Source organism: Pantoea sp. ICBG 828 (genome assembly GCF_002928355.1).
In the GTDB taxonomy this organism is placed as follows: Bacteria; Pseudomonadota; Gammaproteobacteria; order Enterobacterales; family Enterobacteriaceae; genus Pantoea; species Pantoea dispersa.
On sequence record NZ_POWN01000001.1, the window covers coordinates 56,574 to 114,244 of the forward strand.

Consider the following 57,671-nt stretch of genomic DNA (forward strand, 5'->3'; position numbering starts at 1 on the left):
GATCTGCGTTTCTTTGTCGAATGCATTCGCAACAACCGCCGTGAAGCACTGCGCGCCTACGCCCGCGCCTGTGTTGACTGCATCCATTCGGCGGCCCGCGGGTTTGATACCGGCGCAGTGACGCTGGCGATGATTGAGGGCAGTGCCTTGGGCGGCGGTTTTGAAGCGGCGCTGGCGCACCACTTCATTCTGGCGCAGAACAGTGCGCGTATGGGCTTCCCGGAAATTGCCTTCAACCTGTTCCCCGGCATGGGCGGCTACTCACTGGTGGCCCGCCGCTCCGGGATGAAGCTGGCCGAAGAGCTGATCTGTGAAGGGGAGTCGCACAGCGCAGAGTGGTATGAAACCCGTGGTCTGGTCGATAAAGTATTCCAGCCCGGTGACAGCTACCGCACCACGCGTACCTTTATCGATACGCTGCGGCCAAAACTGAATGGAGTCCGTGCCATGCTGAAAGCGCGACAGCGCGTGCTGCAGCTGTCACGGGCAGAACTGATGGATATTACTGAGGATTGGGTCGACTATGCTTTCACGCTGGAACCGAAAGATATTGCCTACATGGAACGTCTGGTACAGCTGCAAAATCGTCACAGCGCATCACTGCGTAAAGCCGGTTAGCAGTACGCTAAGACGTTAAACGCGGGCAGGATGCTTAGCCAGCCAATGCCCGAGCTGCTCTGCGGGCATTGGTTTCGCATAATAATAACCCTGACGCCCATCGACACCGTTGGTCAGCACAAACTTCTCTTCGGCTTTGGTTTCGATGCCTTCGGCAATGACCTGTAAATCCAGGGCTTTCGCCACGGCAACGATCGCGCGCACCAGCGACTGCGATACCGGTTGCTTGTTAATATTGCGCACAAAACTTTGATCCAGCTTAATCGCATCGATCGGCACGCGCGCCAGCTGGGAGAGCGAGGAGTAGCCCGTGCCGAAATCATCCAGATGCACCTGTGCGCCTAACTCCTGAAACTGTTTCATCAGCTTCAGCGCACCGGCCTCGTTCTCGATCAGGCAGCTTTCCGTCAGCTCGATGTCTATCGGGCACTCACTGATGCCCGCTTCGCTCAGCGCCTGTTTCAGGTCGCTGTAGATGCTCTGGTCGATCAGCTGCTTGGCGGAAACGTTCACTGCGACACGCAGGTAAATGCCTTCGCTGCGCCATTTTACGATTTGCTGCAACACGTTCAGCATCACCCAGCGCCCGAGCGGCACAATCAGTCCGGACTCTTCCGCGTAAGAGATGAAATCGCCAGGCGGCACCAGGCCGCGTTCAGGTGAATTCCAGCGCACCAGCGCCTCGGCACTGCGCACTTCACCGTCGCGATCGATCTTCGGCTGATAGTGCACCACCAGATGATCCTGCTCCAGCGCTTTGCGCAGATTGGTATCCAGCCACAGATATTCAAATACGCGCTGGTTCATCTCGCTGGCGAACACGCAGAATTTGCCGCGCCCGTTCTCTTTAGCGTGGTACATCGCGGTATCGGCATTACGAATCAGACTTTCGCGATCTTCACCATGCAGCGGGGCGAGGGCGATACCAATCGAGCAGCCGCTGTAGACTTCGATCAGCCCGATACGGAACGGCTGACGCAGCCGCTCCAGAATGCGTGAGGCCATCGCCTCCAGCGCCGCCTGACTGGTGTGCTCAGCCAGTACCACAAACTCATCACCGCCGAGGCGCGCCAGCGTCTGGTCCTTGCCGAGACAGCTGAGGATCGCCAGCGACACCGCCTGCAGCAGCTGGTCGCCAAACATATGGCCGTAGGCATCGTTTACCTTTTTAAAATTGTCGAGATCGAGGTAAACCACGCCGGTCTGGCTGCCGTTAGCCAGCTCCAGTGCCAGGCTAATTTGCTGATGGATAGCGTTGCGATTCGGCAGGCCCGTCACCGTGTCGGTATTGGCCATAACGCGTAAGCGCTCCTGCGCCCGACGCTCTTCTGTGATGTCGGTTCCGGAACAGATGAGGAAAATTTCATTTTTTCCGCTACCGCTGTGGACGAACTTATTACGAAACAGAAACAGTCGCTGACCTTTTCGGGTTTTAACCCAGCGCTCCACTTCGTAGGAGTTGCCGTCGCGAAAGAAGCCGGCAATGTTGCGGCGCGACGCCTGCGCTTCCTGTTTGGTCATAAACAGCTGAAACACATTGCGGCCAATCACTTCCTGCTCTTTCAGGCCGGTGTACTCTTCGCTCAGGCGGTTAAAACGCTGAATGTTGCCGCGCTGATCGAGGATGACGATCACCGAATTCGCTTCTGACACCACCTGTTCGGCGAAGGAGAGGCCAAGGGTTAAATCGCGCGCCACCGACGAGGTATCGCCCCAGGCGGATGCGGTACCGGCCCAGGTGGACTGATTCACTTTACGGCCGACAAAGTGCATCGGCACCGGCGAGCCATGCAGTGAAAGGGTCAGGTTGATGCTGGAAGTAATTACCGTCATGGCACGCAGCAGACTGGCCTGAGCCGGCGTCAGGGGCACCGCCATATTGGTATTGGCATTTTCATCTTCGGCAAAATGCAGCGCATCGCTATCTGAAGTTAAACGCCAATGAGGGCTGGTTGTGCCAAACAAGGTATATAGCAACGTTTGCCCTTGTTCATCGGTCATGGAAACTTCCTCCGGAGGAATGCGCAGCAGGGGTATCTCATTATTTTAGCAACAGTATTCAACCTCCTGCGCCAGCACAAGATGCAAACTGAATATATTTTTGTTTTTATTAAAGAATGGCACGAAAAAGCCCCGGATTCCGGGGCTGAAAGGTTAGCAGGGGCACTTGCCGAGTTTGCCCGCCTGGCTGGGAAAACGCGCCTCCAGGCAGTAACGATGGAAGGCGCGCTCATCCATGGGGGTCTGTTCCGGATGTTTTTCGCGCATATGCTTCAGATAAGTTTGATAGTCGTGCACGCCCACCATTAACCGGAAGCTCTGCTGTAATCCCTGCCACAGACGCTGCCAGCGTGAGCGCGGCGCGGCAGGGGCGCGGGCAGCGAGCGGTAAGCACTGCTGAATTTGCCAGCCCGCGTGCGGCTTTTTCCAGCGTAAAATGGCCTCAGACATTGCGCACCTCCTGACGCAGTGACACGTCCGACTCATGGGTGGTCGGCACTGAACTGCGCAGCGCGCGCCGGATCACGAAGAACGCCGCAATCAGCATGGTAACTGCGACCAGCATGAAAAAGCCGCACAGCGCCGCGTTGATCTGGTTGCTGAACACGATGGTTTGCATGTCGGCCACGGTTTTCGCCGGTGCGATAATCACGCCCTCATCGAGACCTTTACGGAACTTACTGGCCTGCGCGAGGAAACCAATTGACGGCTTCTCATGGAAAATTTTCTGCCAGCCGGCGGTCATGGAGGTGATAAACAGCCAGGCGGTAGGCACAATCGTCACCCAGGCGTAACGCTGCTTTTTCATTTTGAACAGCACCACGGTACCGAGGATCAGCGCCATCGACGCCAGCATCTGGTTACCGATGCCGAACAGCGGCCACAGGGTGTTGATGCCGCCGAGCGGATCGACCACGCCCTGATACACGAAGAAACCCCAGCCCGCCACCGCCACGGTGGTACCGGCCATGTTCCCGAGCCACGAGCGGTTGTTAGCCAGCGAAGGCACCACGGTCCCGACCAGATCCTGCACCATAAAACGGCAGGCGCGGGTACCGGCATCCACGGCGGTGAGGATAAACAGCGCCTCAAACAGAATGGCGAAGTGATACCAGAACGCCATCATTGCACGGCTGTTAAACACCTCGGTGATGATATGCGCCATCCCGACGGCAAACGTCGGTGCGCCACCGGCGCGGGAGAGAATGGTGCTTTCGCCCACTTCGCCGGCGATACCGCTCAGCATCTCCGGCGTCACCACAAAGCCCCAGCCGTTAATTACCTGAGACGCGTTCTCCACCGTGGTGCCAATCAGCGCCGCCGGTGAGTTCATGGCAAAGTAGACGCCCGGATCGAGCACCGAGGCACAAATCAGCGCCATGATCGCCACAAAGGACTCCATCAGCATGGCGCCATAGCCGATAAAGCGAATATGGCTTTCGCGCTCCACCAGTTTTGGCGTCGTACCGCTCGACACCAGCGCGTGGAAGCCGGAGATCGCGCCGCAGGCAATGGTGATAAACAGGAACGGGAACAGCGCGCCGGAGAACACCGGCCCCGTGCCGTCGATAAAGCGCGTCACCGCCGGCATCTTCAGTTCCGGCATGGCGAACAGAATGCCCACCGCCAGCCCGATGATCACGCCGATTTTCAGGAAGGTGGAGAGGTAATCACGCGGCGCCAGCAGCAGCCACACCGGCAGTGACGAGGCAACAAAACCGTAGATCACCAGCACCCACGTCAGCTCGGTGCCTTTCAGGGTAAAAATCGGTCCCCAGTACGGATCGGCCGCCACGTCACCGCCGTAAATGATCGCCGCCATCATCAGCACAAAGCCGATGATCGACACTTCGGCGATTTTACCCGGGCGCAGAAAGCGCATATACACGCCCATGAACAGGGCAATCGGAATGGTGGCGGCGATGGTAAACAGCCCCCACGGACTGTTAGCCAGCGCTTTCACCACCACCAGCGCCAGCGCGGAGAGAATAATGATCATCACACCGAGCGCACCGAGCATGGTGACCACGCCGGCGAACGAGCCCAGTTCCTGGCGCGCCATCTCACCCAGCGAACGACCGTCGCGGCGCGTGGAGATAAACAGCACCAGAAAATCCTGCACCGCGCCGGCCAGCATCACGCCGACCAGAATCCAGATGGTGCCGGGCAGAAAACCCATCTGCGCCGCCAGGATCGGCCCGACCAGCGGACCGGCACCGGCGATCGCGGCAAAGTGGTGGCCAAACAGCACCCATTTGTTGGTAGGAACATAGTCCAGCCCGTCATTGAAGCGCTCTGCCGGCGTGCGGCGCCGGTCGTCCAGCTCAAAAATGCGCCTGGCGATAAACAGGCTGTAGAAGCGATACGCGATGCTATAGCAGGCGACGGAGGCGATCACCAGCCAGACGGCATTAACGTGTTCGCCGCGACTGAGCGCCAGCATGGCGAACGCCGCCGCACCAATTAACGCCACCGCTAACCAGATCAATCCGGTTCTGACGTTGTTCATGAGTTAACTCCTTGTAGGGACCGGGAAAAAGGCGATCGGAATACAACAAGTTAAAAGTAATGTAATGAATTGTTAACGACAGGGAATCGGATCAGAAGTGTGAAGCGGGAAACAAATTTAACAACTGTTCAGGCGGGCGGGGAAAAATGCGGGATAACGGCTGTTATCCCGCACGATTTCATGCTCAGGCGGCCGGACGGGCCACCACGCTGCGTGTTTCCATGCGCACTTCGGCGATGGTCACATCAATCACATCGGTCACGCGGTAGGCCACTTCACCTTTGATCTGCACGGTGCCGCTCTCCTGCGAGCACACCAGTTCGTCACGTACGGCGTGAATGAACGGGGCAGGGATAAAGGCGACCGCACCGTTCTCCAGCAGGCGCACGCGCATGCCGCCGCGCGAAACGTCGATGATCTCCGCGCTGAATTTGCGGTCAGTGCCGGCAAACGGCGCGAGGAAGCGCGCGTACAGCCAGTCACCGACATCGCGCTCGGCCATGCGGTTGAGACGGCGACGCTCACTCATGATCAGGGTCACGTCATCCTGTGGCCGCGCAATGCTTTCGCCGCGCACGATAGCCTTCAGCAGACGATGGTTGATCATATCGCCGAATTTACGAATCGGTGACGTCCAGGTCGCGTAGGCTTCGAGGCCGAGACCAAAGTGCGGGCCCGGTTCGGTGCTGATTTCGGCGAAACTCTGGAAACGACGAATGCGGCTGTCGAGATACTGGGTTGGCTGCGCATCAAGCTGACGACGCAGCTGACGGAAGCCTTCCAGCGTGGTAATGGCCTGCGGATCAACCGTGATACCGTGACCAGCCAGTACCCCAGCCGCCTGTTCCGCGTTCGCCTGGTCGAAACCGGTGTGCAGGTTGTAGATACCGAAGCCAAGCTTCTCCTGCAGCACTTTAGCGGCGCAGACGTTGGCGAGGATCATCGCTTCTTCCACGATGCGGTTAGCGATGCGGCGCGGTTCCGCAATAATATCCAGCACTTCGCCTTTCTCACCGAGCACGAAGCGGTAGTCAGGGCGATCTTTGAACACCAGCGCGTGCGTCTGACGCCACTCGCCACGTGCCAGGCACAGGCGATGCAGCAGGCGAATCTGCTGCGCGATGGTGTCATTTTCCGGCTGCCAGCTGCCGCTGTTCTCCAGCCAGTCCGACACTTCGTCGTACACCAGCTTGGCTTTGGATTCGATCCACGCGGCAAAGAAGTGGGCATCGTCAGCCAGGCTGCCATCCGGCAGCACAGTAACGCGACACACCAGCGCCGGACGCCTGACGTTAGGGCGCAGCGAGCAGACATCATCTGACAGTTCGCGCGGCAGCATCGGGATATTAAAGCCCGGCAGATAATTGGTGAAGGCGCGTCTGGAGGCCATCTGGTCGAGTTCGCTGCCGGCAGCAACGTAAGCGGTCGGGTCGGCAATAGCGATGGTCAGCGCCAGCTTACCTTCTGCCAGCTCTTCAACATACAGCGCATCGTCCATATCTTCGGTGCTGGCGCTGTCGATGGTGACAAAGATCAGCGCGGTGAGATCTTCACGCTGCAGCTGTTCGTCCAGCATCTCGCCAAAGCCCACTTCCGGCGCTTCGCGCTCCAGATTGTGGCGCGACAGCGTGACCCACCACGGTGCGAGGTGATCGTCCGCGGTGACAACAAATTCGGTCAGTTCGGCATAGAAACCGCGATCGCCTTTCAGCGGATGGCGGCGCATCTCTGCCACAGCCCAGTCACCGTTCTGGAAATCGTGGGTCAGGCCACGCACCGCACGGCACTGAATCGCGTCTTTCAGCAGCGGATGATCCGGCACGATAGACAGGCGGTCATCTTTTTTCTGCACGCGGCCGACAAAGCGCGTCAGGAACGGCTCAATCAGGGTTTCCGGCTCCGCGCTCTCGCGGTCTTTATCAGTGTGGATCACGGCGGAAATGCGGTCGCCGTGCATCACTTTCTTCATCTGCGGAGGGGGAATGAAGTAGCTTTTCTGAGCGTCAACTTCGAGGAAGCCAAAGCCTTTTTCCGTGCCTTTCACAACACCTTCGGCGCGCGGGGTCTGCGCGTGAAGCTTCTCTTTCAGCTGCGCGAGCAGCGGGTTATCCTGGAACATAATATATTTAGTTTCGTGGCCTAAGAGCGGTGGACAGTTTTACGCGAATCAGGTCCGCGCGGCAAGGCTAAAACAGGCGAAAAAGCCGCTTTACGCGGCTTTTTACTTTCTGGTAACGCGGAGAACTCAGGCGATACGCTGGGTGGGCGCGGCGGCGGTCAGCGCCAGCTTCACCGGTACCGATTTGGAGGTGGGCGTGCCGCTGCCGTCACCGTAGCTGGAGAGCGGTACCAGCGGATTGGTCTCCGGATAGTAGGCGGCGAGGTTACCGCGCGGAATATTATACGGCACCAGCTTAAAGCCGCTGACGCGACGCGTCAGACCGTCATTCCACAGGGTTTCAATGTCGACCAGCTGCCCTTCGCTGAAGCCGAGGGACGCCATGTCGTCCGGGTGGATAAATACCACTTCACGCTGACCGTACACGCCGCGATAGCGGTCATCCAGGCCATAAATGGTGGTGTTGTACTGGTCATGCGAGCGCAGCGTCTGCAACGTGAACGGCACTTCAACGTCATTGCCCAGCTGCGGGAACAGCGAGGTCGGCAGTGCCGTCGCGCTGAATTCTGCCTGACGCGATGGCGTATTGAAGCGCAGTTCTGCGGCAGCGTTACCGAGGTAAAAGCCGCCGGGAATATCACACTGACTGTTAAAATCAGCGAAGCCGGGGATGGTCGCCGCAATGTGATCGCGAATGACGTTATAGTCAGCGGCCATGCCGAGCCAGTCGATGTGGTCGCTGCCCAGCGTCGCGTGCGCGATACCGGCCACAATGGCTGTTTCCGAACGCTGCGTTTCCGCCAGCGGAATGCCGACACCTTCTGAGGCATGCACCATGCTGAACGAATCTTCCACGGTGATGAACTGGTTGCCGCTGGCCTGGCGATCGCGCTCGGTACGGCCCAGCGTCGGCAGAATCAGGCCTTCGTGGCCCGGTACCAGATGGCTGCGGTTCAGCTTGGTACTGATGTGCACCGTCAGACCACAATGCTGCAGCGCTTCTTCGGTAACCGGTGAGTCCGGCGCCGCCGCGGCGAGGTTACCGCCCAGCGCAATCAGCACTTTGACTTCATCACGCAGCATGGCGTTGAGCGCTTCAACCGTGTTATGACCGTGCTCGCGCGGCGGTTCAAAAGCAAAATGCGCGCCCAGCGCATCGAGGAACGCTTTCGACGGTTTCTCGTCGATGCCCATGGTGCGGTTACCCTGCACGTTACTGTGGCCACGCACCGGGCACAGGCCCGCGCCTTGTTTGCCGAGCTGGCCAAACAGCAGCTGCAGGTTAACGATTTCCCGTACCGTATCGACCGAGTGTTTGTGCTGAGTGATGCCCATCGCCCAGGTGATGATCACCCGTTCGGCGCTCTGGTAAATGGCGGCGGCTTCGCGAATCTGCGCTTCGCTCAGGCCCGACTGCTGCACAATCTGCTCCCAGCGGGTGTCGTCCACGGCGGCCAGATACTGCTCAACGCCCTGAGTATTGGCGTCAATAAAGGCCTGATCGAATATGCCTTTTTCACCGGCAGCCAGCCGTTTACGCTGCTCCTCCAGCAGCGCTTTGACCATGCCGCGCACCGCCGCCATATCACCGCCGAGGTTGGGCTGATAATAGGCAGAACTGATGTTGCCGGCCATCGACGTCACCACTTCCAGCGGCTTCTGCGGATCGGCAAAACGTTCCAGGCCGCGCTCGCGCAGGGTATTGAAGGTCACAATTCTGGCGCCGTGATCGGCGGCGTGACGCAGGCTGTGCAGCATGCGCGGATGGTTGGTGCCGGGATTCTGGCCAAAGACAAAAATCGCATCAGCGTGGTCGAAATCGTCCAGGCGAATGGTGCCTTTACCGACGCCAATGCTGCGTTTCAGTCCGGTGCCGCTGGCTTCGTGACACATGTTGGAGCAGTCAGGGAAATTGTTGGTGCCCAGCACGCGACCAAACAGCTGGTACAGCCACGAGGCTTCATTGCTGGCGCGACCGGAGGTGTACAGCTCCAGCTGATCCGGATGATCCATCGCCTGCAAATGCTGCGCGATCAGCGCGAAGGCGTCATCCCAGCTAATCGGTTCATAGTGATCGGTCGCGCTGTTGTAGCGCATCGGGTGGGTCAGGCGGCCCTGATACTCGAGGAAATAGTCGCTCTGCTGATACAGGGTGCTGACGCTGTGCTGGGCAAAAAATTCTGGCTCAACAACGCGGCGCGTCGCTTCCCAGGTCACGGCTTTCGCGCCGTTTTCACAGAAGCTGAAGGTGCTCTTGTTATCATCGCCCCAGGCACAGCCCGGGCAGTCAAAGCCGCGCGCTTTGTTCATGCGCATCAGGTTACGCATGTTTTTCAGGGCGGCTTTACTGTCAAGGACAAAACGGGTGGTGGCTTCCAGCGAGCCCCAGCCGCCCGCAGCGGCGCGATAGGGCTGAATCTTACGTTTAAATTTCATGATAGTCGCAGGCTTATTGTTTATGAATTGTTATCAGAATATGACTTCTGTTGGTGAGAAGTGTGCGACTGACGGCAAAAGTTGTCTAATTGATTGACTTAATGGTGCGATAGTTAACGTTTATCGCGCGCCAGGGGTAAAAGCGTGATCGCCATCATAAATTATCGGCTGTCGCGCGCCGGCGTGTAAGTGCGCGGCCAAATAGTGGCTAATAATTGCTCTTTCCGTTAGCAAAAGGGCGCGCTCCATGAAGCAACTTGCCAGTCAGGTTCACGCATTCGGCAAAGCCTTAATGATGCCGATCTCCGTCATTGCTGCCGCCGGTATTTTTCTCGGTCTGGCCGCCGCGTTGCAGAATCCGGCGATCACCGGTGAAGCATTTGCCAGTTTACAGGTGCCGCAGTTGATCATCGGTTTTATTCGTAAAGTGGCGGGCGCGCTGTTTGCCAACCTGCCGGTATTTTTTGCCGTCGCCAGCGCAATTGGGCTGGCCAAAGCGGAGAAACCCACCGCCGCGTTTGCGGCAGTGATTGGCTATATCGCCATGAATGTGGGGATCAGCGCCACGCTGGCGGCGAAAGGGCTGACGGCAGCCACCACCACGCCCGAGGCGCTGCAGCAGGCGGGTATGGACCAGACCAGCGCCATGATGACGTCAGCCGAGTACATCGACATGCTCGGCATTTTTACCTACAACATGAGCGTGCTGGGCGGGGTGATTGCCGGCCTGCTCACTGTGATGCTGCACAACCGCTTCTATACCCAGCAGTTGCCCACGGCGATCAGCTTTTTTGGCGGCCGTCGCTTTGTGCCCATCGTGACGGTGGTGGTGCTGCCGCTGACGGGCGTGCTGCTGGCGCTTATCTGGCCAACCATCGGCCAGGGCATTGCGTGGGTCGGCCAGATGATCGGTAAAAGCGGTCAGTACGGTGCCTTTTTGCTCGGTGCCTGCGAGCGCCTGCTGATCCCGACCGGCCTGCATCACATCCTCAATGAAACCGTGCGCTTTACGCCGATTGGCGGCATGGCGACGGTGGACGGTCAGACCATCGTCGGCGCGCTGAATATTTTTAACACTTCGCTGACCCATCCCGGCGCGATTCCGGACGAAACCGTGCGCACCGCCACGCAGTTTCTCGCCCAGGGCAAAATCCCGGTGATGATGTTCGGTCTGCCCGCCGCCGCGCTGGCCATCTACCACACCGCCAAACCTGAACATAAGCAGCGGGTCAAAGCGCTGGTGCTAGCCGGCGCGCTGACCTCATTTACCACCGGCATCACTGAACCGCTGGAGTTCTGCTTCATCTTCGTCTCGCCGGTGTTGTACGTGATGCACGCGCTGCTGACCGGCCTGTCGTTTATGCTGATGTCGATGCTGCACCTGATGATCGGTAACGTGCAGGGCGGCGCGATTGATCTGCTGGTGTTTGGCATTCTCGGCGGCAGCAAAACCCACTGGTGGTGGACGCTGGTGCTGGGCGCCATTTATGCGCCGGTTTATTACTGGGGCTTTCGCCTGGTGATTACCCGGATGCAGGTGGAAACGCCGGGGCGCGAATCCGAAGAGGAAGCCAAACCGCTGCAGGTGGCGGCGGATGAACGCACCCGCGTGATCATCAGCGGGCTGGGCGGAGAGGCCAATATAGAGGACGTCGATTGCTGCTTCACTCGCCTGCGCGTGCGGGTCAAAGAGATGAAAGAAGTGGTGGATCAAACGCTGCTGTCGACCGGTGCCAACGGCGTCAACCGCGTCAGTGAGCACGATGTGCAGGTGATTTACGGGCCGCAGGTCGAGAAAATCGCTAACGAGGTGAAAAGTGCGCTCGGCGTCGCCTGATGCCGGGCGGTACCGTTAATCATGTGGGGCGCGGTCGGTGGCGACCCGCCGCGTCTCCGCGTATACATCACCCGCTATCCGCCTGAGCAATCCGCCTGACAACGCAGAAATTTCTTCGCTGAGTGCGCGTTGAGGCGCGACGAGTTTTGCTACCATAACGCGATAAAAATTCGACGGTGGATAAGAAAATCGACATCAAGCAATTGATTTATTTGTGCAATCTGGAGCGCGAGCGCCATTTTGGCCGCGCGGCGGAGGCCAGCTTCGTCAGCCAGCCCACGCTCTCGATGCGGCTTAAAAACCTTGAGCGTGAGCTGGGGCTGTCGCTGATCAATCGCAGCAACAACTTTGACGGCTTCACGCCAGAAGGGGAACGCGTGCTGACGTGGGCGCGCGAAATTGTTTCGGTGTATCAGGGACTGAAGCTGGAAGTGGAGTCGCTGAAGCACGGCGTCAACGGCACGCTGCGGCTGGGCGTAATGCCACAGTGCAGTGTGGCGCTGCCGGCGTTACTGAAAGCGGTGGAAGCGCGCTATCCGCAGCTCGACTATCGCGTTTCCGCCATGAGCGCCGATCAACTGCTGGAAGCGCTTAACAGCCACACCGTGGACGGCGGTATCGGCTTTTTTGAGCTGACGTCACTGCGGGAACTGCATTTCCAGACCGCGCTGCTCAACGATCGCGGTGTCGAAGCCATTTTCCATCCCGATCATTTCCCGGCGCTGCTGCAGCATGAGCGGCTGTCGCTGCACATGCTGGCGAGCCAGCCGCTGTGCCTGGCGGAGCCGACACGCTATTTCCGTCGCTATCTCGACGGACAGCTGCGTGAAACCGGCGTGCTGCCGCGGGTGATTGTGGAAAGCGCCTCGGTGATGCAGCTGATTCAGAGTGCGCAGGTTGGCCTGGGCGTCATGGTGTCGCCCTGCGGCCATCTGCTACCGGAAATGCTGCACCATCTGGCGCGCCGGCCAATTGATATCGCGCCAATGGGACGTCAGGCGGCGCTGGTGATTGCCGAACCGGGCAGGGCGTCGCCGCTGTCGCAGCACTTCTTTGACGAAGCACGACGCCACCTGGCGGATTAGCGCGCTTCGCCCAGCGCCATCAGCAGTCGATCCTGCCAGCTGGCAAATGCCACCGCCTGCATCAGCGTGAACAGGCGCTCGCTGCCCCAGCCCGCGTTTAACAGCGGCTGCAGATGGGCAGCACTGAAGCGCTCCGGCAGCCGGGTAAGCTGGGCGCTCAGCGCGATTACCTGCTGCGTCAGGCTGTCATCGCTGGCCTGATCCACATCGTGCAGCAAACGCGCGCGCCAGCCGTTCGCCAGCTGCGCGAACTGGCGTCGGCAGCCCAGTACGCGCGCGCTGACTGCCTGCGCCAGCTGTTCCTCTTCCCCACCATAAGCCTCAAGCCGCTGACGCAGCGTCGCCCAGCCATACAGCGCCTGGGCATCGTGCACCAGCAGCCAGACGGCGTCGTCGAGTCCGGCCATACCCTGACAAAAGGTCACCGCCGCCAGCTGGTCAGCGCTGGCATAGCGCAGCTCAACCGGCTTGATGGCGTGCTGCCAGGCAGCAGCCTGACTGAACAGCGCCGCATCGGCGTCGGCGGGCGGCGTGACGCCAGGGATCCAGCGCACCGGCAGGCCCATCATCGCCTGAAGCGCGGCGACCACGCGCGCCTGATAGCTGACGTAGCCTACTAGCTGGTTGAGCGTAACGATATCGGGTTCAGTCAGGCCTACCGCATCCAGCGCGCTGATGCTGCTGGCGGTAATCAGCTCCGGCTGCATCGCCAGCTGGCGCGCATACTGCGTGATTTGCGTCAGGCGATTATTGCTTTCGCGCGAAGAATCCGGTCCCGGCAGCGGATTAAGCCGCGCCGAGTAGTGATTGCACAGCCGCTGCACGCCAGCCACCTGCGCCACCGTGAGTGCGGTGCTGAGACGATCGTACAGCGTTAGCGTGTGGGTCAGCGAGGTGCTGACCGCATCGGGCAGCAGGGTATGGCTCAGGTCACGTGCCGCCTGTAGCACTGGCTGAAAGTGCTGCAGCAGCGGCTGCAGGGCGCTGGCTTCCTGCTGCAGGCCGAGCAGAAAACGGTCATCAATATGAGCGGCTTCGGGAACCAGGGGAGCAGTAGCGGACGTATGCGGGCGAGTCTGGCTTTCATAAAACCAGTGGTCATGGCCGGGAGAACGGCGGTGTTCCATGGTCATTCCTTTCGCAAAAAACGGACTGAGTGCACAACGGGCAAATCTGAAAAGCGCATCGCCACTCAAGGGCTAGCTTATCGTCGCTGAACGGCTGTCCACGGCAAAAGAATCATGGGGAATAATTAATAGCGTGTGGCTATAAGGCGGGGAGAGAAAAGAAAAAGGGCGAGCACCTGGCTCGCCCGCAGAACTTATTTCAGTTCCAGCTCGTTCATCGCGGCAATGCTGAAGCCGCCATCCACGTGCACCACTTCACCGGTGATACCACCCGCCAGGTCTGAACACAGGAAGGCCGCAGAGTTACCCACGTCTTCGATGGTGACGGTGCGGCGAATCGGGGTAACCGCTTCGCAGTGTGCCAGCATCTTACGGAAATCTTTGATGCCTGATGCGGCCAGGGTACGGATTGGACCAGCAGACACGGCGTTAACACGCACGCCTTCCGGACCCATCGCATTCGCCATGTAACGCACGTTGGCTTCCAGCGACGCTTTCGCCAGACCCATCACGTTGTAGTTCGGGATAGCGCGCTCTGCACCCAGGTAAGAGAGGGTCAGCAGTGCTGCGTTCGGGTTCAGCATCGCGCGGCACTCTTTGGCCATCGCCACAAAGCTGTAGGCGCTGATGTCGTGCGCGATTTTGAAGCCTTCACGGGTAACGGCGTTCACGTAGTCGCCATCCAGCTGGTCGCCCGGGGCGAAGCCGATGGAGTGAACAAAGCCGTCAAATTTCGGCCAGGTTTTTGCCAGTTCAGTGAACAGGGCAGTGATGCTCTCGTCTTCTGCCACATCGCACGGCAGAACAATGTCTGAACCCAGTTCTTTAGCGAACTCTTCCACGCGACCTTTCAGTTTGTCGTTCTGGTAGGTGAAAGCCAGTTCTGCGCCCTGTTTGTGCATCGCCTGCGCAATACCGTAGGCGATGGAAAGTTTACTGGCAACGCCAGTAATCAGAATGCGCTTACCGGAAAGAAAACCCATAGCTGTAATCCTTATGGTCATTGTTGTTGGCGGTCGCGATGATTAAAAATTGTGCGACCGACGTTAATCGACGTGCGGATTCTAGCACGTCTGTATCAAATGGGGTAAATCGCGCCGCGTTTTCCGCTACGGCCGTAGCACTCAACGCTCGCGGCGCCACGCCTCGGCGGTTAACGCTTCGCCAAAATGGCTGGCAATCAGCCGTTTGGTTAAGTCGTGCAGCGGCGAGGCCAGCACGTCAGCGGTGCCGCCTCGCTCCACCACTTCGCCCTGATGCATCACCAGCACCTGGTCGCTGATGTGCTTCATCATGCCAAGATGCTGAGTAACATAAATATAGGCGATGCCGTGTTTCTCCTGCAGCTCCAGCATCAGGTTCACCAGCTGCGAACGCATGGTCATGTCCAGCGAGGCGAGGGCTTCATCAGCGACAATCACCTTTGGCTGCAGAATCAACGCGCGCGCCAGCGCCAGACGCTGCTTCTGGCCGGGGGCCAGCATGTGCGGATAGTAGCCGGCGTGGTCGCGCAGCAGCCCGACCTGACGCAGCGTGGCAATAATGCGCTTTTCGCGTGCTTCATCATCAAGCTCGGTATTCAGCCGCAGCGGAAAATCAAGGATCTGGCTGACGCGCTGGCGCGGATTGAGCGACGTCGACGGATCCTGAAAAATCATGCGAATCCGCTGGCTGCGGTAGCCGTAGTCGCCGTAGCTAAGCGGGTGATCGTCGATCAGCATCTCACCTTCGCTTGGCGCCACCATGCCGCTCAGCATCTTCGCCAGCGTGGATTTGCCCGAACCGTTTTCGCCGATAATGGCCAGCGTCTGCTTTTCGCGCAGGGTAAAACTGACGTTTTTCACCGCTTCAACATGCTGGCGCCGGAACAGCCCGGTGCGGTAGCGGTAGGTTTTGCTCAGGTTGCGCACTTCCAGCAGAGTTTCCATTATTGGCTCTCCATATTCAGCGGGAAGTGACAGGCATAAAGATGTGCTTTAGTGCCGCTCAGGCGCGGCGTTTCGATGCATTTACGCTGCGCGTAAGGGCAGCGCGGACCGAGACGGCAGCCAATCGGCAGATGTTCCAGCGACGGTATCGCGCCGGACAGCGTATTCAGGCGGCTTTTATGCGGTAGCGCGCGGCCAAAGTCGGGCATGGCGCGGATCAGCGCCTGCGTATACGGATGGTGTGGCGTTTCCATCAGATCGTCACTCTGCGCGGTTTCCACCGTTTGTCCGCAATACATCACGTTGATGCGGTCCGCCCACTGACTCATGGTGCGCAGGTCATGGCTGATCAGCAAAATCGTGGTGTTGTTATTCTGATTGAGGCGGCTCAGCAGACGGAAAATCTGCGCCTGCGTGGTGGGCTCCATGGCATTGGTCGGCTCATCGGCAATCAGCAGGCGCGGCTGATTAGCCAGCGCGATGGCGATCATCACCTTCTGACATTCGCCTTCGGTCAGCTCATACGGGAAGCTGCGCATAATGTCTTTGTGATCTTTAATGCCGACGCGGTGCAGCAGCTCAATGGCGCGCTCTTTGCGCCAGAACCACAGGCGCTGATACCAGCGGCCCTTAAAGGTCCAGCGTGGAATGGCCTGCATCAGCTGGCGGCCGACACTCTCAGAAGGATCGAGGCAGGATTGCGGCTCCTGAAAAATCATCGACACGTTATGGCCAACGATGCGCCGCCGTTCGCGCGGCGACAGGCGCAGCAGATCGATATCATCGAACACCATGCGATCGGCGGTGACACGCCAGTTATCTTTGGTCACGCCGCAGATGGCTTTCGCCACCAGACTTTTCCCCGAGCCGGATTCGCCCACCAGGCCACGCACTTCGCCCTCGTTTAGCGTCAGATTGATGCGATCGACCGCTTTCACCGGACCTTCAGCGGTCATGAATTCAATGGTCAGATTTCGAATGTCCAGTAACGGCATTATTCCACTCCCGCAGCGACGGCGCGACGGATGCCATCGCCCAGCAGGTTAACAATCAATACGCTTACCATCAGCGCGGCACCCGGCAGCATCACCGTCCACGGCGCCACGTAAATCAGCTCCAGCGCGTCACCCAGCATCGCCCCCCATTCGGGCGAGGGCAGCTGCGCGCCGAGGTCAAGAAAGCCGAGCGCGGCGATGTCGAGGATCGCCATCGACAGCGAGCGGGTAAATTCACTGACCAGAAGCTGCAGGACGTTTGGCAGCACCGCATTCCACAGAATATTCAGGTTACGCGCACCATCCAGCCGCAGCGCCACCACATACTCTTTTTCCATCTCGTCATGCACTGCCGTGTAGATTTCGCGCACCAGACGCGGGATCAGCGCCAGCAGTACCGCCAGCATCGCATGCTCCAGCCGCGGGCCAAGAAAGGCCACCACGATAATCGCCAGCAGCAGAGAGGGAATCGACAGCAGCGTATCCAGCACGTGATTCATCACCGCCGAGCGCAAACCGTGGGTAATTCCCGCCAGCACGCCCAGCAGCAGCGCGCAGATTGCTGCCAGCACCGTAACCAGCAGCGCAGAGCCAACCGTCGGCGCCACGCCGCTCAGTAAACGGCTTAGCACATCGCGCCCGAGATCGTCAGTGCCGAGAAAGAAGGAGACATCGCCGTAGCGCGACCACGACGGCGGCAACAGCTGATAGCCGAGAAACTGCTGGTCGATACCGTAAGGGGACAGCAGCCCGCCGAACAGGCAGAGAAACAGCAGGATGCCGAAGCCGTACAGGCCAATCATGGCGCTGGTATCGCGATAAAAGCGCTGCCAGCTGAGGCGAAACGCACTCGGCAGCCGCTTCTCGGCGTAGATGTTATCTGAGGGCATACCACTCCTTGTGTTTCAGCGGATTGAGCGCCGCACCGATAATATCCGACAGTACGCTGACCAGAATTACCAGCCCGCCAACCACCATCACGCCCGCGGAGATCGCCGCGTAATCCTGCTGACGGATGGCGTTAATCAGCCAGCGTCCCAGTCCGGGCCAGTTGAACACCACTTCGGTGATCATCGCCAGCGTCAGCATGGTGGAGAATTGCAGGCCAAGACGCGGGATCACCGGCGGCAGTGCGTTGTGCAACACGTGACGGCGAATCACGGTGAAGCGCGACAAGCCGCGCGTTGCCGCTGCCTTGACGTAATTTTTATCCATCACGTCGCTGGTGCTGTTGCGCAGCAGGCGAATCACTTCGGTGGTCGGTGCCACAGCCAGCACGATCACCGGCAGAATCAGGTGCGTCAGCGCACTGACCAGCATTTCGTGCCGCCACGGTGAAGGGCTAAGCCAGGCGTCAATCAGGGCAAAACCAGTAATGTTCTGCACCGGATAGAGCAGGTCGAAACGGCCGGAAACCGGCAGCCAGCCCAGCGTCAGCGAAAACAGCAGGGTAAACAGCAGCGCCAGCCAGAACACTGGCATTGAGAAGCCCAGCAGCGCCAGCGCGCTGATGGCTTTATCCTGCCATTTATTGCGCATCACGCCGGCGCAGATGCCGAGCGGAATACCGACCAGCAGCGCCAGCATAAACGCCAGCACGCACAGTTCCAGCGTGGCGGGAAACACCTCGCGCAGCTGTATATCAATTGCCTGACCGTTGGTGCTGGAGACACCGAAATCAAACTGCAGCAGCCCTTTAAACCAGAACCACCAGGCATCGAATAGCGAGGCGCCTTCCAGCGGCGCGTTAGGCGTGAAATAGCTCAGGCTGAAACTCACCAGCGAGAGTAAGAACAGGGTGATGATCAGCAGCAGCAGGCGACGCAACAGATAGATGATCATGCTTACTCCTCGCCGTGCTCATCGCGGTAAACCCCGGCGAACGAGGCATTACCGAAGGGACTCAGCACCAGGCCTTTAATATCGTGCCGGTAAGCCTGCAGGCGCAGCGACGACGCCAGCGGCAGCACCGGCAGCGCCTGCGCCAGCATCTGCTGGGCGCGATCGTAGCTGTCGATACGCGCCGACAGCTGCTGCGACAGCAGCGCTCGCTGCAGCGCCTCATCAAACGCCGGCGAACACCAGTGCGCGTAGTTGGTCTGCGAACGAATCGCCGCGCAGCTCAGCAACGGGCGAAAGAAACTGTCCGGATCGTTACTGTCGGTGGCCCAGCCGGTCAGGGTTAAATCGTGGTTCATGGCCATCAGCTGTGCTTCCTGAAAACGTCCTTCGACCGGCGCGATGGTGACGCGCACGCCCACCTGCGCCAGATCCGCCTGCAACAGCTCGGCGGTTTTGAGCGGGCTGGGGTTCCACGACATCGAGGTGGTCGGCACCACCAGGCGCAGATGCAAATCCTCAATGCCCAGCGCTTTTAATGCTTCACGCGCTTTTGCCGGATTGTATTCCGTCACGCGCGCATCATTATCGTAGGCCCACGAGGCGCGCGGCAGAATCGAGGCTGCGGTTTCCGCCGTGCCGTAATAAATCGACTCCATCAGCCGCTCGTTATTGATCGCCAGCGCCAGCGCGTGGCGCACTTCCGGACGGTCGAGCGGCGGTTTGCGGGTGTTAAACGCCAGATAGGCGATGTTCATGCCAGGACGCAGCGTCATGCGCAGGCGCGGATCGTCGCGCAGAATCGACAGCTGGCTGGCGGCCGGGTAGGCCAGTACGTCACACTCGCCGGTCAGCAATTTCGACAGGCGACCAGTGCCGCCCACGCCGAGGTCGATCACCACCTGTTGCAGACGCGGCACGCCTTTCCAGTAGTGCGGATTGCGCGCCAGACGCAGATATTGCCCGGTGCGGTACTCACTCAGCTGGAACGGGCCGGTGCCCACCGGCTGGCGATCCAGCTGTTCCTGCTGGCCTGCCGCGCTCAGCTGGCTGGCGTACTCCTGCGACAACACCGGCGCGTAGTGGGTGGCGATATGCCACAGGAACGAAGCGTCCGGGCTGTTGAGGCGGATCTCTACCGTGTCGTTATCCAGCTTCTTCACGCTCTGCACCGAGTCGGCAAACTGCAGGCTGTCGAAGTAGGGATAGCTGCCGCCGTTGACGTTATGCCACGGATGCTGGCGATCGAACATGCGGGCAAAGCTGAAGACCACGTCGTCGGCGTTCATTTTGCGCGTCGGCGTAAACCAGTTGGTATGCTGGAACGAAACATCTTTGCGCAAGTGGAAGCGGTAAGTCGCGCCGTTATCGCGCACTTCCCAGCTCTGCGCCAGATCGGGGATCAGGCGATAGGTATAAGGGTCGACGTCGAGCAGGCGGTCATACAACTGTGCCGCCAGCGTATCGACCACCAGCCCGCTGCTGACCATCTGCGGGTTGAAGGTGTTAACCGTGCCGTTGACGCAATAAACAAAGCCGCTGTGGCGGATAGAGTCCGCGGGCGCGGCGAGCGCAGAGGCACTCAGGACGCTGAGACCAAGCAGCAGCGCGGGGAATAATTTTGGCATAGAACTCAACGATTCTCGGGCAATAGCGAGAGTGTATCGCAAAGCAAGCGTACTCCCCAAATCCGCCGCGTATCTGCGCTTTTTTTACCCAGCGGGAGAAGGGGGTAAGCACAACCTTAGTGTGGAAATGAGAAAAATTCTCAATTAGAGCTTTACAGATGATAATAGGAATGATTATTATTCTTCTGCGCTTCGACGGTGGCTCTACCGAAGAAGAGCACGACATTGCTCACATTGCTTCCAGTATTACGTTGCCCGCACCTCGTGTTGCGGGCTTTTTTTTGCGCCATCGTCAGCCGCGCGTCGTTATGTTCCTTCCGGCAATCCTCATGCGAAATCGGCATCGGTCATTTGTTACGCGCAGGGTAGTCTGGGCTTTTCATCTGCAGAGAAATGATAATGAAAAGAGTGACTTTAACGATGCTGTTACTGGCCAGCGGCAGCGTCGCGGCGCACAGCGTTACCCTGCGCATTGCCGATCAAAAGGGCAACATGCGCGCCGAGCTGGAAGCAGCGCAGCAGCTCAACGATCTCTCCTACCGTATCGAATGGGCGGAATTTCCGGCCGCCGCTCCGCTGGCCGAAGCCCTGAATGCCGGGGCGGTTGATGCCGGTATTATTGGTGATGCGCCGCTGCTGTTCTCGCTGGCCGCAGGTTCGCAGGTTAAAGCGGTGGCCGTCAGCAAATCCACCCCGGCCGGGCTGGCGGTGCTGGTTGCACCGGAGTCACCCATCAAAACGCCGCGGGATCTGCGCGGTAAACGCATCGCCACCGGGCGCGGGTCGATCGGTCATTTTATCGCGCTGAAAGCGCTGGAAAGTGCCGGGCTGAGCGATAAAGCCGTCAGCTGGCGCTTTCTCACGCCTGCCGATGCGCGCATTGCGCTGGCAAGTGGTTCCGTCGATGCGTGGGCAACCTGGGATCCTTACACCGCGCTGGCAGAAGTAACGCATACCGGCCGCGTGCTGATCAACGGCGTGGGGCTCTCCAGCGGCAACAGCTTCCTCGCCGCCACCGATGCGGCACTGAGTGACGCCAGTAAACGTGCGGCGCTGCAGGATTATATTAACCGGCTGGCGGCCGCTGATCGCTGGGCCAATCGCCACGTTGAGGCGTATTCCGCCAGGCTGGCGAAGATCATCGGTTTTCCTCAGGAGGCTGCCGCCAAATCTTTTGCCCGACGTCAGTCACACTGGCAGAGCATTGACGACCACACCGTACAACAGCAGCAGGAAACCGCCGACTTTTATCAAAAGTACGGCCTGATTACTCAGCCACTCGATGTCAAGCCGACCTTTTATCGCGGTCTGCAGGTGGCACAACAGTAACCCTTTGTGCGCCGGTATTTGGCGAACAGGCGGGATGCGCGTAGCATGGCGGCATCAAATCCGTGGCGGATAACCCAATGTTAATCAAAACCTTTGATGGTCATAATGACCTGTTGCTCAACCTGTGGTTGCATCATCGCGACGATCCGGCCACTGCCTTCTTTACCGGTATCGAAAAAGGACACCTCGATTTTCCGCGCATGCAGCAGGGCGGCTTTTCCGGCGGATTGTTTGCGCTGTTTGTGCCGCCGCAGCGCTACGTCAGCGAAGTAGCACCTCAGCTGGCCGGTGAAGCGTGGCAGCCGCTGGAGATCCTGTGGCAGCAGCTGGAGATTCTGAAAACGCTGGTTGCCCGTTCTGACGGCCGGGCGCGCCTGTGCCTCAGCACCGCCGATATCGCCGCCTGCCGGCGCGACGGCGTGCTGGCGATGGTGGCGCACATTGAGGGCGCGGACGGTTTTGACGGCGACGGCGCCGACCTTGCCGCCTTCTGGCAGGCGGGCGTGCGCAGCATCGGTCCGTTCTGGAATCTGGAAAATCGCTTTGGCGCTGGCGTCACTGGCGCGTTTCCCGGTTCGCCGGATAGCGGTCCGGGACTGACCGCCGACGGCGAGCGGCTGATCACGCTGGCAAATCAGCAGCGCATGATGATCGACGTGTCGCACATGAATGAAAAAGCGTTCTGGGACACAGCCCGGCTCTCATCCGCGCCGCTGGTCGCCAGTCACTCGAATGCGCACGCGCTGTGCGCGCAGCCGCGCAACCTTACCGACGACCAGCTGCGGGCGATACGCGATAGCGGTGGCGTGGTCGGCATTAACTTCGGCAACGCCTTTCTGCGCGCCGACGGTAAGCGCGAAGATGATGGCGGCTTGATCGAAATTGTTAAACACTGTGAGCATCTGATGACTATTATGGGAAGCGATCACGTCGCGCTGGGGTCGGATTTTGACGGCATCAGCGTGCCCGCAGAGCTTAAAGATGTCACCGGTTTGCCGCGGCTGTATGCGCTGATGCGCAGTCTCAACTATGATCAGGCATTGCTGGAACAACTTGCCTGGGGCAACTGGCAGCGGGTATTGCACCAAATCTGGCAGGCGTAAGTGTATTTCCTTACGCTATCAGGGTTGATCTGCTCGCTACATTGGCGCAACATCGCCCCGCGTTATCCATTGCTGGCGGAAGCCTTGTTTCTGCCGCAATGTTTTTAGCAGAGCCTGCTCTGCGTTTTAAGACTATGAGGAAGAATATTATGTGGAAAAAACCTGAGTTTGTTGACCTGCGTCTGGGCCTGGAAGTAACGCTGTACATCTCCAACCGCTAAGACGTCCTGCCCGCCGTTCGTGCGGGCATTTTCTTTTCCTGCTTCGGTCCTTCACATGTTTATTAAAGTCCTCGGTTCGGCGGCTGGCGGTGGCTTTCCGCAGTGGAACTGTAACTGCGCCAACTGCAGCGGGCTGCGTAACGGCACGCTCCAGGCGCAGGCGCGCACCCAATCCTCAATCATTGTCAGCGATAACGGTACCGACTGGGTGCTGTGCAACGCTTCGCCGGACATCAGCCAGCAAATCGCCCGGACACCGGAACTGGTGAAACACGGCGTGCTGCGCGGAACGGCGATTGGCAGCATTATTTTGACCGACAGCCAGATCGATCACACCACCGGTCTGCTGAGCCTGCGTGAGGGCTGCCCGCATCAGGTATGGTGCACGCCGGAAGTGCATGCCGACCTCACCAGCGGCTTCCCGATTTTTACCATGCTGCAGCACTGGAACGGTGGCCTGCAGCATCGTGCGCTTACGCCGCTTGAGCCGTTTCGCGTTGACGTCTGCGCCAGTCTGCAATTCACCGCCATTCCAATTCTCAGCAATGCGCCACCGTATTCGCCGTATCGCGATCGTCCGCTGCCGGGACATAACGTGGCGCTGTTTATCGAAAACACCGCCAGCGGGCAGACGCTGCTGTATGCGCCGGGCCTCGGCGAACCGGATGCGGTGATTATGCCGTGGCTGCGAAAAGCCGACTGCCTGCTGATCGACGGCACCGTGTGGCAGGATGATGAGCTGCTGACCACCGGCGTCGGCAAAAATACCGGCAAAGCCATGGGCCATCTGGCGCTGGCGGAAGAGCAGGGGCTGATGGCGCTGCTGGCCGCGCTGCCGGCCAGACGCAAAATTCTGATTCACATTAACAACACCAATCCGATTCTCAACGAGCATTCGCCGCAGCGCCAGTTCCTGACGCAGCAGGGCATTGAAGTGAGCTGGGACGGCATGGCGATTCATTTGCAGGAGTCCGCATCGTGATTATTACCGAGGCGTTGTCACCCGAAGCCTTTGAACAGGCGCTGCGTGCCAAAGGCGCGTATTACCATATTCACCATCCTTACCATATCGCGATGCACAACGGTGCCGCGACGCGCGAGCAGATTCAGGGCTGGGTGGCGAACCGTTTTTACTATCAGACCAATATTCCGCTGAAAGATGCGGCGATCATGGCCAACTGTCCGGATCCGGCAACGCGCCGTAAATGGGTACAGCGTATCCTCGATCACGACGGTTGTAACGGTGAGGAAGGCGGCATTGAAGCCTGGCTGCAGCTGGGAGAAGCGGTTGGTCTCGATCGCAAAGTCTTGCTGTCAGAGAAGCTGGTGTTGCCGGGCGTACGGTTTGCCGTTGATGCCTATGTCAACTTTGCGCGTCGCGCCAACTGGCAGGAAGCAGCGTGCAGCTCGCTCACCGAGCTGTTTGCCCCGCAGATTCATCAGTCGCGCCTCGACAGCTGGCCGCAGCACTATCCGTGGATCAAAGAGGAAGGCTATTTCTACTTCCGCAGCCGCCTGAGCCAGGCGAACCGCGATGTGGAACACGGCCTGGCGCTGGCGCTGGAAGTCTTTACCAGCGCTGAGCAGCAGAACCGTATGCTGGAGATCCTGCAGTTTAAACTCGACATTCTCTGGGCCATGCTGGATGCCATGACCATGGCATACGCACTGCAGCGTCCGCCGTACCACACGGTGACCGATCAGGTCGCCTGGCACAGTACAAGACTGGTGTAATCACATGAAAGAGACTCTGATTCCGGCGTTTCGCCGCGGCTATCGTCTGCAGTGGGAAGCCGCGCAGGACAGCCACGTGGTGCTTTACCCGGAAGGGATGGCGAAGCTGAATGAAACCGCTGCCGCCATTCTGGAACTGGTGACCGGCAAGCAGGATGTGGCGGCCATTATCGCCACGCTCAATGCGCGTTTTCCGGAGGCGGGCGGCGTCGATGATGACGTCAAAGACTTCCTGCAATCGGCCATTGAACAGAAGTGGATCCAGTGTCGTGAACCCGAATAAACCTGGCGTGAATGCGCCGCTGTGGCTGCTGGCCGAGCTGACTTATCGCTGCCCGCTGCAGTGTCCTTACTGCTCGAACCCGCTGGATTTTTCGCAGCAGGAACAGGAGCTGAGCACCGAACAGTGGATTGAGGTGTTCCGCCAGGCACGCGCCATGGGCAGCGTGCAGCTGGGCTTTTCCGGTGGTGAACCGCTGACGCGCAAAGATCTGCCGGAGCTGATTCGCGCCGCGCGCGATCTGGGTTTTTACACCAACCTGATCACCTCCGGCATTGGCCTGACGGAGAAAAAGCTCGACGCCTTCGCCGACGCCGGGCTGGATCACATCCAGATCAGTTTCCAGGCGAGTGATGAAACGCTGAACGCCGCGCTGGCCGGTTCGCAGAAGGCGTTTCAGCAGAAGCTGGCGATGGCAAAAGCGGTGAAAAAGCACGGCTACCCGATGGTGCTGAACTTCGTGCTGCACCGCCATAACATCGACCAGATCGATAAAATCATCGATCTGTGTATCGAGCTGGAGGCGGACGATGTCGAACTGGCCACCTGTCAGTTCTACGGCTGGGCGCATCTTAACCGTCAGGGATTACTGCCAACGCGCGAGCAGATTGCCCGCGCCGAAGCGGTGGTTGCGCGCTACCGTGAGCGCATGGGCAGCAGCGGTAATCTCACCAATCTGCTGTTCGTCACGCCGGATTACTACGAAGAGCGGCCCAAACCCTGTATGGGCGGCTGGGGATCGATATTTCTCAGCGTGACGCCGGAAGGTACGGCGTTACCCTGTCACAGCGCGCGCCAGCTGCCGGTGCAGTTCCCTTCAGTGCTGGAGCGGAGCCTGGAGGATATCTGGTACAACTCGTTTGGCTTCAATCGCTATCGCGGCTTCGACTGGATGCCGGAACCGTGCCGCTCATGCGATGAGAAAGAGAAAGATTTCGGCGGTTGCCGCTGCCAGGCATACATGCTGACCGGCGATGCCGACAACACCGACCCGGTGTGCAGCAAGTCGCCGCATCACGGAAAAGTTCTTGAGGCTCGCCGCGAAGCCAGCTGCAGCGATATCAAAATCGCCCAGCTGCAGTTCCGTAACCGCAGCAATTCTGAGCTGATTTTCAAACAGCGGGTCACCTGATGTGCGAACGCAGCCTGACGCTGGCTAACGGTCTGCGCTGTCATCTGTCGCACCAGCCCGACGCGCGGGAAAGCGCGGCGCTGGTGCGCGTCGGCGCAGGCAGCCTGCACGAACCCGATCGCTGGCCCGGCCTGGCGCATCTGCTGGAACATCTGCTGTTTTGCGGCAGCGCGGGCTTTACCGGCGATGAGCGCCTGATGCCGTGGCTGCAGCAACAGGGTGGTCAGGTGAATGCCACCACGCAACTCAGCCGCAGTGCCTGGTTCTTCCAGCTGCCGGCGCAGGCGCTGGCGGCGGGCGTGGCAAGGCTGGCAGATGTGCTGGCTGCGCCACTACTGACCGGTACGGCGATTACGCAGGAAGCGGCGGTCATTGAGGCAGAATTTCAGCTGCTACGGCATCATGCCGAAACGCTGAGTGAAGCAGCGCTGCTCGACGCGGCCGATGGCGCACTGCGCCGCTTTCGCGTCGGGAGTGCAGCGTGTTTTGGTGACAACGTAACGGAACTGCAGCAGGCGCTGAGGCTGTTTCATCAGCAGCATTTTGTCGCCGCCAACCAGCAGCTGTGGCTGAGCGGACCGCAATCGCTGGATGAATTACAGCAGCTGGCCGAGGCGTTTGCTGTTCGCCAGCCAGGCGGTGCGGCGCACTCATTATTGCCAGCCATTCCTGCGCCGGAGCCTGTTGAAACGCTCATCCAGCTTGCCGATGAAGAGTCATTCTGGCTTAGCCTGTTTATCACCGGCGAAGAAAACGCTTTGCGTGACAACGTCACATTGCTGGAGGCTTTCTGGCAGGATGAAGCCCCTGGCAGCCTGATGGCGCAGCTGCGCAGCGAGCAACTGTGCGCATCGCTGCAGTGCGAATGGCTGTGGCAGAGCGCCGATCATAGCTGGCTGGCGTTGCGCTTCAGTGCGCCAGCGCTGTCGGCGTCGGCAGCAAGACGCATTGAACAGCTCTTCTGGCAGCATCTGCTTGCGGTGCGCGCCGCCACGCCAGCGCAGCATGCTCACTATTTGCAACTGGCACAGCAGGATTTCGCTGTGCTGTCGCCGCTGACGCAGCTACGTGGACGGGCGCTGGGATCGGCGCCGTCAGCTGACGTTCCCGCAGATTTCACCGGTTTTATCGCCGCGCTGCCACAGGCACCGTGTACGCGGCTGCTGACGCAGCGACAGCTGTCCGCCGCGCCTTACACCACGCAGGGATTCTGTCTGCAGCGCGCGCCATGGCCACAGACTGCGGCTGGCCCGGTCACGCCGGTTAACTGGTCATTTTATCCGTGCGCTGACGCCCTGCATTTGCCGGAACTCCCGGCAAATGGCGCGCCGTTACTGCGCGCAAATCCGGTGCAGCCGCGGGAAACGCTGTTGGTGCGCCCGGCGTTTTATCACACCCTGAGTGACGAGGCGGCGTTAAGCTGGCAGCAGCAGCTGCGCCCACGGCTGGCCGCACTGCGCCATGCCGGTGGCAGCGGACGCTGGCAACAGCAGCAGGGCGTCTGGCAACTGGTGATTGATCTGCCTGACAATGCAATGCCCGCGCTGCAACAGCTGCCTGGGGTGCTGGCGGCGCTGAATGCGCCGGTGCTGCCGCAACCGCACCGCGCTGCACAAAGTATTGTGATTCGTCAGTTGCTGGAGGCGCTACCTCAGCAGCTGCTGGCCCCGGCTGCGCATCCTGCATGGCAGGCCGCCTGGTGCGGCCACAGCGAAAGCGTCAGTCAGCACGTCGCGCACGGGCTGAGCGAGGTGGTTCAGACTCAGCCTGCGCCGGCGCGCGCGGCTACACTACAGCACGGCGTCAGCGCGCTGCGCTGTGCGGCGAACGATCAGGCCTTGTTGCTGTTTATTCCGCTGCCCGCTGCCGATGATGCCAGCCTCGCGGCGCTGCGTGCGCTGGCGCTGATGTTTGAACCACGCTTCTTTCAGCGCCTGCGGGTCGGGCAACAGATTGGCTATGTGGTGTCAGCGCGCTACCAGCGCGTGGCGGATGTGGATGGACTGCAGCTGGCGCTGCAATCACCGTCCATTGGCTGGCGCACGCTGCTGCAACACTGCAAAGCGTTTTTGCGCGACATGGTGAGTGAACTCGCCGCCATCAACGATGAAACCCTGCAGGGCTGGCAGGCGACGCTACTGGCGCAGTGCCAGCCACACCAGAACGCCGACGCCGCCAGTGAGGCACTGCGAAAACAGCAGGGACTGCCGGTGCTTACGCCAGAAGCGGTCGCCGCGCTCACGTTACCCCAGCTGCAGCGGCTGCATCAACGCCTGCTGCGCGAACGCCGCCGCTGGCGCTTGCTGATTAATCAACGTAAATAATTTCTCCCTCTCTGCAGTCAGCACGATCCCGCTGGCATAAAGACAAAAGTTTACACAGCAGGGGTTGGTGTTTCTGCTGCTTTTGCATAAACTGGCCGCACTTTTCTCTGAGGCTGTGGCATGACGATATCGCCCCAACGCGCAAAATGGATTCTGGCACTGGTTTGTCTGGTGCTGGCATTTTGTCTCGTCCAGCGCAGCTTCAATCTCCCGACTCAGCCTGTCGTTAGCATTACTGCTCACAGCGCCGCCGTTGATGACGGTGCCAGCAGTGATAAACCCTGTGCGCTGGGCGCTAAGTCACTCAGCGGCAGCGCGCCGCTGCTCGATACCGCGCTGCCATTCCTCGTACTGCTGCTGGCGTTGATCGCCACGCTCTTCCAGCCCTCGTCTGCCACTGTCTGGCGGCGTGAACCGCTGTTTGTGCCGCTGCGACGGCGCCATCTCACGCTCTGCGTCTTCCGGGAATAACACTACGCGATCCACCGCGTAAACCCTGTTATTCACCGGAGAAACGATTATGACATTCCTGATCAGGAGCCTGCTGCTCCTCGTGGCGAGCTGCGCGCTGAGCGTGCAAGCCGCCGATACCGGCTGGCTGCGCAATGCGCAAAACAGCCACGCCGAAGTGCGCCTGCGCGCTGCGCCGCAGGGCGATCACCTGCAACTGCTGCTGGATATTCGCCTGCAGCCGGGCTGGAAAACCTACTGGCGCTCGCCGGGCGAAGGCGGCGTCGCGCCGGAAATCCGCTGGCAAACGCCGGATGTCAACGCCCGCTGGTCGTGGCCAGTGCCAGCGCGCTTTGACGTCAGCGGCCTCACCACGCAGGGCTACAAAGGCGACGTTACGCTGCCCATCGTGCTCGAATCTGCCCCGCTGGGCACGCTGGCCGGCACGCTGACGCTGTCCACCTGTAGCGACGTCTGCATCCTGACGGATTTTCCGTTCCAGCTCGATCTCTCGCAGCCCGCCAGTCCGGATTTTGCACGTGATTTCGCCCAGGCGATGGGGCAGATCCCGGCTGACAGCGGGCTGACCGATCAGCTTGATGCCAGCTTCGTTGATGGCACGCTGCAAATCCGGGCGCAGCGTCAGCAGGGCTGGCAGCAGCCGGAACTGTTCTTTGATTATCCACAGGGCAGCATGCTGGCGGCGCCGCAAATCAACGTGCAGGGCGAGACGCTGACTGCCCGCGTGGCGGTGACCGATGAATGGGGCGAGGCTGCGCCGGACCTGCGCGGTAAAGCGCTGTCGCTGGTTATCGCTGACGCCGGTATCGCTCAGCAAAGCCAGCTGACCCTTGGTCATCAGCCGCTGTTTTCTCCCTCCGCCGGGAACGCCACGCTGTGGTCGGTAGTGCTGCTGGCGCTGCTCGGCGGGCTGATTCTCAACCTGATGCCCTGCGTGCTGCCGGTGCTGGCGATCAAACTGAGCAGTCTGGTGCAGCAGCAGGGACAGACGCAACGCCAGACGCGTCAGCAGTTTCTCGCGTCCAGCGCCGGCATTCTGTTCTCTTTCCTGCTGCTGGCGCTGCTGATGACCGTGCTACGGCTCAGCGGTCAGGCGCTGGGCTGGGGCATTCAGTTTCAGAGCAGCGGCTTTCTGCTGGTGATGGTGTTGGTGATGTTCCTGTTCAGCGCCAGTCTGTTCGATCTGCTGCATTTCCGCCTGCCTTCCGGCCTGACTACCCGGCTGGCGACGCATGGCGGTGCCGGTCTGGCAGGGCATTTTGGCCAGGGGGCCTTTGCCACGCTGCTGGCGACACCGTGCAGCGCACCGTTTCTTGGCACCGCCGTCGCCTATGCGCTGACCGCGCCGCTGCCGCAGCTGTGGCTGCTGTTTGTCGCGCTCGGAGTCGGCATGAGTCTGCCGTGGCTGCTGGTTGCGGCGCTGCCGGGTATGGCGCGCTGCCTGCCGCGTCCGGGGCGCTGGATGCTGCATCTGCGCACGCTGCTGGGGCTGCTGATGCTGCTGGCAACGCTGTGGCTGGTGACGCTGCTGATTCCCCACTGGGGCAGCACCGTCGCCATTCTGCTGGCGGCCATCCTTATGCTGGCGCTGACGGGCTGGCTAATCGCACGCCGCGCGCTGCCGCAGGCAAGTCTGGTGTTCATTACCGTGACGCTGGCGGGCGCGCTGTTACTGCTGACGCGCCTCTCCCCGGAAGAAGAATCGCTGGTGTGGCAACCGCTGACCGAAGCCGCCATCAATCAGGCGCTGGAGCAGGATAAACGCGTATTCGTCGATGTCACCGCTGACTGGTGCATCACCTGCAAAGTGAATAAATCGCGGGTGCTGAATCAGCCTGACGTGCGTGCCGCCCTCGGCGCAGAGGATGTGGTGCTGCTGCGCGGTGACTGGACTCAACCGGATCCGGCCATCGGCGAGTTCCTGCGCCGCCGCGATCGCGTAGCGATCCCCTTTAACCAGATTTATGGTCCGGCACTGCCGCACGGCCAGATTTTATCGCCGTTATTAAGTCGTGATGCGGTGATTTCAATACTCTCTGAGGCAAAAAAATGATGAAAAAATCCCTGTTACTTTCGCTGATGTTACTGGCAGCACCCGCCCTGGCCGCCGCGCCATTTACCCCCGAGCAGGAGGCGCGCATCAAACAGCTGATTCGCGAAACCCTGGTGCAAAATCCGGCGATTCTGGCAGAAGCTGCCGACGCATTTGATAAAGAAGCCGCGCGCCAGCAGCAAAACGTGGTCGCGCAGATGGTAGAAAAAAACCGCGCGGCGCTGTTTAACGATGCCGGCTCACCGCGCATCGGTGCTAAAAAACCGGCACTGACGCTGGTCTATTTCACCGACTACAACTGCGTCTTTTGCAAAAAGTTTGAGGCGGATATCGAAAAACTGCTGCACAACTATCCGCAGGTGGCGGTGGTACTGAAGCCGCTGCCTTACCGCGCTGAAAGCTCGCTCAGTTCGGCGCGTCTGGCGCTGACGGTGTGGGAGCAGCAGCCGAATAACTTTCTTAAGCTGCATGAACGGCTGATGGCAAAGAAAGGCAACCATGATGAAGCCAGCATCGCCGCCGCGCTGGACAAAAGTGGCATCAGCCTGTCGGCGCCGAGCACCGCCAGCCTCGACACCATCAACCTCAACCTGACGCTGGCGCAGCAGCTGGGTGTGCAGGGTACGCCCGCCACGCTGGTTGGCAATCAGCTGATCAGCGGGGCAGTGCCTTACGCACAGCTGGAAGCCGCGGTAAAAGGTGCGCTGCAGGCTCAGCCATGAGCCGGGTAACGCGCTGGCTGCGTGAAGGCGTGCTGTTGGTGCTGATGGCAGCGGCGCTGCTGCTGGCCATGGACTGGCTGCGTGCACCGCAGCTGCCCGCGGATGTGGCCCGGCAGCCGCTCAGCGCGCTGCAGGGCGAGGTGAACCTGGCGACGCTGAGCCAGCAGCGGCCGGTGCTGGTTTACGTCTGGGCCAGCTGGTGTGGCGTGTGCAAACTCACCACACCGACGGTAGCCGCGCTCAGTCAGCACGGCACGCAGGTGGTCAGCGTGGCTCTGCGATCCGGCAGCGATGCGCGCGTTGCCACCTGGCTGGATAAAAAAGGAGTACGGGGATTCGCCGTCAATGATGAAAGCGGGGCGCTGGGACAGCGCTGGCAAATCAGCGCCACGCCGACATTCATCGTGCTGCATCAGGGCAAGGTGGTCAGCACCAGCAGCGGCTGGACCAGCAGCTGGGGGCTCAAGCTGCGGCTGTGGTGGGCGGCACGCGTTGCCTGATTAATCAATAACGGTAATTGACCGCGTTAAATAACCGTAGCGTGAATAACCTTGCGTTGCGGTTATTTTTTTGCTTATTAAAAATCTGCATTCAATATTTCAATGCATTGAAATTAAATGAGTAATAAATAAATTGATAAATGAATCATTCTGGTTTATTTGCAATTAGCATCATCATGGCACATATATGTTAAATCACTTTTTATTTATTCATTTAATAACGGCGCGCTCGCGCCATTTTATTTTGGGGGAGAACAATGCGAATTCATCACCTCAACTGTGGCTGCATGTGCCCGCTCGGCGGCGCGTTATTCGATGGTTTCAGCAAAGGTCCGTTTGCTGAACTGGTGTGCCACTGCTTACTGCTGGAAACTGACCGTCACGGTTTAATCCTCGTGGATACCGGTCTGGGCACGCAGGACATGCGCCATCCTGACCGCCGCCTGTCGGGCTTTTTCCGCGCGCTAAATAATATTCGCTATAACGAGCAGCTCAGCGCGCTGGCACAGATTCAGCTGCTGGGGTTTCGCCCGGAGGATGTGCGCCACATTATTCTGACCCACCTCGATTTTGACCACGCCGGCGGCATCAGTGATTTTCCGGCCGCCCGCATTCATCTGCTGCAGCGTGAACTGGATACCGTAACCCAGGCGGGCGACAGCAGCTGGCTGGCGCGTCAGCGGTTTCGCCCGCAGCAGTGGACTGCGCACGATGGCTGGCGCGGTTACACCAGCGGCGGCGAGCGCTGGTATGGCTTTGATGCGGTGAAGGCGGTCGACGATCTCAGCGATGAGATTCTGCTGGTGCCGCTGCCGGGACATACGCTGGGCCATGCGGGCGTGGCGATTCGTCATCAGGGCGGCTGGCTGCTGCATGGCGGCGACGCCTGGTTTTATCGCGGTGAAATGTACCACAGCCAGCGCCACTGTACGCCGGGCCTGCGCGCCTATCAGCGCCTGATGTGCAGTGACCGCGCCGCCTGGCACAGCAATCAGCAGCGGCTGCGTGAACTGTCACTGCAGCACGCGCAAGAGGTGCAACTGTTCTGCAGCCACGACGCGCAGGAACTGAACCAGTTCCGTCGGCACGGTTAACTTTTTGTGCGGGCTGTGCGCATGACTCTTTATCTTTACTAATATTTCTCAGGCGTGCGAAGCGATGCCTGGCCGGATCGCTCTCGCCTGGAAAAACTGTGATAGGGAGAGTGCGATGTACCATACCTCGGGACGCTCGGTTGTTGGCGTGACGCTGTTTACCCTGCTTGAGCCGTTGCCGCTGGGCTTTTTCTTTGCTGCCTGGCTGTTTGATATTATCTATCTGCAAACCTTCATCGTCATGTGGACCAAAGCCGCCAGCTGGCTGATTGCCATCGGGCTGGTGCTGGCTATTGTGCCGCGACTAATCAGCCTGATTCATTTATTCCGTGGCGCACCTGCCGCAGAGAAGACCCATTTCTGGCTGTCGCTGCTGGCAATCGTGCTGGCCATCGTCAACGCATTCATTCACAGCCGCGATGCCTATGCGGTGGTGCCGATGGGCGTGACGCTCTCCACCCTGGTGGTGGTGGTGTTGCTGATAGCGAATCTGCAGCTGGCGCTGCGCGAGCGTCGTTTACAGGGAGGTCGCCCATGAAATTTCGTGTAATGAGTGCGCTGGGAATTGCGGTACTGCTGAGCGCCTGCGACAGCGGATCGGACCTCGATCCGCAACGGCAAATCGGCCCTGATCCGCAGCTGCCGCAGGCCAAAAACTTCTTTATGCCGCCGATGCAGGTGCCGGAAGGCACCGCGTGGAAAGAGGGCGAGACACCAAAAGTGGCCGACGGCCTGAAGATCGAGAAAATCCCGGCCAGCCTGATGCACCCGCGTCAGCTGTATGTGCTGCCTAATGGCGACGTGCTGGTGGCAGAAGCCAACGGGGTGAAAAACCCGGTTACGGCACCAAAAGAATTGATCATGAGCCTGGTGCAGAAATCTTCCGGCAAAGGTGGCCCGGGCGGCAACCGCATCACGCTGCTGCGCAACGTTAACGGCAAGTGGGAACAGCACCGGTTTATCGAAAACCTCAATGCGCCGTTTGGCATGCAGCTGATTGGCAATACGCTGTATGTGGCTAACGCCGACAGCCTGGTGAAATTCCCTTACCAGACCGGCGAAACCGAAATCCGTACGCCGCCGGAAGAGGTGACGTCGCTGCCGGGCGGTGAGCTGAATCACCACTGGACCAAAGCGCTGCTCGCCAGTCCGGACGGCAGCAAACTGTACGTCGGTGTCGGCTCCAACAGTAACATCACTGAGAACGGTATCGGCGCAGAGTATGGCCGCGCGGCGGTGTGGGAAGTGGACGCCGCAACCGGTGCCAGCCGCATTTATGCCAGCGGCATCCGCAATCCTACCGGTCTGCAGTGGGAGCCGCAAAGCGGCAAGCTGTGGGCCATCGCCAACGAGCGTGACGAAATCGGTTCGGATCTGGTGCCGGATTACCTGACCTCCGTGCAGGACAAAGGTTTCTACGGCTGGCCGTACAGCTACTTTGGTCAGCACGTCGACGAGCGCGCGCAGCCGCAGCGGCCGGATCTGGTCGCGAAAGCCATCAAGCCGGACTATGCGCTGAGCTCACACGTGGCACCGCTCGGCCTGCTGTTCTATGGCGCGGATAATATGCCGCAGTACCGCGGCGGCGCGTTCATCAGTGAACACGGCAGCTGGAACCGCACGCCGCTCAACGGCTATAAAGTGATTTGGGTGAAATTTGAAAACGGCAAACCGGTCGGGCAACCGCAGACGGTGGTGTCAGGATTCCTCACCGACGATCAGAAGCAGGTACGCGGTTTGCCGGTAGGACTGGCGACGGATAATCAGGGCGGGGTGTTGATTGCCGACGATGCCGGCAACGCGATCTGGCGTATCAGCGCCGCACAGTAGGATCATCGCAGGCAATAAAAAAGGATTTGGCCAGGTCGCCAAATCCTTTTTTTATGTTCGTCACCCGGCTGGTAACCGCGCTCGGAACGGGGTGCTCAGCACTCCTCACAAAAGGAATGATAAAATGTGCAGCGAAAGATTTCAAGTTTCGCTAAAATACTGTATGGTTATACAGGTGTTGAGCGCGGCGGATGCTTATTGTTTTCTGATGACTCCAGGGGCGCGGATAGTCAAACCCCGGCAGGTTTCAGGTGGTGCTGGCCTGTGGCTTTCACAATGAGTGCCGCTCAGCGCTCCTCACAGATGTGCTTAGGCGGTCGGCGGGTAGAGTCAGGGCCCCGAAAGCTGAACAGCGCGCTCCTGTCAGAGGAGAAGGAAAGTGATGGAACTTGTTCGATTACTCCTGGACCTGGTCCGGGTGATCCTGCAAATCATCGTTGCCCTTTTGCAACTGACCGGTCAGGCGCACTGACCGGAACTTGAAATAAGGCGGAGCTCACCCCTCCGCCTTTTTTCGTACGCCCGCGTCACGCGCCGGGCCGGCTTTGCTGTTGCATCGCCTGTCTGAGCGCCGCAACAAACACGCTGACGCGCGCCGGCAGGTGGCGCGTGGTGGGAAACAGCGCCCACACGCCCAGCATCTGCGGCTGCGCGTCCTCCAGCTCCAGCGCCACCAGTTCGCCGGATGCCAGCTCTTCCCGCACATCCCATTCGGATAGCTGCGCGATGCCGCTGCCGGCCACGCACAGCGCACGCACCCCTTCGACATTGCTGCCGCTAAAGCGCCCGTCAACGCTCAGGCTGGAGAGATGACCGTCCACCATAAAACTCCACTGCACCACATTCGACAGGCGCAGACAGTGGTGTTGATGCAGCTCCGCCAGATGACGCGGCGTGCCGAAGCGTTGCAGATAGCCCGGAGCCGCACACAGCCGGCGCGGGTTGTCGGCCAGACGGTGTGCCACCAGGCGGGAATCGCGCAGCGGGGCGATGCGAATCGCGACATCAAAGCCCAGCCCGACAATGTCCGTGACATCGTCGCTGAGCTGAAACTCAACGCGCAGCCCGGGGTTTTGCTCCATCAGTGACGGCAGCAGTGGAATGATGGTGCGGCGGCCAAACCCCGTAGGCGCGGTGATGCGCAGCTGGCCGGTGGCCCCCTGTTTATCGGGCGCGAACAGGTTGCGTGCGCTCTGTTCGGTCTCGGCCAGCGTTCTGGCATAGGGAAGAAACTCTTCGCCTTCATCGGTAAGGGCAATGGCGCGCGTGGTGCGATGCAGCAGCCGTACGCCGAGATCCTCCTCCAGTGAGGCCAGCCGGCGCGACACGGTCATAGTAGTGGTGCCGAGCCGCCGCGCCGCCTGCGTCAGGCTGCGGGTTTGCGACACCATCAGAAAAACATCAATATCCCGGGAGTTCATTGTAACGGTTTCCGTTAAGCAGACGTATCATAATCGGTCATTTTTGCCACAATAGCGACTCACTATAATGGCTCCTGATGATAATTTACCTCAGAGCGCCAAATGTCCGACAAACACCTGTTTCAGAGCAGTACGCTTAACCACCTCGATTTAACCAATCGCCTGATGGTGGCACCGATGACGCGCATTTCCGCCAGTGTGGATGGGGTCCCGGGCGAGCGTATGCAGCAGTACTACACGCGTTTTGCCCGCGGTGGCTTTGGCGCGATAATCACCGAAGGTCTCTACATCGATGAAGCCTGGTCACAGACTTACGCTTTTCAGGCCGGGCTGGTCAATCGCCAGCAGATCGCCGGCTGGCGGGCCATCACCAACAGCGTGCACCAGCACGGCAGCAAAATCATTGCACAGCTGATGCACGCCGGTGCGATATCGCAGGGCAATATTTACCGGCGCGATACGCTGGCGCCTTCGGCGATCCCGCCACGTGGCGAACAACTGCGGTTTTACCATGGCCACGGCGCTTATCCGTTGCCGCGCGCCATGAGTGATGAACAGATTGAGCAGGTGATTGACGCCTTTGCTGACAGCGCGGCGCGCGCCATTGAGGCAGCCGGTTTTGACGGCATTGAAATTCACGCGGCCAACGGTTATCTGCTCGATCAGTTCTTTACCGATTACACCAACCAGCGCAGCGACCGCTGGGGCGGCGATATTATCGCAAGACTGACGCTGACGCGGGAGGTGATCGCCGCGGTGCGGCAGCGCATCGGTGCCAACGTCACGCTGGGCGTGCGGATTTCTCAGGGAAAAGTGAATGATTTTACGCATAAATGGCAGGAGGGCGCTGCCGGAGCGCGCCAGGTGTTTGCGCTGCTGGCCGACTCAGGTATCGATTATCTGCACCTGACCGAGCATGATGCGTTGCAGCCAGCGTTCGCGGACGCGGCAGAGTCGCTGCTGCAGCTGGCGCGCCAGGCTGCGCCACAGTTGCCGGTGGTGATCAACGGATCGCTGTCAGATGCCGAACGCGCCGGCATGGCGTTGTATCAGGGCGCAGATTATGTGGCGCTGGGCAAAAGCGCGCTGGCCAATCCGGACTGGCCACTGCGCGTTCGCCACGGCCAGCCGCTGCGCGCCTTCGATCAAAACCTGCTGGCACCGTCCGCGGATGTTAAAAACAGCGAGCTGGTGTAACCGCCGTTTTCGGTTGCCATCCATGGCGACCCTGCCACAACGGCTCAAAACGCATGCCCGCGCACCAGCAGCATTGGTGTGGGGTTTTGTCGGGTGCGTATTGCTGCGCACCAGCCGCAATAGTGTGTAATTTTGTAGGGTGCGCATTGATGCGCACCTGGATAAACCCAACACTACCCAGCCCGCTTAACGTTTAAACGCCCAGCTCAGCTTACCGTTATCGGCGCTTAACTTGTTCAGCGCCTTCTGGTTCACCGCGTCTCTGGCACCGAGCGCCTGCGCCGTCAGCGGACCATTATCACTCTGCGCAATCACCGTGTCCTTCGGCACGCTCACCATCTTCTCCGCCACCTTTTTCACCGCTGCGGCGTAGCCGTCGCGGTCGCGCAGGTTGAACTCTTTCAGCGGCAGTTCCCGGCTCAGCCACTGTCCCCAGAAGAATTCCAGGAACGGCGGCGGGTTGTCTGGCTTATCGAAGCCGATATCGCGCACAAAGTAGATCAGCGAACGATACTCATCATCCTGCATATGCTGGCGACCCAGCTCCTGCGGCAGCGCTTCGGGGGCGATTTTACCGTTTGGCGTCTCCAGCCACACCAGATGTGCCGCCGCCATTTTCTGCCAGAAAGCAGCCTGGCTTTTCAGCGGGCGGAAATCATCGGTAATGCGCACCTGCACCGGCGTTGACAGGCCGGCTATGTCAGCAAAGTTGCTGAACGTATGGTGGCCATCAGTCAGGTACAGTTGATTATCCGGGCCGATCACCGCGGTTTTCATCGGGCCAGGCTCGCTGCCGACCGGCGCCTTACAGCTGAAACTGGCCGGATCGCGCAGGGTGGAGCGCGGCGTGAAACTTTTCACCCCTTTTTGTCCCATGCTTTCGCAATAGTCATCGAACAGCTTTTCCGGATCGGCCTGATAACGATGCTGCTTGTAATCCAGCTGGCGATAACCAATGGCGGCCTGAGTGGGATGCAGCTGCGCCAGTTCGACCTGCACAATTTCTCCGGCTTTGATGTCGGGCGGCAGGGCGGCAAAGGCGGGGGCGGTACTGAATAGCAAGGCTAATAACGGCAGGGACGCTTTCATTCCATTTTCTCCTGAAGATCTCCCGGTGGAGCAACACGATAGCATTCCTGTCATCTTCCCGCTCTAGTGTTGTGGCTCGCGGTTGCGTTGAGGCAACCACTTATCCAGACATCTGACCACAACGGAGTACCTGCTTTATGATTTCTGCCACACAGCATCCCGCTAAACTGCAACACACCGCGATCGATCCCAGCGTCCGTCTGCGCGACACGCAGATTGGCCAGCAGTGTGAAATTCTGGCGCACAGTTATCTGGAATACAGCGAACTGGGTGATTTTTCCTACCTTGGGGAACACTGCTGCGTGGCGGATACGCAGATTGGCCGCTTCACGGCCATCGCCAATCAGGTGCGTATCGGGGCACCGAATCATCCGATGGATCGCGCCTCACAGCATCGCTTCACCTACTGCCCGGAGTATTACGACAGCCACGCGCAGCGCGATGCCGGTTTCTTCGCCGGACGCCGTGCCGATCGGGTGATCATTGGTCACGATGTGTGGATCGGTCACGGCGTGATTGTCCTGCCTGGCGTGACGGTCGGTGACGGCGCCGTGCTGGCGGCCGGGGCGGTGGTGAGTAAAGATGTGCCGCCTTACACCATTGTCGGAGGTGTGCCGGCGAAACCGATTCGCGCCCGTTTCAGCGCTGACATCGCAGCGCAGCTGCAGGCGATTGCCTGGTGGAACTGGCCGCTGGAGAAGCTGATGGCGCACCTGGCGGATTTTCAGTCGCCGGATATCGCCGCCTTCTGCCAGCGGCACGGGCGATAACCCTTACACAGCCTGCTGCGCGGCGGCTGGCGGCGCATCGGCTTGCAGGCGTTTCTCCGGCTGCAGCAGCGTCATGGCCAGCATGCTGCCAAAGGCGATACAGGCGGTGACGGTAAACATGGCGTTATAACCGTAGTACTGCGCCAGCCAGCCGCACAGCATCGGTGAAATGATCGACGCGAGGTTGGCGATGGCCAGCGTCATGCCGCTGAAGGTGCCGACCGATGCCTTCGGCGTCACGTCAATCACGACCGACCAGTAGACGTTATTCACCAGCGCATTGAGCGCGTTGCCGAGCGTCATCAGCGCGATAATCCCGGCAGCAGATCCGACCCAGGGAATGGCCATAAAGCAGCAGGCGGTGGCGCACAGCGTCACGGCGGCAAACAGGTTGCGCGCCAGCCGCAGATTGTTAAAGCGCGCCAGCAGGCGATCGGCGATGCGCCCGCCCAGCAGCACCGTCAGGCAGGCACCGCTCCACGGGATCATCGCCACATACCACAGCGAGTGCAGGTCATAGTGGAAATTATCCTGCAGATATTTCGGCAGCCAGGTCACCAGGGTAAAGGTGATGTAGAGGAAACTGAAATAGCCCAGCGCGTTGCACACCAGCGTGCGGCTGGTGAAGAAGCGCCACCACGGCAGCGCGCCTTCGTCCTGCGGCTGCTGGCGTTGCCCGGCAATGATCAGCTGACGCTCGACGGCATTGGCACGGGGATGCTGCTGTGGCGTATCAGTAAAGTGGCGGGCAAACAGCAGCATCGCCAGCAGTGAAAACGCGCCGAGCAGCATAAACATCATGCGCCAGTCGTTGGTGAGCAGCAGCAGTCCGACGGCAATCGGTGCGGTCAGCAGCGAGCCCAACTGGGTGCTCAGCAGGCCAATTCCCAGCGCGAAACCGCGTTCGTTATCCGGTGCCCAGTGGGCGATGGTTTTGTTCATCAACGCGTAGGCCGGCCCTTCGCTGAAGCCAAACAGCACGCGCAGTGCAGCAAACCCCATGATCGCCGAGCCGCCAAACAGCGCCATGCCCAGCTCTCCGGCCCAGGCGGTGGCGATCTCCAGCAGCGACCACAGAATGCCAGCCATCAGCCAGACCTTTTTGGTGCCCAGCCGGTCGGCAAGGAAGCCGCCGCACAGCGACCCGAACAGATAGCCAAAGCCAAAGTAGCCCAGCACGGCACCGAGTTGCACTTTACTGAAGTGAAATTCCTGCGAGATGGCGTTGGCGGCGAACGACAGCGCACCGCGGTCGATGTAGTTAATCAGTGCGATGAGAAACAGCAGCGAGAAAATGGTGTAGCGGGTTGAGGACGCTTTCATCATGCGACTCCTGAAAATGAACACAGGAATCATTAAGCAAAGGTAATGCCAGATTGCTAAGGCTGCTAACTAATTAGTGTCCGCCATGGCATAAGTGCCCGCGCCGCCGCAGTCGAAACCATCGCGCTGGCTAATAAATACTCGCTATCTGAGCGTGCTGCACCAAACCGATCGCCGGCACGATCGGTTACGGTGCGCTGCATCACACTATCGGCTGCGTGACCACTGCGGCACTGCGCAGTGGCTCCTGACCTAAGCCAACGTGCAGCAGAATCTGGCTGCGGTAATGCGCATCCGCTTCATGCTGCTCGTCACTCTGTAATAAACCGACCTCATTCACATTTTTCCCCGCGACCTGCACCTTGGTGCGTGCCGCGCTGCGCATCCACTCATACTCAATATCGATATGGCCGGTATCAATGCAGCGAATACCGTGCTGACTGAGGTCGTAAGCCAGCACGGTTGCCGTCGGGCCAAGGGAGATCAATACCATGTCGAACTCGCGCGCGTGCGCCAGCACATTACTGTATAGCTCGTTATAAACCGAAAACGCGTTACGGTTGAGGGTGGTAATGCGCCGGATCTGCCGGGCACCTTCGAGCAGATCGTTACCGAGACCAAGGCGCGTGCCGCTACCCTCAACAATCAGAATTTTTTTATCGTGAAACAGCTGTTTAAATTTGGCAAAAATACGTGCCGCCGGCTGTTTATCTTTATAATCATGATAAGGTCGCGTTACCGACGTATTACCATAGCGATAGCCTTTCTTTAATAAATGCTCATAGTGGCGAAAGAAAAACGCTTTATGAAAAAACCAGAAAAGCGCTGAGCCAAAACGCATATTCCCGGTGCCGCGAAAGGCATCAGGCATACACAGCAGACAGCGATTATCGCTCTGCGTGCCACGGCGCATGATCTCTTTCAGGCGAATGGAAAGGCGTTCATCAAAAGACTGAAAGCCAATATTCTTAAATAGCGTCATTTCCAGTTCCCCATCCCCATAGCGGCACACTGAGAGCCGGTCATCGCTGAGCAGCAGATCGATGGTCTGTTCTGCTGACAGGACCTGGTATTGCCGGGCGTGCGCATTGGCCACGGGAAATTTAATGGCAGCATGTGTGAGTTTAAATGGAAAACGTAATTTGCGATAAAAAGCGTCTGCGCTGATCATAATAACCTTCTTTTTATAAGCGGCTTTGCCGCAGAGCAGTCAGATAATATATATCACCGATTAATTTGGCAGACAGGCTAAGGAAACTCTCAAAATAATAAATACGCTATTTCATTTATCAATGTCACCGCGCCGGAAAGACGCTATTTTTAGGGCAAAGCGCAGCGTTGCCTGCTTTTTTACCATCAGGTTCTGACATGACCAGGACAAATCGCATTTGTACGCCACTAATCAATTAAATAATTTCACCAGAAATACGTACGCCGACAAATTGCAGGCTGCCCGGCAGCACGCCTGTCGCGCCCTTCGTCATATCGCACGCTGCGTTATCAAAAAATGCGGATTTTCCTGATGATTGATTAATTTCCTCCAACAAAATTGAAACGTGATTTCACTCACACTACGAGCGAAGCGGGGCGCAGCATGAAGGAGCAGAGCTACATTGATAAGCGGCACTAACGACACGCCGCCAGGCAGATTTTTAACTAACGGTTACGTAAGTTAAGATTTTGTTGAGTTTATGTGTCTTTAGTTTGGGGTGGTTAATAATGATGAGCGTTGAGGGATTCGCATGATAAACAAACTGACCAGTCTCGTGCTGGCGATTCTGGGTGTTGCGCTGCTCTATATGGGCGGCAAGCTGCTGATGATGGGCGGCAGCGCATTTTACGCATTGATGGCGGTGGGATTACTGATCACCGCCATTTTACTGTTCCGCAATCAGCGCAGCGCGCTGACCCTGTATGCGGTGCTGATGTGGATCACGCTGGCATGGATGATCTGGGAAGTCGGCTTCGACAAGTGGCAGTGGATCCCGCGCGGCGATCTGTTTGGCGTGATCGGCCTGTGGCTGGCGATGCCGTGGGTGGTCAAACCGCTGTATCAGGGACAGCGTCGCTTCCACGGCCTACTCGGCAGCACGGTGGCCATCATGATTGTACTGGTGATTGGATTGTGCTTTTACGATCCGCTGCCGCAGGCCGGCACCATCACCAATGCGCGTGAACAAAACAGCGAGCAGGGCGCGAGCGCTGACTGGACCGCCTACGGCGGTACCGCCGACGGCCTGCGTTTCTCCGCCCTGAATCAGATCACCAAAGAGAACGTGCGCAATCTCGAAGTGGCCTGGACCTATCACACCGGCGATCTGCGTCAGGATAACGATGCCACCGAATACACCTTCGAAGCCACGCCGCTGAAAGCCAACGGCATGCTCTATTTCTGTACGCCGCACAATGAGGTCCACGCGCTTGATCCGCAGAGTGGTGCAGTGAAGTGGAAATACACGCCGGCGAAAGATCGTTCTTATCTGCAGCAGCATCAGACCTGCCGTGGCGTCAGCTATTACGCGGGCGCACCGGTTGCCGCACAGGACACGGCCGCGACGCCGGCGATGTGCCGCAAGCGCATCTTTAACGCCACCACTGACGCCCGGCTGATTGCGCTGGATGCCGACAGCGGCAAACCATGCGCCGATTTTGGCAACAACGGAGTGGTGGATCTGCATGCCAATATGGGTGAGGTTCGTCCACACGCGCTGATGCAGACCGCCGCGCCGCTGGTCGCGGGCAATCTGGTGATTGTCGGCGGCTCGGTTATGGATAACGGCTTCAACAGCGGTAACCCCTCTGGCGTAATTCGCGCCTATGATGTGCAAAGTGGTCGTCTGGTGTGGAACTTTGATCCGGCTAATCCACAGAATACCGCGCCGATAGCTGCTGGCCAGACCTATCCGCAGGATACGCCGGTGGCCTGGGGTACGCTGAGCGCCGACCTGAAAAACGGCCTGGTGTATGTGCCATTTGGCAACGCCTCGCCGGATGAACTGGGCATTGAGCGTGATGCCAGTAGCAACACTGAAAAATTCCGTGATGCGTTAGTGGCGCTCGATCTGCAGACCGGTGCATTCAAATGGCGCTATCAGAGCTCCCATCACGATCTGTGGGACCGCGATAATCCGTCACAGCCGTCGCTGGTCGATATCGATTATCAGGGCCAGAAACAGCCGGTGGTGATCCTGCCGACCAAAACCGGCAACCTGTTTGTGCTCAATCGCCTGACCGGCCAGCCGGTTTATCCGGTTAACGACGTGAAGGTTTCGACGGAAGGCGGCGTGCCGGGCGAGAAATTCGCCGCCACCCAGCCGGTATCCAGTCTGAACTTTATTCCGCAGCCGCTGACTGAGAAGTCAATGTGGGGCATCACACCGTTTGATCAAATGGCCTGCCGTATGGATTTCCGTAGCCTGCGCTATGACGGCAATCCGTGGACGCCAGCCACAGAAGGCGGCTCGCTGGTGTTCCCGGGCAATATCGGGGTGTTTAACTGGGGATCGGTGGCGGTTGATCCGCAGCGTCAGATGCTGATTGCCGCACCGGTTCGCCTCGCCTACAAATACAACCTGATCAAGCGTACGCCCGCCACGGCGACGGAGCGCCTGTTCACCAAAGATGGCCAGCCTTACTGGAACGAAAACTTCCACGGTGATTACGCCATCCACATCCAGCAGCTGGCCTCCGGTCTCGGCATTCCGTGCATTGCACCGCCGTGGGGCCGCATGGTCGGCGTGGATTTGAAAACCGGCAAAACCGAATGGCTGCGTCGCGTTGGCACCACGAAAAACCTGAAAACCAGCTTCCTGCCGGGCCGCTTCCCGATTGGCTTCCCGATGGGCATGGTGGCGCACGGCGGGCCACTGCTGACGGCCGGCGATCTGGTGTTCCACGGTGCGACCGCAGATAACTTCATTCGCGCCTATGACAGCACCACCGGCGAACTGCTGTGGCAGCAGGAGCTTAGCGCCGGCGCACAGGCGACACCATCCACTTACATGGGCAGCGACGGTAAGCAGTACGTGGTGATTGCCGCAGGCGGTCACGGTTCGCTCGGCACCAAAGCCGGCGACAGCGTGGTGGCGTTCCGTCTGAAATAATCCTGTCGATGCAAAAAAGGCGCCCGCGGGCGCCTTTTTTATATTTATAAATCAGCGCATTAACGCTTGGCGCGCTCGGTTTGTACCCGCTGGGCAATGCGATCGCCAATCGTCTGGTCGATGTTGCGCCAGTACTCAAACGCGCGCGACAGCACCGGCTCCTCCACGCCGTTGAGCAGATGACCGCTGACGTTATTCACCAGACGATCACGTGCCGCCTCATCCAGCACTTTATTGACCAGCGTATTGGCCTGGCCAAAGTCATCATCATCCTGACGCAGCGTGTAGGGTGCGCGCACCATGTTGCCGTGCGCTTCCCAGGTGGAATCCGTCGGGTAGCGCTCGCCGTCCGCCACCGGACCGCCTTTCGAGTTCGGCGCATAAACCGGATCGCTGACCGGATTGATGCGCATCGCGCCATCCTTGCTGTAGCTGTGCACCGGTGCCTGCGGGGCGTTAACCGGAATCTGCTTGTAGTTAACGCCAAGACGGGCGCGGTGGGCATCGGCATAGGCAAACACCCTGCCAATCAGCATCTTATCCGGGCTCAGCCCGATGCCGGGCACCAGGTTGTTTGGTTCAAACGCCGCCTGTTCAATCTGCGCATGGTTGTCGGTCGGGTTGCGGTTCAGCATCAGTTTGCCGACTTTAATCAGCGGATAATCGCTGTGTGGCCATACTTTAGTCAGATCAAACGGGTTGAAGCGGTAGGTTTCCGCCTCGGCAAACGGCATGATCTGCATGTACAGCGTCCAGCTGGGGAAATCACCATTTTTGATGGCGCTGAACAGATCGCGCGTATGGTAATCGCCGTCCTGGCCGGCCAGCAGATCGGCGTTATCCTGCGTCAGGAACTCCACACCCTGATCGGTTTTGAAGTGGTATTTAACCCAGAATTTTTCCCCGGCGGCGTTAACCCACATATAGGTGTGACTGGAGTAACCGTTCATGTGGCGCCAGCTTTTCGGAATGCCGCGGTCGCCCATCAGCCAGGTCACCTGGTGCGCCGACTCTGGCGACAGCGTCCAGAAATCCCACTGCATATCGTTATCGCGCAGATTGTTGTCGGCACGGCGCTTCTGCGAACGGATAAAGTGCTGGAACTTCATCGGGTCACGAATAAAGAACACCGGCGTGTTATTGCCCACCATGTCGTAGTTGCCTTCGCTGGTGTAAAACTTGATCGCGAAGCCGCGCGGATCGCGCCAGGTGTCCGGGCTGCCGCGCTCGCCGGCCACGGTGGAGAAGCGCATCACCACATCGGTTTTGGTGCCGGGCTGAAATACCGCCGCTTTGGTGTAACGGCTGACATCTTCTGTCACCTGAAAATAGCCAAATGCACCGCTGCCTTTGGCGTGCGGCTGACGCTCTGGAATACGTTCGCGGTTGAAGTTAGCCATCTGCTCAATCAGGTAGTGATCGTGCAGCATCAGCGGGCCGTCAGGACCGACGGACAAAGAATGTTCGTCGCTGGCTACCGGAATGCCAGCATCCGTGGTGGTCGGCTTGCGATCGTCATTGCTCATAATATCTCCAGCTTTTGTAAGGATAATCCAACCACTAAGCGTAGCAGCGAGGCGCAGGCTTGCCCGAATAATTGCGCCGTCTCATCTGGTTGCCGCATTAAGCGATGCGGCACAGCTCGCAAATTTGTTTTTTATTTCTGCTGCAGGCTAAGCAGATTTTCCGTGCCGGTAAAAGCGCCATTCTGCGAATGGGATCGGAAAAGAAAAATTAATTCGCCAGTCTTTTAAGACAGGTCGCAAAGGATTTTTCCATTTAAGTAAAAACAGACATCGAATTAATCAATCATCTTATAACTTCATGTAAAATATCACTTTTTAATTTAATGATATTGATCAAAAAGAACCACAATCCGCTTATTTATGCTCTCGCTGCGTCAAAGGCAATCCCGTTGTAATTAATGAATGGACATAATAAGAGAGATAAATATGGTGATGCATAAGGCTAAAACCGCGCGCCTGGCGCTGGCTATCGCGGGGATGATGGTGGGTGGCAGTGCAGCGGCACAGTCATTAACGCTGGAGCAGCGTCTGGCCCAGCTGGAAGAGAAAATCGCGCGCGATGAGCAGCAGCAAAAGGAGGCGAGTGCCGGAACAACCAACACGTTCCGCTTTTCCGGCTACGCCCGTTCCGGCCTGCTGATTAATGATAAAGGGCGCGGTGGACGTGCCGGACCTGCTATTTCGCCTGCCAGTTCGATCGGCGGCGATGCGCATATTGGCCGGTTAGGTAATGAAAAAGATCACTACATCGAGCTGGGCTTTCATAACCAAACCCGGTTCAGTAATGGTTCGTGGGCCAATTTCAAAGCGCTGCTGGCAGATGGCTCATCCAGTCCGGACCCGTGGGTGCAGAATAACGACAACAACCTGAATATCCGCCAGGTGTATGTCGAAATGGGCGATCTGCCCAGCTTTGGGGGCGCCGCGCAACATGCCTCGCTGTGGGCGGGCAAACGCTTTGACGGCGACAATTTTGATCTGCACTTCACCGATACCGATATCGTCTTTCTTGGCGGCACCGGCGGCGGCATCAGTAACCTGCAATGGAACGAGCAATGGCGCAGCGATTTCTCCATTTATGGCCGCAGTTTTGGCGACCTGGGCAGCAGCCGCTACGACGATAACAACGTGCAAAACCTGCTGCTGACCTCAAACCAGTTTTACGGTAACTGGCAGTGGATGTTGACCGGCATGAGCGCAAACGGCAACGACGAGCTGAAAGGGCGCGCATCGACCACCGGCAGCTATGCGCTGCGCAGTGACGATACGGCAAAGCACGGCGTGTTTACCATGCTGGCCTGGCACGATAAAAACCGCTTCTACGGGCTGGCACCGGGCAGCAGCACTCACGCCATTCAGTGGGGGAAAGGACTGGGCGCAGAAACCCGGCAGATCGGTGGCGACGGCGACTTAACGCGCAACGCCAGCGCGCTGCGACTGGCCACTTTTGGCGTGATGCCACTCAGCGATCGCTGGTCAGTGGCCCCGTCGCTGCTGGCGCAGCACAGCGAGGATCGCTACCGCAAAGGCGATCGCTATGACTGGGTAACCATCAACCTGCGCGCATCCCAGGCGATTACGGAAAACTTTGCGCTGCAATATGAGGCATCGTGGCTATATATGGACCTCAAACCCAATGGCCGCAGCTATCAGGATGGCGGTAGCATCGCGACGTACAACGCGGTGAAGGGCGATGTGTATAAGCTGACCTTTGCGCCAACATTTAAAGTCGGCAACATCAACGACATGCTGGTGCGACCGGAGATTCGCCTGTTCGCGACCTGGATGAACTGGTCTAAAGCGCTGGACAACTATGCGCTGAACGATGATTTCGGCAGCGCGGGCTTTACCGCTGGCGGTAGCTGGAACTTTGGCGTACAGGCAGAAGTGTGGTTCTGAGATCGCATTTCGCGCTGACCGGCTGAAGGAAGGTTGCATGGTGCGAGGCGTTGAGAAATGCCTTGCACCGCATCCGGCGAAGCCTGCCAGGCAGCGGTAAAGCTGCATTCCGTCACCGATTATGGCTATAGTGCAACGTACTGAACCTGAAGCGATAAGGAATCGTTGTGACCATTGCCTGCCTGCATACCGCCGCCAGTAATATTGCTATTTTTAATGACGCCGCACAGTCGCTCGGCATTCCGCCTCAGCAAATCAGCCATCTGGTGATGCCACATCTGCTGGCAGAAGCAGAGCTCAGCGGTGGCATGACGCCGGCCCAGCAGCAGCGTCTGGAGCAGCTGTTACTCAGCCTGACGCCGTGGTTCGACGCGATACTGATTACCTGCTCTACCTTAGGTGCCGCCGCAGACAGCCTGCGCGATCCACAACAGCGCTGTGCGGTTTATCGCACTGACCGTATGCTGGCGGACGAAGTGCATCGCCGTGGCGCACCCGCGCTGGTGCTGTGTGCCGCGGAGTCTACGCTGCACAGTACGCGCCAGCTGTTTTGCCCGGAGAGTCTGGCACCTGACCAGCGTCCGCAAGTCAGGCTTATCCCGGATGCCTGGGCCGCATTCAAAGCTGGCCGGCTGGACGACTATTACACGCTGATCGCCGATGCGGTCGCTCAGGGACAGCAGCAGGGCGCGGTTCAGGTGGCGTTAGCGCAGGTGTCAATGGCCGGCGCCGCGTCGCGTTTTCCTGTGCCACAGCGGCCACTCACCAGCCCGCACCTGGCGCTCAGCTTCGTACTGCAGCGGACTAAAGGCGCGGACGAAGGTCATTCAAAACCACTGATTTAAGCCAACAAAAAGCCCTACTGTTACGCAATTTTGCAGCCTTTATGATGGTCATCAGAACCTGATTTTTGAGGAAGCCACTGATGAACGTGATTAAAGCGCAGCGTGACCAGCTGTTTGAATACGGTCCCTTTACCATTCGCCGGCAGCGGCCGGGAGAACAACTGGGCGCGCTGGCGATTGTCGACCAGATGACGCTGAAGCCCGGCGCGGTGGTACCGATGCGCCGTCATCAGGTTGATGAAATTTTCAGCTATGTCTGGCGCGGCTCGGTGCAGTACCGGCGCGAGGAGGGAGAGACTCTCGCCCTCAACGGCAAACGCGCACTGCTGGTGAACGCGGGCAGTGGGGTACGTCATGAAGAGTCAGCACCGCTGATTGAAAGCGAAATGCTGCAGGCGTACATCCGCCCGGCATCCGGTGACGGTGAAGGGCAGGTGCAGAGTGTGTACCGGGCAGAAGGGGCGGCACTTAACCAGTGGACGCTGCTGGCCGGTCCGCAGCACAGCGCGGCACCTTTGACGCTGCGTCAGGCCGTTTACATCTATGACGTCAGGCTGGATCGTGGCGCACAGATCGAGGTGCCGCATTTGCCGGGTTATGCCAGCTGGGTCACGGTGCTGGAGGGCATTGCACGCACCGGGGATGTGCGGTTGCAAAAAGGCGATGCGGTGAGCGATAGCGCTGCCTTGTCGGCTATCCACGGTGAACGCGACGCCCTGCTGGTCGCCTTTCTGGTGCAGCAGGATGCGCCTGCGGTGCTGAGCGGTACGCTAAGCGGCAGTTAAAACACCGGCTATGACACGGCTGGCATGCACCAAAGTAGCCAGTCGTGTCAGCGTGCCGCTGGCGATGTCACGCACTCAGGTGCTGCCGGCTTTGCAACTCAGCGCCCGATAACCCATTATTTCGCGTGTGACACTTGTTCGTAGTAACCGATCTTCTCCACTTTGGCGGTCGAACCGCCACCTTCAAACTCGGATGCCAGCCAGGCGTTAACGATGTTTTTCGCCAGCTCCGGCCCAATTACGCGTGAGCCCATGGTCATGATCTGGGCATTATTACTTTTGCGCGCGCGCTCGGCGGAGAAGGTGTCATGACACTGCGCGGCGCGCACGCCTTCCACTTTATTGGCAACAATCGCGACGCCAATGCCGGTGCCACACAGCAAAATGCCGCGCTCAAACTGCTTTTGCTGCACCGCCGTCGCCAGCGCAAACGCCACGTCCGGATACATCGGGCGGTCATTTTGCGCGTCGTTACTGTAATCAGTTACCTGATAATCCTGCTCTTCCAGCAGCTTTTTAATAATGTTTTTCAGGTCGATAGCCGCATCATCGGCACCAATAGCGATAGTTTTCATCACGTCTCTCCAGTGATACAAGGTCTGACACCTGCACATATGTTCGTCAGGTGATTAGATGTTCACTGATAGCCTGCCACAAAATCAAACATATGTTCAATACATGTTCATATGATTTAGCGATCGGCCACTCAAAATCTCGCGCACCCCCTGATGTAACGATCGCGCAGCGCCGCTCTGCTGCGAAAAATCCTGAAAATGTCGCTGAAATCAAATCTCATGCGCACTGTCACACTTTCGCCAACTGCGCTTGAGGAGTGAGCAAATATCCGTGTAGTGTTCATTTGTTCGCATGACCCTATCCATGTACAAGAAGACCCATTGAGGACTCGAACATGTGTCATTTGCTTCTTACCTCGCATTTTGTCTGTCGCCAGCGCCGGTTTTGCGCCTGGCCAACACCGTCTCACTGCGCACGTTTCGGAGGTGCGTTATGAATCACTCTGCTGTCAGCGCGGTTGAGCAGACCGCAATCCGCAAAATCTCCTGGCGCCTGGTACCGTTTGTGGCGCTGATGTTCTTTATCAACTTCCTCGATCGCACCGCCATTTCCTTTGCCGGCCCAAACGGCATGACGCAGGACCTCGGCCTCAGTGCGCTGCAGTTTGGTCTCGCCTCCGGCATCTTCTTCATTGGTTACATCCTGCTGGAAGTGCCCAGCAACCTGGCGCTGCATAAGTTCGGCGCGCGGCGCTGGCTGGCGCGCATCATGATCAGCTGGGGCATCGTCTCGCTGCTGTTTACCTGGGTCAGCAGTGTCGAAGGGCTGTACACGCTGCGCCTGCTGCTGGGGATTGCCGAGGCCGGTTTCTTCCCGGGCGCCATCCTTTATCTCAGCCTGTGGGTGCCGGCGCGCCACCGCAGCAAAATTCTCTCGCTGTTCTACCTGGCACAACCGCTGACAGTGGTATTTGGCGCACCGCTGGCTGCCTCGCTGATTGAGCAGCACGGGCTGTTTGGCCTGGAGGGCTGGCGCGTAATGTTTATGGGCGTATCGCTGCCAGCAATCCTCATCGGGATTGTGGCGCTGTTCTGGCTGGTGGACTCGCCGCGTCAGGCGAAGTGGCTGAATGACGACGAGAAAAACTGGCTGATAGCCGAACTGGAGGCGGAACATCAGCACAAGCAGGGCCAGCACCCGCACAGCGTGCGTTCGGTGATGGGCAACAGCCGCGTGTGGATGCTGTGCCTGATCTACTTCGGCTTTATTTACGGCCTGTACGCGCTGGCGTTCTTCCTGCCGACCATTATCGCTGGCTTCCAGCAGCAGTTTGGTACCACCTTCAATGTGATGCAGAAAGGGCTGATCACCGGCGTGCCGTACCTGATCGCCGCCGTCGTGATGTTTTTCTGGTCGCGGGATGCCGCGCGGCGTGGCTGTAAAACCTGGCACATCGCGATTCCTGCGGTCGCGGGCGGCGTCAGCGTACCGCTGGCGCTCTACATGGATTCACCGTTTACCACCATCCTGGTGATCGCCGTAACGGCCAGCGCCATCTTCGCCGCGTTGCCCAATTTCTGGACGCTGCCGACGCAGTTCCTGACCGGCGCATCGGCAGCGGCGGCGATTGCGCTGATTAACACCCTGGGCAACGTGGCGGGTTTCTCCGCCGGTTACATCACCGGCGCACTGCATGATGCCACTCACAGTTATGTGTTACCGATGTTCGTGGTCGGCGGTTTTATGCTGCTCTCCGCTGTATTGATGCTGTTCCTCAATCGCCGTCGCGCGCAGCCTCTGCCAGCCTCATTTGTACAGGAGCAATAACATGACGTACCTGTTTAACCAGCCATCCGCGTTTGCCGCGGAACTGATCGAAGGCTTTGTGGCCGCCAACGCCGATAAAGTACGCCAGGTGAGCGGTGGCGTGGTGCGCAGCACGCGCAGCCAGCCGGATACCGTGGCGGTGATTGTCGGTGGCGGTTCCGGTCACTATCCCGCCTTTGCCGGATTGGTCGGCCAGGGCCTGGCGCACGGGGCGGCAATGGGCAATCTGTTCGCTTCGCCGTCGGCGCAGCAAATCTACAACGTCGCGCGCGCGGCGCATAACGGCGCGGGTGTGCTGTTGCTGTTTGGAAACTATGCCGGTGACGTGCTGCATTTTGGTCAGGCGTGCGAGCGGCTGCGCGCTGAAGGTATTGCCTGTGAGGTGCTGGCGGTAACGGATGATGTGTCCAGCGCCAGCCACGATGAGCGTCTGAAGCGACGCGGCGTCGCCGGCGATCTGTGTGTGTTTAAAGTGGCGGCGGCCGCGGCAGAAGCGGGTGACGATCTGGCTACGGTGCTGAAAAAAGCGCAGCACGCCAACGATCGCACCCGCACCTTCGGCGTGGCATTTTCCGGCTGCACGCTGCCTGGCGCTTCGCATCCGCTGTTTGAGGTAGAGAAAGGGCGCATGGCGCTCGGGCTGGGCATCCACGGTGAGCCGGGCATCAGCGAAACGGCGGTGCCGCGCGCCGACGAGCTGGCAGAAATCTTTGTCGACCGACTGCTGAGTGAGCGGCCAGCGGATGTGGCGCAGGTGGCGGGACAGCGCGTGGCGGTAATCCTCAACGGTCTCGGTTCAGTCAAGTATGAAGAGCTGTTTGTGGTGTATCGCCGCATCGCCCAGCTGCTGTCGGCGGCGCAGTTGCAGGTGGTGGAGCCGGATGTCGGCGAATTCGTCACCAGTTTTAACATGGCAGGCGTCTCGCTGACGCTGATGTGGCTTGATGATGAACTGGAAACGCTGTGGCGCGCGCCGGCCAATACGCCAGCCTACCGCAAAGGCAGCGTCCTGATTGCCGAACCGCTCAGCGCCGCCGAGTGCGAAGAGATCCGTGAAGAGACGTTACCTCAGGCCAGCACCGCATCACAACACAGCGCCCGGCGCGTTCTTGAACTGCTGGAAGCAGTGGCGGTGATGATTCAGCGTCATGCCGGCCAGCTGGGCGACATTGATGCGGTAGCGGGCGACGGCGATCACGGCATTGGTATGGAGCGCGGCGTACTCGGCGCGGTAGAAAAGGCGCGTGAGGTGGCCGCGCGTGGCGCCGGCGCTGGCAGTCTGCTGTGTCGCGCCGCCGATGCCTGGGCGGATAAAGCGGGCGGCACGTCCGGAGCACTGTGGGGCGTGGCACTGACCGCGCTCGGCACCGCACTGGGCGACAGCGCGGCAGCGGATGCAACACGCGTCGCTGCCGGCGTCCGGGATGCCAAAGAGGGCATTATGCACTTCGGCAAAGCGCGCGTCGGTGATAAAACCATGGTTGACGTGCTGGTTCCGTTTAGCGACACGCTGAGCGCTGCGGTCGCGCAGGGCGCATCACTCACCGAAGCCTGGTTACGTGCGGCAGCGGTGGCGGAGCAGGCCGCGCAGGCCACCGCACAGCTGGTACCGAAAGTGGGGCGTGCGCGGCCGCTGGCAGAAAAAAGCGTTGGCACGCCGGACGCCGGTGCGGTTTCACTGGCGATGATCGTCAACACCGTTGGCAATCTGTTAAAAGAACACAGTGCATCTGAACAGGGAGCGTAATTATGGCTCAGCCTAAAATCTGGCTTGGCGTCAGCCTGAAAATGTATTTCGGCTATCAGCAAACGCTGGCGTGGTGTCGCGAGGTTGCGACGCTGGCGCAGCATCCGGCGGTGCAGCGCGGTGATGTCGGGCTGTTTGTGCTGCCCGCTTATCCGGCCATCCCGGCGGTGCGGGAGATTTTTGCCGGCACGCCGGTGCGCGTCGGCGCGCAGGACGTGTGTCAGGCGGAAAACGGCGCCTGGACCGGTGAGGTCAGCGCCAGCATGCTGCAGGAACTGGGGTGCTCGCTGGCGGAGATCGGTCACGCTGAACGCCGTCGCCATTTTCATGAAGATAAAACGCAGATTGCCGCCAAAGTGGCGATGGCGCTGCGTTATCGCCTGACCCCGGTGCTGTGCATCGGTGAACCGCAGCAGGGCACGCCTGAGCAGGCGATTGCGCTGTGTCAGCAGCAGCTGCAGGAGGCGCTGGCGGAGGCCGCGCAACACGCGCTCAGCGGTGAGGTATTGTTTGCTTACGAACCGCAGTGGGCCATTGGTGCGCCGCAGCCGGCGCCGGACAGCTACATCCGCGCGGTGTGCAGCGGGCTACAGCAGCTGACGACGCCAGACGGCATCACGCTGCGGGTGATTTACGGCGGCAGCGCCGGGCCGGGCCTGATTCAGCGCCTCGGCGGCGACGTCAACGGCCTGTTCCTCGGCCGCTTTGCCCACGATCCGCAGGCGCTGGCGCAAATCGTGCAGGAAGCCAGTAAGCTGGCTGAGGAGCTGCCGTCATGAGCCGCATCGGACTCAGCACCTACGCGTTTTTCTGGCGCATGTCGCCCCAGGTGCCACAGCCGCTCACGCTGGCGCAGATGCTGCAGCACACCGCCGATCTCGACGTGTCAGTATTCCAGATCTGCGACTACCCGGCGATTGAGCAGTGGTCAGATGACCAGCTGCTGGCGCTGCGTCAGCAGGCGGATGCACTTGGCATCACGCTGGAGCTGGGCACGCGTGGTCTCGGCAGCGCGCACCTGCGCCGCTATCTGCACATCGCCGCTATTCTCGACGCGCGCGTGGTGCGCTCAATGTTCAACACCGCCGATCACCGGCCATCGCTGGATGAAGCGGCCAATCTGATTGCTGCCGTGCTGCCGGATTTTGCCCGCCAGCAGGTGCGGCTGTGCCTGGAAACCTACGAGCAGGTCAGCAGCGCGGCGATGATGTCGGTGATCAACCGCTTTCTCTCGCCGTGGCTGTGCGTCTGTCTCGATCCGGCCAACTGCGTCGCCGGACTGGAACTGCAGGAGCAGGTGATCGCCAATACCGCTGCGCGCGTCGGCAATCTGCACATCAAAGATTTCGCCTTTACCCGCCGTGCCGGCTGGGTCGGTTTTACCCTGGCCGGCTGTCCGATGGGCGAAGGGAAGCTGGATTATGACCGGCTGATCGCCAGCGTGCGGCCGGTCGATCGCGACATCAACCAAATCATCGAACACTGGTTGCCGTGGCAGGACGATGCCGCGCAGACCTGCGCGCGGGAAGCTGAATGGACCCGCCGCGCCGTTGAATTCCTACGCAGTAAACAAGATCAGGAGTCGTTAACATGAGCAAGGCATTGAAAACCATCACCGTGATCGGCGCAGGCGGCAAAATGGGCATGCGTATTTCCGCTAATTTGCAGCACAGCGCTTATCAGGTGTTTTACTGCGAGAATTCACCGCAGGCGCAGCAGCAGGTGATTGCACAGGGACGCGAGCTGTCGGATGCCGCGTCGGTGGTGCCACTGAGTGACGTGGTGATCCTCGCCGTGCCGGATATCGTACTGGGCAAAGTCTCGCAAAGCGTGGTGCCACAAATGCAAAGCGGTGCGGTGCTGCTGACGCTCGATCCGGCCGCGGCCTACGCCAACCTGATCGCCCAGCGTGACGGCATTGAATACGCGGTCGCGCACCCGTGCCATCCGTCGGTATTTCTGGCCCGCTACACCAAAGAGGAGCACGCCGATGCGTTTGGTGGCGTCGCTGCCGTTCAGCACGTCGCGGCAGCCTGGGAAAGCAGCAGCGCTGAACAGAAGGCAGAGCTGAGTAAGGTAATCAGCGTGATGTACGGCCCGGTTGATCAGGTGCACTGGGTCACGGTGACGCAACTGGCGTATCTGGAACCGACGCTGGTCGAAACCGTCGCCTGCATGGTCGGTGCCTTCATGAAAGAGGCGCTGGATGAAACGGTGAAACACAGCGGCGTCCCGGAAGAGGCAGCGAAGGCCATGCTGTACGGCCATATTCAGATTGCGCTGGCGGTGGCTTTCCGAGCCACCAACCCGTTCTCGGATGCCTGCATGATCGCCATGGAGTATGGTCGCGAGAAGATCATCAAACCGGACTGGAAACAGATCTTCGATCAGCAAGAGCTGGATAAGGTTATTGCCCGCATGCTGAAAATTGACGCCATTCAGCGTTAAGCGTGACAGCAGCGGCGACTCGCGGCGTTGCTGGCTGGCGAAGCGAGTCGCATCAATGATATAACTCCCTGCTGAGCACTCCGCACGACGATACAAGACAGGTAACGGATGGAAAAAAACACGCTTTCTCAGGACTCCGAGCTGCTGACGGAAATTGCCGTCGCCTACTATCAGGACGAAATCACCCAGGAGGAGATTGCGCGTAAGTTTGGGATTTCCCGTATCAAGGTGGGGCGACTGCTGAAACGCGCGCGTGAAGAGGGCATCGTCGAGATCAATGTGCGCTACCATCCGGTGTTCAGTACGCGGCTGGAACAGCAGTTGCAGACGCGCTTTCCTCATCTGCAGCGCGCGCTGATTGCCCTCGATTCGCCAGACAGCGACGAGCAGCGGCGTCAGGTGGCGGCGCTGGTGTCGGCGCATCTCGCGCAGTCGCTGAAAGACAACGCCATTGTCGCCGTGGGCCAGGGGCGCAACGTGGCGGCCGTCGCCGATTATCCCGGTCAGGTGCCGACGCGCAACTGCCTGTTTATCAGCGGCATCGGCGGCACCCATCGTCCGGGGGATGCCATCAACGCGGACCACATCAGCCGCCGGCTGGCCAAAAAGTTTGGCGGCATCAGCGAAACCCTGTACGCCCCGGCTTACGTCGAAAACCGGGCGCTGCGCGACGCCTTCATGCAAAACGGCACCATCAAAGAGACGCTCGACCGCGCGCGCAAAGCGGATGTGGCACTGGTGGGCATCGGTGACATGAACGAAAACAGCTATATGGTGAAGCTCGGCTGGTTCACACCACATGAGATCATTGATGCCAGCGTCAATCAGGGCGTGACCGGTGATGTGGCCGGCTATGATTTTTTTAATGCCCAGGGCCAGCACGTGGATACGGTGATGAACGACCGGGTAATTGGCCTGAGTATCGACGAGCTGCGTAAAATTCCCTGCGTGATTGCCATTGCCGCAGAAAACACTAAAGCCATGGCGATCCTCGGCGCGCTGCGCACCGGCGCTATCGACATCATTGCCACCACGGCGCAGAACATCCGCACCATTCTGAGCATGTCGCAGTAACGCATAAACGCCTGCCGGCACGGCCTGCGGGCGTGCCGGGTGAGGGCGGATTCTGCGCCAGGTCGCCATCCATCACCCAACCGTCACGTCAGCGCCATAAATCTTTCATCCGCCTCAGCTAGCTTACCGCCATTCTGATTTCAGGACTGCGGATGCATGAGCCATCTCTCGCTGCAACACATCACC

The 57,671-nt window shown here is 59.3% G+C and carries 50 protein-coding genes (2 of these 50 cut by a window edge); 31 read left to right on the forward strand and 19 right to left on the reverse strand.

What is annotated here, in order from left to right; genetic code table 11:
• A protein-coding gene (locus tag C1Y43_RS00285) for a crotonase/enoyl-CoA hydratase family protein (protein ID WP_021505954.1) crosses the window boundary here: on the forward strand, positions 1–618 show its 3' portion. Its footprint begins 249 nt before the window's first position; the window shows 618 of its 867 coding nt (coding positions 250–867); its start codon lies beyond the left edge, outside the window; it ends in the stop codon at positions 616–618.
• 15 nt (positions 619–633) lie between these two features.
• Here C1Y43_RS00285 and pdeR read toward each other — a convergent pair whose 3' ends face one another.
• The 5 genes from pdeR to C1Y43_RS00310 all read right to left on the reverse strand — a co-directional run bounded on the left by pdeR (position 634) and on the right by C1Y43_RS00310 (position 9,683).
• Positions 634–2,619, reverse strand: coding sequence for a cyclic di-GMP phosphodiesterase (pdeR, locus tag C1Y43_RS00290; RefSeq protein WP_058758614.1), 1,986 nt, complete (start codon positions 2,617–2,619; stop codon positions 634–636).
• A 153-nt stretch (positions 2,620–2,772) separates the two neighbouring features.
• A complete protein-coding gene (locus C1Y43_RS00295) occupies positions 2,773–3,069 on the reverse strand; it encodes a YbdD/YjiX family protein (protein ID WP_058774631.1) in 297 nt (98 codons plus the stop codon).
• The gene (locus tag C1Y43_RS00300; protein ID WP_059012964.1) at positions 3,062–5,128 is read right to left on the reverse strand and encodes a carbon starvation CstA family protein; all 2,067 of its coding nucleotides are present in this window, start codon (positions 5,126–5,128) and stop codon (positions 3,062–3,064) included. The genes C1Y43_RS00295 and C1Y43_RS00300 overlap by 8 nt, the downstream gene beginning before the upstream one ends.
• 184 nt (positions 5,129–5,312) lie before the next feature.
• Complete coding sequence (locus C1Y43_RS00305; protein WP_104186581.1) at positions 5,313–7,247, reverse strand: exoribonuclease II; 1,935 nt, start codon at positions 7,245–7,247, stop codon at positions 5,313–5,315.
• Positions 7,248–7,373: 126 nt separating this feature from the next.
• Complete coding sequence (locus C1Y43_RS00310; protein WP_104186582.1) at positions 7,374–9,683, reverse strand: FdhF/YdeP family oxidoreductase; 2,310 nt, start codon at positions 9,681–9,683, stop codon at positions 7,374–7,376.
• Between the two features lie 247 nt (positions 9,684–9,930).
• Here C1Y43_RS00310 and C1Y43_RS00315 point away from each other — a divergent pair, with 247 nt between their 5' ends.
• Together C1Y43_RS00315 and C1Y43_RS00320 are read left to right on the forward strand one after the other, a co-directional pair.
• Positions 9,931–11,520 (forward strand): PTS transporter subunit EIIC, encoded by a 1,590-nt coding sequence (locus C1Y43_RS00315; protein ID WP_104186584.1) that lies wholly within the window; start codon positions 9,931–9,933, stop codon positions 11,518–11,520.
• Positions 11,521–11,708: 188 nt separating this feature from the next.
• The gene (locus tag C1Y43_RS00320; protein WP_059012299.1) at positions 11,709–12,605 is read left to right on the forward strand and encodes a LysR family transcriptional regulator; all 897 of its coding nucleotides are present in this window, start codon (positions 11,709–11,711) and stop codon (positions 12,603–12,605) included.
• Here the strand turns inward: C1Y43_RS00320 and C1Y43_RS00325 are convergent.
• From C1Y43_RS00325 to sapA, 7 genes are all read right to left on the reverse strand, one after another.
• Complete coding sequence (locus tag C1Y43_RS00325) at positions 12,602–13,732, reverse strand: oxidoreductase (protein ID WP_104186586.1); 1,131 nt, start codon at positions 13,730–13,732, stop codon at positions 12,602–12,604. The two genes, C1Y43_RS00320 and C1Y43_RS00325, sit on opposite strands and share 4 nt — an antisense overlap.
• A gap of 194 nt (positions 13,733–13,926) precedes the next feature.
• Entirely contained in the window at positions 13,927–14,715 is a 789-nt protein-coding gene (fabI, locus tag C1Y43_RS00330; RefSeq protein WP_021505963.1) for an enoyl-ACP reductase FabI, read from the reverse strand.
• Between the two features lie 141 nt (positions 14,716–14,856).
• Entirely contained in the window at positions 14,857–15,660 is an 804-nt protein-coding gene (gene sapF / locus C1Y43_RS00335; RefSeq protein WP_021505965.1) for a putrescine export ABC transporter ATP-binding protein SapF, read from the reverse strand.
• Positions 15,660–16,655 (reverse strand): putrescine export ABC transporter ATP-binding protein SapD, encoded by a 996-nt coding sequence (sapD, locus tag C1Y43_RS00340; RefSeq protein ID WP_021505966.1) that lies wholly within the window; start codon positions 16,653–16,655, stop codon positions 15,660–15,662. Before sapD ends, sapF begins: the two co-directional genes overlap by 1 nt.
• On the reverse strand, positions 16,655–17,545 hold the full coding sequence (sapC, locus tag C1Y43_RS00345) for a putrescine export ABC transporter permease SapC (RefSeq protein WP_104186588.1): 891 nt from the start codon (positions 17,543–17,545) through the stop codon (positions 16,655–16,657). The genes sapD and sapC overlap by 1 nt, the downstream gene beginning before the upstream one ends.
• The gene (gene sapB / locus C1Y43_RS00350; protein ID WP_021505968.1) at positions 17,532–18,497 is read right to left on the reverse strand and encodes a putrescine export ABC transporter permease SapB; all 966 of its coding nucleotides are present in this window, start codon (positions 18,495–18,497) and stop codon (positions 17,532–17,534) included. The genes sapC and sapB overlap by 14 nt, the downstream gene beginning before the upstream one ends.
• Before the next feature lie 2 nt (positions 18,498–18,499).
• On the reverse strand, positions 18,500–20,122 hold the full coding sequence (sapA, locus tag C1Y43_RS00355) for an ABC transporter substrate-binding protein SapA (RefSeq protein WP_058758605.1): 1,623 nt from the start codon (positions 20,120–20,122) through the stop codon (positions 18,500–18,502).
• A 399-nt stretch (positions 20,123–20,521) separates the two neighbouring features.
• Here sapA and C1Y43_RS00360 point away from each other — a divergent pair, with 399 nt between their 5' ends.
• The 15 genes from C1Y43_RS00360 to C1Y43_RS00430 all read left to right on the forward strand — a co-directional run bounded on the left by C1Y43_RS00360 (position 20,522) and on the right by C1Y43_RS00430 (position 34,915).
• Positions 20,522–21,451 carry an ABC transporter substrate-binding protein gene (locus C1Y43_RS00360; RefSeq protein ID WP_104186589.1) on the forward strand — a complete coding sequence of 310 codons (930 nt, stop codon included), beginning with the start codon at positions 20,522–20,524 and terminating at the stop codon, positions 21,449–21,451.
• Positions 21,452–21,534: 83 nt separating this feature from the next.
• Positions 21,535–22,554, forward strand: a complete 1,020-nt coding sequence (locus C1Y43_RS00365; protein WP_233209791.1) for a dipeptidase — start codon at positions 21,535–21,537, stop codon at positions 22,552–22,554.
• A gap of 149 nt (positions 22,555–22,703) precedes the next feature.
• The gene (pqqA, locus tag C1Y43_RS00370) at positions 22,704–22,775 is read left to right on the forward strand and encodes a pyrroloquinoline quinone precursor peptide PqqA (protein WP_010617686.1); all 72 of its coding nucleotides are present in this window, start codon (positions 22,704–22,706) and stop codon (positions 22,773–22,775) included.
• Positions 22,776–22,830: 55 nt separating this feature from the next.
• Entirely contained in the window at positions 22,831–23,757 is a 927-nt protein-coding gene (gene pqqB / locus C1Y43_RS00375) for a pyrroloquinoline quinone biosynthesis protein PqqB (RefSeq protein WP_104186593.1), read from the forward strand.
• On the forward strand, positions 23,754–24,509 hold the full coding sequence (gene pqqC / locus C1Y43_RS00380) for a pyrroloquinoline-quinone synthase PqqC (RefSeq protein WP_104186595.1): 756 nt from the start codon (positions 23,754–23,756) through the stop codon (positions 24,507–24,509). Before pqqB ends, pqqC begins: the two co-directional genes overlap by 4 nt.
• Positions 24,510–24,513: 4 nt before the next feature.
• Entirely contained in the window at positions 24,514–24,792 is a 279-nt protein-coding gene (gene pqqD, locus C1Y43_RS00385) for a pyrroloquinoline quinone biosynthesis peptide chaperone PqqD (protein WP_021505975.1), read from the forward strand.
• Positions 24,779–25,921: a pyrroloquinoline quinone biosynthesis protein PqqE gene (pqqE, locus tag C1Y43_RS00390; protein ID WP_104186597.1), complete on the forward strand. Its 1,143-nt coding sequence runs from the start codon at positions 24,779–24,781 to the stop codon at positions 25,919–25,921. Before pqqD ends, pqqE begins: the two co-directional genes overlap by 14 nt.
• Positions 25,921–28,245, forward strand: coding sequence for a pyrroloquinoline quinone biosynthesis protein PqqF (pqqF, locus tag C1Y43_RS00395; RefSeq protein WP_104186599.1), 2,325 nt, complete (start codon positions 25,921–25,923; stop codon positions 28,243–28,245). Before pqqE ends, pqqF begins: the two co-directional genes overlap by 1 nt.
• 120 nt (positions 28,246–28,365) lie before the next feature.
• Complete coding sequence (locus C1Y43_RS00400; RefSeq protein WP_104186601.1) at positions 28,366–28,716, forward strand: hypothetical protein; 351 nt, start codon at positions 28,366–28,368, stop codon at positions 28,714–28,716.
• 49 nt (positions 28,717–28,765) lie between these two features.
• On the forward strand, positions 28,766–30,769 hold the full coding sequence (locus C1Y43_RS00405) for a protein-disulfide reductase DsbD (RefSeq protein ID WP_104186602.1): 2,004 nt from the start codon (positions 28,766–28,768) through the stop codon (positions 30,767–30,769).
• Positions 30,769–31,491, forward strand: a complete 723-nt coding sequence (locus C1Y43_RS00410) for a DsbA family protein (protein ID WP_088517198.1) — start codon at positions 30,769–30,771, stop codon at positions 31,489–31,491. The genes C1Y43_RS00405 and C1Y43_RS00410 overlap by 1 nt, the downstream gene beginning before the upstream one ends.
• Positions 31,488–31,991, forward strand: a complete 504-nt coding sequence (locus C1Y43_RS00415; RefSeq protein WP_104186604.1) for a thioredoxin domain-containing protein — start codon at positions 31,488–31,490, stop codon at positions 31,989–31,991. Before C1Y43_RS00410 ends, C1Y43_RS00415 begins: the two co-directional genes overlap by 4 nt.
• 257 nt (positions 31,992–32,248) lie before the next feature.
• On the forward strand, positions 32,249–33,085 hold the full coding sequence (locus tag C1Y43_RS00420) for an MBL fold metallo-hydrolase (protein ID WP_104186606.1): 837 nt from the start codon (positions 32,249–32,251) through the stop codon (positions 33,083–33,085).
• 115 nt (positions 33,086–33,200) lie between these two features.
• Positions 33,201–33,623, forward strand: coding sequence for a DUF2231 domain-containing protein (locus tag C1Y43_RS00425; RefSeq protein WP_021505986.1), 423 nt, complete (start codon positions 33,201–33,203; stop codon positions 33,621–33,623).
• Positions 33,620–34,915, forward strand: coding sequence for a sorbosone dehydrogenase family protein (locus tag C1Y43_RS00430; protein WP_021505987.1), 1,296 nt, complete (start codon positions 33,620–33,622; stop codon positions 34,913–34,915). Before C1Y43_RS00425 ends, C1Y43_RS00430 begins: the two co-directional genes overlap by 4 nt.
• 527 nt (positions 34,916–35,442) lie before the next feature.
• On the opposite strand, the gene C1Y43_RS00440 is transcribed toward C1Y43_RS00430, so the two are convergent.
• Complete coding sequence (locus C1Y43_RS00440; RefSeq protein WP_058769838.1) at positions 35,443–36,336, reverse strand: LysR family transcriptional regulator; 894 nt, start codon at positions 36,334–36,336, stop codon at positions 35,443–35,445.
• Positions 36,337–36,438: 102 nt separating this feature from the next.
• On the opposite strand from C1Y43_RS00440, the gene C1Y43_RS00445 reads away from it, so the two are divergent.
• Entirely contained in the window at positions 36,439–37,533 is a 1,095-nt protein-coding gene (locus C1Y43_RS00445; protein ID WP_104186608.1) for an NADH:flavin oxidoreductase, read from the forward strand.
• 186 nt (positions 37,534–37,719) lie between these two features.
• Here the strand turns inward: C1Y43_RS00445 and C1Y43_RS00450 are convergent, their stop codons facing one another.
• Positions 37,720–38,622 carry a ParB/Srx family N-terminal domain-containing protein gene (locus C1Y43_RS00450; RefSeq protein ID WP_104186609.1) on the reverse strand — a complete coding sequence of 301 codons (903 nt, stop codon included), beginning with the start codon at positions 38,620–38,622 and terminating at the stop codon, positions 37,720–37,722.
• A 137-nt stretch (positions 38,623–38,759) separates the two neighbouring features.
• On the opposite strand from C1Y43_RS00450, the gene C1Y43_RS00455 reads away from it, so the two are divergent.
• Positions 38,760–39,392, forward strand: coding sequence for a DapH/DapD/GlmU-related protein (locus C1Y43_RS00455; protein WP_104186610.1), 633 nt, complete (start codon positions 38,760–38,762; stop codon positions 39,390–39,392).
• Between the two features lie 3 nt (positions 39,393–39,395).
• Here the strand turns inward: C1Y43_RS00455 and C1Y43_RS00460 are convergent, their stop codons facing one another.
• The 3 genes from C1Y43_RS00460 to C1Y43_RS23775 form a co-directional block, all read right to left on the reverse strand.
• Positions 39,396–40,715, reverse strand: a complete 1,320-nt coding sequence (locus tag C1Y43_RS00460; RefSeq protein WP_104186611.1) for an MFS transporter — start codon at positions 40,713–40,715, stop codon at positions 39,396–39,398.
• A 202-nt stretch (positions 40,716–40,917) separates the two neighbouring features.
• Entirely contained in the window at positions 40,918–41,886 is a 969-nt protein-coding gene (locus tag C1Y43_RS00465) for a GT-D fold domain-containing glycosyltransferase (protein ID WP_104186613.1), read from the reverse strand.
• A gap of 235 nt (positions 41,887–42,121) precedes the next feature.
• Positions 42,122–42,262, reverse strand: a complete 141-nt coding sequence (locus C1Y43_RS23775) for a hypothetical protein (RefSeq protein WP_158252657.1) — start codon at positions 42,260–42,262, stop codon at positions 42,122–42,124.
• 195 nt (positions 42,263–42,457) lie between these two features.
• On the opposite strand from C1Y43_RS23775, the gene C1Y43_RS00470 reads away from it, so the two are divergent.
• Positions 42,458–44,818, forward strand: coding sequence for a membrane-bound PQQ-dependent dehydrogenase, glucose/quinate/shikimate family (locus tag C1Y43_RS00470; RefSeq protein ID WP_104186615.1), 2,361 nt, complete (start codon positions 42,458–42,460; stop codon positions 44,816–44,818).
• 59 nt (positions 44,819–44,877) lie between these two features.
• On the opposite strand, the gene C1Y43_RS00475 is transcribed toward C1Y43_RS00470, so the two are convergent.
• A complete protein-coding gene (locus C1Y43_RS00475) occupies positions 44,878–46,344 on the reverse strand; it encodes a catalase (RefSeq protein WP_104186617.1) in 1,467 nt (488 codons plus the stop codon).
• Between the two features lie 477 nt (positions 46,345–46,821).
• Between C1Y43_RS00475 and C1Y43_RS00480 the strand changes: the two genes are divergently transcribed.
• The 3 genes from C1Y43_RS00480 to C1Y43_RS00490 all read left to right on the forward strand — a co-directional run bounded on the left by C1Y43_RS00480 (position 46,822) and on the right by C1Y43_RS00490 (position 49,873).
• The gene (locus tag C1Y43_RS00480) at positions 46,822–48,243 is read left to right on the forward strand and encodes a carbohydrate porin (protein WP_369974294.1); all 1,422 of its coding nucleotides are present in this window, start codon (positions 46,822–46,824) and stop codon (positions 48,241–48,243) included.
• Positions 48,244–48,410: 167 nt separating this feature from the next.
• Entirely contained in the window at positions 48,411–49,088 is a 678-nt protein-coding gene (locus C1Y43_RS00485) for a glutamate racemase (protein WP_104186619.1), read from the forward strand.
• 80 nt (positions 49,089–49,168) lie between these two features.
• A complete protein-coding gene (locus tag C1Y43_RS00490) occupies positions 49,169–49,873 on the forward strand; it encodes a pirin family protein (RefSeq protein WP_104186621.1) in 705 nt (234 codons plus the stop codon).
• A 116-nt stretch (positions 49,874–49,989) separates the two neighbouring features.
• On the opposite strand, the gene C1Y43_RS00495 is transcribed toward C1Y43_RS00490, so the two are convergent.
• The gene (locus C1Y43_RS00495) at positions 49,990–50,448 is read right to left on the reverse strand and encodes an RpiB/LacA/LacB family sugar-phosphate isomerase (RefSeq protein WP_021506001.1); all 459 of its coding nucleotides are present in this window, start codon (positions 50,446–50,448) and stop codon (positions 49,990–49,992) included.
• A 433-nt stretch (positions 50,449–50,881) separates the two neighbouring features.
• Between C1Y43_RS00495 and C1Y43_RS00500 the strand changes: the two genes are divergently transcribed.
• The 7 genes from C1Y43_RS00500 to C1Y43_RS00530 all read left to right on the forward strand — a co-directional run.
• Entirely contained in the window at positions 50,882–52,216 is a 1,335-nt protein-coding gene (locus C1Y43_RS00500; protein WP_058774655.1) for an MFS transporter, read from the forward strand.
• 1 nt (position 52,217) lies between these two features.
• Positions 52,218–53,963, forward strand: a complete 1,746-nt coding sequence (locus tag C1Y43_RS00505) for a dihydroxyacetone kinase family protein (protein WP_104186622.1) — start codon at positions 52,218–52,220, stop codon at positions 53,961–53,963.
• 2 nt (positions 53,964–53,965) lie between these two features.
• Positions 53,966–54,742 (forward strand): triose-phosphate isomerase family protein, encoded by a 777-nt coding sequence (locus C1Y43_RS00510; protein ID WP_104186624.1) that lies wholly within the window; start codon positions 53,966–53,968, stop codon positions 54,740–54,742.
• Positions 54,739–55,557, forward strand: coding sequence for a sugar phosphate isomerase/epimerase (locus C1Y43_RS00515; RefSeq protein WP_104186626.1), 819 nt, complete (start codon positions 54,739–54,741; stop codon positions 55,555–55,557). The genes C1Y43_RS00510 and C1Y43_RS00515 overlap by 4 nt, the downstream gene beginning before the upstream one ends.
• The gene (locus C1Y43_RS00520) at positions 55,554–56,411 is read left to right on the forward strand and encodes a phosphogluconate dehydrogenase C-terminal domain-containing protein (RefSeq protein WP_104186627.1); all 858 of its coding nucleotides are present in this window, start codon (positions 55,554–55,556) and stop codon (positions 56,409–56,411) included. The genes C1Y43_RS00515 and C1Y43_RS00520 overlap by 4 nt, the downstream gene beginning before the upstream one ends.
• Positions 56,412–56,519: 108 nt before the next feature.
• Positions 56,520–57,485, forward strand: coding sequence for a sugar-binding transcriptional regulator (locus C1Y43_RS00525; protein ID WP_021506007.1), 966 nt, complete (start codon positions 56,520–56,522; stop codon positions 57,483–57,485).
• Positions 57,486–57,641: 156 nt separating this feature from the next.
• Positions 57,642–57,671: the start of an ABC transporter ATP-binding protein gene (locus C1Y43_RS00530; RefSeq protein WP_104186629.1), read on the forward strand. 1,074 nt of this gene lie beyond the right edge of the window; 30 of the gene's 1,104 nt are visible here — the first part of the coding sequence; it begins with the start codon at positions 57,642–57,644; its stop codon lies beyond the right edge, outside the window.

Bases quoted from the DNA above. Each gene is read 5' to 3' on its own strand.
- C1Y43_RS00525 (WP_021506007.1), top strand. From the start codon at position 56,520: ATGGAAAAAAACACGCTTTCTCAGGACTCCGAGCTGCTGACGGAAATT.
- pqqB (WP_104186593.1), top strand. From the start codon at position 22,831: ATGTTTATTAAAGTCCTCGGTTCGGCGGCTGGCGGTGGCTTTCCGCAG.
- pqqD (WP_021505975.1), top strand. From the start codon at position 24,514: ATGAAAGAGACTCTGATTCCGGCGTTTCGCCGCGGCTATCGTCTGCAG.
- sapC (WP_104186588.1), bottom strand. From the start codon at position 17,545: ATGCCCTCAGATAACATCTACGCCGAGAAGCGGCTGCCGAGTGCGTTT.
- pqqF (WP_104186599.1), top strand. From the start codon at position 25,921: ATGTGCGAACGCAGCCTGACGCTGGCTAACGGTCTGCGCTGTCATCTG.
- C1Y43_RS00520 (WP_104186627.1), top strand. From the start codon at position 55,554: ATGAGCAAGGCATTGAAAACCATCACCGTGATCGGCGCAGGCGGCAAA.
- pdeR (WP_058758614.1), bottom strand. From the start codon at position 2,619: ATGACCGATGAACAAGGGCAAACGTTGCTATATACCTTGTTTGGCACA.
- C1Y43_RS00465 (WP_104186613.1), bottom strand. From the start codon at position 41,886: ATGATCAGCGCAGACGCTTTTTATCGCAAATTACGTTTTCCATTTAAA.
- C1Y43_RS00325 (WP_104186586.1), bottom strand. From the start codon at position 13,732: ATGGAACACCGCCGTTCTCCCGGCCATGACCACTGGTTTTATGAAAGC.
- C1Y43_RS00415 (WP_104186604.1), top strand. From the start codon at position 31,488: ATGAGCCGGGTAACGCGCTGGCTGCGTGAAGGCGTGCTGTTGGTGCTG.
- C1Y43_RS00295 (WP_058774631.1), bottom strand. From the start codon at position 3,069: ATGTCTGAGGCCATTTTACGCTGGAAAAAGCCGCACGCGGGCTGGCAA.
- C1Y43_RS00460 (WP_104186611.1), bottom strand. From the start codon at position 40,715: ATGAAAGCGTCCTCAACCCGCTACACCATTTTCTCGCTGCTGTTTCTC.
- C1Y43_RS00505 (WP_104186622.1), top strand. From the start codon at position 52,218: ATGACGTACCTGTTTAACCAGCCATCCGCGTTTGCCGCGGAACTGATC.
- fabI (WP_021505963.1), bottom strand. From the start codon at position 14,715: ATGGGTTTTCTTTCCGGTAAGCGCATTCTGATTACTGGCGTTGCCAGT.
- C1Y43_RS00500 (WP_058774655.1), top strand. From the start codon at position 50,882: ATGAATCACTCTGCTGTCAGCGCGGTTGAGCAGACCGCAATCCGCAAA.
- C1Y43_RS00450 (WP_104186609.1), bottom strand. From the start codon at position 38,622: ATGAAAGCGTCCCTGCCGTTATTAGCCTTGCTATTCAGTACCGCCCCC.
- sapB (WP_021505968.1), bottom strand. From the start codon at position 18,497: ATGATCATCTATCTGTTGCGTCGCCTGCTGCTGCTGATCATCACCCTG.
- C1Y43_RS00315 (WP_104186584.1), top strand. From the start codon at position 9,931: ATGAAGCAACTTGCCAGTCAGGTTCACGCATTCGGCAAAGCCTTAATG.
- C1Y43_RS00495 (WP_021506001.1), bottom strand. From the start codon at position 50,448: ATGAAAACTATCGCTATTGGTGCCGATGATGCGGCTATCGACCTGAAA.
- C1Y43_RS00305 (WP_104186581.1), bottom strand. From the start codon at position 7,247: ATGTTCCAGGATAACCCGCTGCTCGCGCAGCTGAAAGAGAAGCTTCAC.
- C1Y43_RS00470 (WP_104186615.1), top strand. From the start codon at position 42,458: ATGATAAACAAACTGACCAGTCTCGTGCTGGCGATTCTGGGTGTTGCG.
- C1Y43_RS00425 (WP_021505986.1), top strand. From the start codon at position 33,201: ATGTACCATACCTCGGGACGCTCGGTTGTTGGCGTGACGCTGTTTACC.
- C1Y43_RS00445 (WP_104186608.1), top strand. From the start codon at position 36,439: ATGTCCGACAAACACCTGTTTCAGAGCAGTACGCTTAACCACCTCGAT.
- sapA (WP_058758605.1), bottom strand. From the start codon at position 20,122: ATGCCAAAATTATTCCCCGCGCTGCTGCTTGGTCTCAGCGTCCTGAGT.
- C1Y43_RS00360 (WP_104186589.1), top strand. From the start codon at position 20,522: ATGAAAAGAGTGACTTTAACGATGCTGTTACTGGCCAGCGGCAGCGTC.
- C1Y43_RS00300 (WP_059012964.1), bottom strand. From the start codon at position 5,128: ATGAACAACGTCAGAACCGGATTGATCTGGTTAGCGGTGGCGTTAATT.
- C1Y43_RS00480 (WP_369974294.1), top strand. From the start codon at position 46,822: ATGATGGTGGGTGGCAGTGCAGCGGCACAGTCATTAACGCTGGAGCAG.
- C1Y43_RS00400 (WP_104186601.1), top strand. From the start codon at position 28,366: ATGACGATATCGCCCCAACGCGCAAAATGGATTCTGGCACTGGTTTGT.
- C1Y43_RS00410 (WP_088517198.1), top strand. From the start codon at position 30,769: ATGAAAAAATCCCTGTTACTTTCGCTGATGTTACTGGCAGCACCCGCC.
- C1Y43_RS00420 (WP_104186606.1), top strand. From the start codon at position 32,249: ATGCGAATTCATCACCTCAACTGTGGCTGCATGTGCCCGCTCGGCGGC.
- C1Y43_RS00490 (WP_104186621.1), top strand. From the start codon at position 49,169: ATGAACGTGATTAAAGCGCAGCGTGACCAGCTGTTTGAATACGGTCCC.
- C1Y43_RS00510 (WP_104186624.1), top strand. From the start codon at position 53,966: ATGGCTCAGCCTAAAATCTGGCTTGGCGTCAGCCTGAAAATGTATTTC.
- C1Y43_RS00440 (WP_058769838.1), bottom strand. From the start codon at position 36,336: ATGAACTCCCGGGATATTGATGTTTTTCTGATGGTGTCGCAAACCCGC.
- C1Y43_RS00430 (WP_021505987.1), top strand. From the start codon at position 33,620: ATGAAATTTCGTGTAATGAGTGCGCTGGGAATTGCGGTACTGCTGAGC.
- sapD (WP_021505966.1), bottom strand. From the start codon at position 16,655: ATGCCGTTACTGGACATTCGAAATCTGACCATTGAATTCATGACCGCT.
- C1Y43_RS00405 (WP_104186602.1), top strand. From the start codon at position 28,766: ATGACATTCCTGATCAGGAGCCTGCTGCTCCTCGTGGCGAGCTGCGCG.
- sapF (WP_021505965.1), bottom strand. From the start codon at position 15,660: ATGGAAACTCTGCTGGAAGTGCGCAACCTGAGCAAAACCTACCGCTAC.
- C1Y43_RS00475 (WP_104186617.1), bottom strand. From the start codon at position 46,344: ATGAGCAATGACGATCGCAAGCCGACCACCACGGATGCTGGCATTCCG.
- C1Y43_RS00310 (WP_104186582.1), bottom strand. From the start codon at position 9,683: ATGAAATTTAAACGTAAGATTCAGCCCTATCGCGCCGCTGCGGGCGGC.
- C1Y43_RS00455 (WP_104186610.1), top strand. From the start codon at position 38,760: ATGATTTCTGCCACACAGCATCCCGCTAAACTGCAACACACCGCGATC.
- C1Y43_RS00515 (WP_104186626.1), top strand. From the start codon at position 54,739: ATGAGCCGCATCGGACTCAGCACCTACGCGTTTTTCTGGCGCATGTCG.